Annotated in this window: 52 protein-coding genes (2 of these 52 cut by a window edge); 12 read left to right on the top strand and 40 right to left on the bottom strand. The window is 47.3% G+C overall.

The features are described 5' to 3' along the window. The 11 genes from H2C83_RS11760 to H2C83_RS11710 all read right to left on the bottom strand — a co-directional run. Positions 1-400, bottom strand: the 5' portion of a protein-coding gene (locus H2C83_RS11760) for a TrmH family RNA methyltransferase (RefSeq protein WP_181740950.1). Its footprint begins 485 nt before the window's first position; only the first 400 of its 885 coding nucleotides appear in the window; the start codon lies at positions 398-400; its stop codon lies off the left edge, out of view. Between the two features lie 263 nt (positions 401-663). Further along, entirely contained in the window at positions 664-2,286 is a 1,623-nt protein-coding gene (gene pyrG / locus H2C83_RS11755; RefSeq protein WP_181740948.1) for a CTP synthase, read from the bottom strand. Between the two features lie 145 nt (positions 2,287-2,431). Further along, the gene (gene rpoE / locus H2C83_RS11750) at positions 2,432-2,863 is read right to left on the bottom strand and encodes a DNA-directed RNA polymerase subunit delta (protein WP_181740946.1); all 432 of its coding nucleotides are present in this window, start codon (positions 2,861-2,863) and stop codon (positions 2,432-2,434) included. 155 nt (positions 2,864-3,018) lie between these two features. Beyond that, positions 3,019-6,246, bottom strand: coding sequence for a fused isobutyryl-CoA mutase/GTPase IcmF (icmF, locus tag H2C83_RS11745; RefSeq protein WP_181740945.1), 3,228 nt, complete (start codon positions 6,244-6,246; stop codon positions 3,019-3,021). Further along, positions 6,227-6,883: a TetR/AcrR family transcriptional regulator gene (locus H2C83_RS11740; protein WP_181740942.1), complete on the bottom strand. Its 657-nt coding sequence runs from the start codon at positions 6,881-6,883 to the stop codon at positions 6,227-6,229. Before H2C83_RS11740 ends, icmF begins: the two co-directional genes overlap by 20 nt. Continuing rightward, the gene (meaB, locus tag H2C83_RS11735) at positions 6,840-7,829 is read right to left on the bottom strand and encodes a methylmalonyl Co-A mutase-associated GTPase MeaB (RefSeq protein WP_246333875.1); all 990 of its coding nucleotides are present in this window, start codon (positions 7,827-7,829) and stop codon (positions 6,840-6,842) included. Before meaB ends, H2C83_RS11740 begins: the two co-directional genes overlap by 44 nt. Positions 7,830-7,849: 20 nt before the next feature. After that, positions 7,850-8,992 carry an acyl-CoA dehydrogenase gene (locus H2C83_RS11730; RefSeq protein ID WP_181740940.1) on the bottom strand — a complete coding sequence of 381 codons (1,143 nt, stop codon included), beginning with the start codon at positions 8,990-8,992 and terminating at the stop codon, positions 7,850-7,852. A gap of 64 nt (positions 8,993-9,056) precedes the next feature. Then, entirely contained in the window at positions 9,057-10,202 is a 1,146-nt protein-coding gene (locus H2C83_RS11725) for an acyl-CoA dehydrogenase (protein ID WP_181740939.1), read from the bottom strand. A gap of 45 nt (positions 10,203-10,247) precedes the next feature. Then, the gene (locus H2C83_RS11720) at positions 10,248-11,108 is read right to left on the bottom strand and encodes a 3-hydroxybutyryl-CoA dehydrogenase (RefSeq protein WP_181741079.1); all 861 of its coding nucleotides are present in this window, start codon (positions 11,106-11,108) and stop codon (positions 10,248-10,250) included. A gap of 15 nt (positions 11,109-11,123) precedes the next feature. Beyond that, on the bottom strand, positions 11,124-12,305 hold the full coding sequence (gene mmgA, locus H2C83_RS11715; protein ID WP_181740937.1) for an acetyl-CoA C-acetyltransferase: 1,182 nt from the start codon (positions 12,303-12,305) through the stop codon (positions 11,124-11,126). A 366-nt stretch (positions 12,306-12,671) separates the two neighbouring features. After that, a complete protein-coding gene (locus tag H2C83_RS11710; RefSeq protein ID WP_181740935.1) occupies positions 12,672-14,774 on the bottom strand; it encodes a (Fe-S)-binding protein in 2,103 nt (700 codons plus the stop codon). 375 nt (positions 14,775-15,149) lie between these two features. Here H2C83_RS11710 and H2C83_RS11705 point away from each other — a divergent pair, with 375 nt between their 5' ends. After that, positions 15,150-15,302 carry a hypothetical protein gene (locus H2C83_RS11705; protein WP_181740933.1) on the top strand — a complete coding sequence of 51 codons (153 nt, stop codon included), beginning with the start codon at positions 15,150-15,152 and terminating at the stop codon, positions 15,300-15,302. Positions 15,303-15,980: 678 nt separating this feature from the next. Then, positions 15,981-16,334, top strand: a complete 354-nt coding sequence (locus H2C83_RS11700; protein ID WP_181740931.1) for a hypothetical protein — start codon at positions 15,981-15,983, stop codon at positions 16,332-16,334. A 479-nt stretch (positions 16,335-16,813) separates the two neighbouring features. Here H2C83_RS11700 and H2C83_RS11695 read toward each other — a convergent pair whose 3' ends face one another. From H2C83_RS11695 to kdd, 8 genes are all read right to left on the bottom strand, one after another. Next, complete coding sequence (locus tag H2C83_RS11695) at positions 16,814-17,317, bottom strand: hypothetical protein (protein ID WP_181740929.1); 504 nt, start codon at positions 17,315-17,317, stop codon at positions 16,814-16,816. Between the two features lies 1 nt (position 17,318). Then, positions 17,319-18,764, bottom strand: a complete 1,446-nt coding sequence (locus tag H2C83_RS17420) for a hypothetical protein (protein WP_220184130.1) — start codon at positions 18,762-18,764, stop codon at positions 17,319-17,321. 272 nt (positions 18,765-19,036) lie between these two features. Next, positions 19,037-19,780 (bottom strand): lysine 5,6-aminomutase subunit beta, encoded by a 744-nt coding sequence (gene kamE, locus H2C83_RS11685; RefSeq protein ID WP_181740927.1) that lies wholly within the window; start codon positions 19,778-19,780, stop codon positions 19,037-19,039. Next, the gene (gene kamD / locus H2C83_RS11680) at positions 19,777-21,360 is read right to left on the bottom strand and encodes a lysine 5,6-aminomutase subunit alpha (RefSeq protein ID WP_181740925.1); all 1,584 of its coding nucleotides are present in this window, start codon (positions 21,358-21,360) and stop codon (positions 19,777-19,779) included. The genes kamE and kamD overlap by 4 nt, the downstream gene beginning before the upstream one ends. Then, positions 21,353-22,978, bottom strand: a complete 1,626-nt coding sequence (gene kamC / locus H2C83_RS11675) for a lysine 5,6-aminomutase reactivase ATPase KamC (protein ID WP_181740923.1) — start codon at positions 22,976-22,978, stop codon at positions 21,353-21,355. Before kamC ends, kamD begins: the two co-directional genes overlap by 8 nt. Next, positions 22,965-23,993, bottom strand: a complete 1,029-nt coding sequence (gene kamB, locus H2C83_RS11670; RefSeq protein ID WP_181740921.1) for a lysine 5,6-aminomutase reactivase subunit KamB — start codon at positions 23,991-23,993, stop codon at positions 22,965-22,967. Before kamB ends, kamC begins: the two co-directional genes overlap by 14 nt. 12 nt (positions 23,994-24,005) lie before the next feature. Then, a complete protein-coding gene (gene kamA, locus H2C83_RS11665) occupies positions 24,006-25,286 on the bottom strand; it encodes a lysine 2,3-aminomutase (protein ID WP_181740919.1) in 1,281 nt (426 codons plus the stop codon). A 27-nt stretch (positions 25,287-25,313) separates the two neighbouring features. Beyond that, positions 25,314-26,354 carry an L-erythro-3,5-diaminohexanoate dehydrogenase gene (gene kdd, locus H2C83_RS11660; RefSeq protein WP_181740917.1) on the bottom strand — a complete coding sequence of 347 codons (1,041 nt, stop codon included), beginning with the start codon at positions 26,352-26,354 and terminating at the stop codon, positions 25,314-25,316. 107 nt (positions 26,355-26,461) lie between these two features. Here kdd and H2C83_RS17415 point away from each other — a divergent pair, with 107 nt between their 5' ends. Continuing rightward, positions 26,462-26,725, top strand: coding sequence for a hypothetical protein (locus H2C83_RS17415; protein ID WP_220184129.1), 264 nt, complete (start codon positions 26,462-26,464; stop codon positions 26,723-26,725). Here H2C83_RS17415 and H2C83_RS11655 read toward each other — a convergent pair. From H2C83_RS11655 to speE, 7 genes are all read right to left on the bottom strand, one after another. Then, positions 26,683-28,077, bottom strand: coding sequence for a sigma-54 interaction domain-containing protein (locus tag H2C83_RS11655; RefSeq protein ID WP_312853912.1), 1,395 nt, complete (start codon positions 28,075-28,077; stop codon positions 26,683-26,685). The genes H2C83_RS17415 and H2C83_RS11655 overlap by 43 nt on opposite strands. Before the next feature lie 156 nt (positions 28,078-28,233). Beyond that, positions 28,234-28,386, bottom strand: a complete 153-nt coding sequence (locus tag H2C83_RS11650) for a hypothetical protein (protein WP_181740915.1) — start codon at positions 28,384-28,386, stop codon at positions 28,234-28,236. Between the two features lie 24 nt (positions 28,387-28,410). Further along, positions 28,411-29,877, bottom strand: coding sequence for a protein kinase domain-containing protein (locus H2C83_RS11645; protein WP_181740913.1), 1,467 nt, complete (start codon positions 29,875-29,877; stop codon positions 28,411-28,413). 220 nt (positions 29,878-30,097) lie between these two features. Next, complete coding sequence (gene argS / locus H2C83_RS11640) at positions 30,098-31,768, bottom strand: arginine--tRNA ligase (RefSeq protein ID WP_181740911.1); 1,671 nt, start codon at positions 31,766-31,768, stop codon at positions 30,098-30,100. Between the two features lie 4 nt (positions 31,769-31,772). Beyond that, entirely contained in the window at positions 31,773-32,195 is a 423-nt protein-coding gene (locus tag H2C83_RS11635) for a YwiB family protein (RefSeq protein ID WP_181740909.1), read from the bottom strand. Between the two features lie 170 nt (positions 32,196-32,365). After that, entirely contained in the window at positions 32,366-33,238 is an 873-nt protein-coding gene (gene speB, locus H2C83_RS11630; protein WP_181740907.1) for an agmatinase, read from the bottom strand. After that, the gene (speE, locus tag H2C83_RS11625; RefSeq protein ID WP_181740905.1) at positions 33,228-34,079 is read right to left on the bottom strand and encodes a polyamine aminopropyltransferase; all 852 of its coding nucleotides are present in this window, start codon (positions 34,077-34,079) and stop codon (positions 33,228-33,230) included. The genes speB and speE overlap by 11 nt, the downstream gene beginning before the upstream one ends. A gap of 204 nt (positions 34,080-34,283) precedes the next feature. Here speE and H2C83_RS11620 point away from each other — a divergent pair, with 204 nt between their 5' ends. Beyond that, positions 34,284-36,329, top strand: a complete 2,046-nt coding sequence (locus H2C83_RS11620; protein ID WP_181740903.1) for a transglycosylase domain-containing protein — start codon at positions 34,284-34,286, stop codon at positions 36,327-36,329. A gap of 139 nt (positions 36,330-36,468) precedes the next feature. Here the strand turns inward: H2C83_RS11620 and H2C83_RS11615 are convergent, their stop codons facing one another. The 4 genes from H2C83_RS11615 to H2C83_RS11600 all read right to left on the bottom strand — a co-directional run bounded on the left by H2C83_RS11615 (position 36,469) and on the right by H2C83_RS11600 (position 40,892). Next, positions 36,469-36,699 (bottom strand): hypothetical protein, encoded by a 231-nt coding sequence (locus tag H2C83_RS11615; protein WP_181740901.1) that lies wholly within the window; start codon positions 36,697-36,699, stop codon positions 36,469-36,471. A 241-nt stretch (positions 36,700-36,940) separates the two neighbouring features. Beyond that, positions 36,941-39,037 (bottom strand): ATP-binding protein, encoded by a 2,097-nt coding sequence (locus H2C83_RS11610; RefSeq protein WP_181740899.1) that lies wholly within the window; start codon positions 39,035-39,037, stop codon positions 36,941-36,943. A gap of 295 nt (positions 39,038-39,332) precedes the next feature. Beyond that, positions 39,333-39,923, bottom strand: coding sequence for a hypothetical protein (locus H2C83_RS11605; protein WP_181740897.1), 591 nt, complete (start codon positions 39,921-39,923; stop codon positions 39,333-39,335). A gap of 219 nt (positions 39,924-40,142) precedes the next feature. Then, positions 40,143-40,892, bottom strand: coding sequence for a YheC/YheD family protein (locus H2C83_RS11600; protein ID WP_181740895.1), 750 nt, complete (start codon positions 40,890-40,892; stop codon positions 40,143-40,145). Between the two features lie 346 nt (positions 40,893-41,238). Between H2C83_RS11600 and yycF the strand changes: the two genes are divergently transcribed. From yycF to H2C83_RS11575, 5 genes are all read left to right on the top strand, one after another. Then, a complete protein-coding gene (gene yycF / locus H2C83_RS11595) occupies positions 41,239-41,955 on the top strand; it encodes a response regulator YycF (protein ID WP_181740893.1) in 717 nt (238 codons plus the stop codon). Positions 41,956-42,041: 86 nt separating this feature from the next. Further along, positions 42,042-43,784, top strand: a complete 1,743-nt coding sequence (locus H2C83_RS17805; RefSeq protein ID WP_376766361.1) for an ATP-binding protein — start codon at positions 42,042-42,044, stop codon at positions 43,782-43,784. Then, positions 43,777-45,171, top strand: coding sequence for a YycH family regulatory protein (locus H2C83_RS11585; RefSeq protein ID WP_181740889.1), 1,395 nt, complete (start codon positions 43,777-43,779; stop codon positions 45,169-45,171). Before H2C83_RS17805 ends, H2C83_RS11585 begins: the two co-directional genes overlap by 8 nt. A 15-nt stretch (positions 45,172-45,186) precedes the next feature. Next, positions 45,187-45,981 carry a two-component system regulatory protein YycI gene (gene yycI / locus H2C83_RS11580; RefSeq protein ID WP_181740887.1) on the top strand — a complete coding sequence of 265 codons (795 nt, stop codon included), beginning with the start codon at positions 45,187-45,189 and terminating at the stop codon, positions 45,979-45,981. Then, a complete protein-coding gene (locus H2C83_RS11575) occupies positions 45,978-46,784 on the top strand; it encodes an MBL fold metallo-hydrolase (protein ID WP_181740885.1) in 807 nt (268 codons plus the stop codon). The genes yycI and H2C83_RS11575 overlap by 4 nt, the downstream gene beginning before the upstream one ends. Positions 46,785-46,813: 29 nt before the next feature. Here H2C83_RS11575 and H2C83_RS11570 read toward each other — a convergent pair whose 3' ends face one another. After that, positions 46,814-47,077 carry a hypothetical protein gene (locus H2C83_RS11570; RefSeq protein ID WP_181740883.1) on the bottom strand — a complete coding sequence of 88 codons (264 nt, stop codon included), beginning with the start codon at positions 47,075-47,077 and terminating at the stop codon, positions 46,814-46,816. A 235-nt stretch (positions 47,078-47,312) separates the two neighbouring features. On the opposite strand from H2C83_RS11570, the gene H2C83_RS11565 reads away from it, so the two are divergent. The 3 genes from H2C83_RS11565 (at position 47,313) to rlmH (ending at position 49,282) form a co-directional block, all read left to right on the top strand. Further along, positions 47,313-48,497: a S1C family serine protease gene (locus tag H2C83_RS11565; RefSeq protein WP_181740881.1), complete on the top strand. Its 1,185-nt coding sequence runs from the start codon at positions 47,313-47,315 to the stop codon at positions 48,495-48,497. A 94-nt stretch (positions 48,498-48,591) separates the two neighbouring features. After that, on the top strand, positions 48,592-48,777 hold the full coding sequence (locus H2C83_RS11560; protein WP_181740879.1) for a CxxH/CxxC protein: 186 nt from the start codon (positions 48,592-48,594) through the stop codon (positions 48,775-48,777). A 25-nt stretch (positions 48,778-48,802) separates the two neighbouring features. Next, the gene (gene rlmH / locus H2C83_RS11555; RefSeq protein ID WP_181740877.1) at positions 48,803-49,282 is read left to right on the top strand and encodes a 23S rRNA (pseudouridine(1915)-N(3))-methyltransferase RlmH; all 480 of its coding nucleotides are present in this window, start codon (positions 48,803-48,805) and stop codon (positions 49,280-49,282) included. A gap of 41 nt (positions 49,283-49,323) precedes the next feature. Here rlmH and H2C83_RS11550 read toward each other — a convergent pair whose 3' ends face one another. The 9 genes from H2C83_RS11550 to H2C83_RS17400 all read right to left on the bottom strand — a co-directional run. Continuing rightward, positions 49,324-50,607, bottom strand: coding sequence for an adenylosuccinate synthase (locus H2C83_RS11550; RefSeq protein ID WP_181740875.1), 1,284 nt, complete (start codon positions 50,605-50,607; stop codon positions 49,324-49,326). 146 nt (positions 50,608-50,753) lie between these two features. Then, positions 50,754-52,103 (bottom strand): replicative DNA helicase, encoded by a 1,350-nt coding sequence (dnaB, locus tag H2C83_RS11545; protein WP_181740873.1) that lies wholly within the window; start codon positions 52,101-52,103, stop codon positions 50,754-50,756. A gap of 149 nt (positions 52,104-52,252) precedes the next feature. Next, the gene (rplI, locus tag H2C83_RS11540; protein WP_181740872.1) at positions 52,253-52,699 is read right to left on the bottom strand and encodes a 50S ribosomal protein L9; all 447 of its coding nucleotides are present in this window, start codon (positions 52,697-52,699) and stop codon (positions 52,253-52,255) included. After that, the gene (locus H2C83_RS11535) at positions 52,696-54,672 is read right to left on the bottom strand and encodes a DHH family phosphoesterase (protein ID WP_181740870.1); all 1,977 of its coding nucleotides are present in this window, start codon (positions 54,670-54,672) and stop codon (positions 52,696-52,698) included. The genes rplI and H2C83_RS11535 overlap by 4 nt, the downstream gene beginning before the upstream one ends. A gap of 124 nt (positions 54,673-54,796) precedes the next feature. Beyond that, positions 54,797-55,711 carry a DUF2232 domain-containing protein gene (locus tag H2C83_RS11530; RefSeq protein ID WP_181740868.1) on the bottom strand — a complete coding sequence of 305 codons (915 nt, stop codon included), beginning with the start codon at positions 55,709-55,711 and terminating at the stop codon, positions 54,797-54,799. A gap of 7 nt (positions 55,712-55,718) precedes the next feature. Beyond that, positions 55,719-56,030 (bottom strand): MazG-like family protein, encoded by a 312-nt coding sequence (locus tag H2C83_RS11525; protein WP_181740866.1) that lies wholly within the window; start codon positions 56,028-56,030, stop codon positions 55,719-55,721. Positions 56,031-56,136: 106 nt separating this feature from the next. Further along, on the bottom strand, positions 56,137-56,364 hold the full coding sequence (gene rpsR, locus H2C83_RS11520) for a 30S ribosomal protein S18 (protein ID WP_033100473.1): 228 nt from the start codon (positions 56,362-56,364) through the stop codon (positions 56,137-56,139). A 152-nt stretch (positions 56,365-56,516) separates the two neighbouring features. Next, positions 56,517-56,984 (bottom strand): group II intron maturase-specific domain-containing protein, encoded by a 468-nt coding sequence (locus H2C83_RS17410; RefSeq protein WP_220184127.1) that lies wholly within the window; start codon positions 56,982-56,984, stop codon positions 56,517-56,519. A 250-nt stretch (positions 56,985-57,234) separates the two neighbouring features. Beyond that, positions 57,235-57,671 carry the 3' portion of a reverse transcriptase domain-containing protein gene (locus H2C83_RS17400; RefSeq protein ID WP_220184125.1) on the bottom strand. The gene runs 193 nt beyond the window's last position, so 437 of the gene's 630 nt are visible here — the last part of the coding sequence; its start codon lies beyond the right edge, outside the window — the gene reads right to left on this strand; its stop codon occupies positions 57,235-57,237.

Raw genomic sequence — 57,671 nt, 5'->3', positions numbered from 1 at the left:
AATCTTCCAAATCTCTCTTTGGAAATTTGCATAATGCAAGTATACCTGCTGAATTGGCTTTTTCACTTACTTTATTAAATACTTTTTTTGAGACCAGATATGCACGTAACTCTGAATCATCATCCATTAATGTTTCTAACAGCATGATGGATTCATTTGAATTCATTTCTTCGGTACAAACAATCATATATTTGATCTTCACTTGATATTTATACGCAAACTGGATGCCCCATACTCCTTCAACAGGAACAAGCAATTCAGGATTGGGTTTTGAATTTTTTTTGATGTGTTCAACCAATGTAATTACTCCGTGTTTATTTCCTGCAAAAAAAACTCTTCTGCCATACTTGTTTTTTATATATTGATTTCTTTCTTCAAAATCTAAATCTAAAAATTTCATAGTTTCCTCCCTCTGAAAAAGGTCATCTGCTAAAACGTTAATAACCTTTTTTACAACATAGATGTATTATTGTATTTGTACTTGCAAAAAAATACAATGATATTTTCAGCTTTTTAAATTGATTTTATCAGGCATACGTTAATCCGCTACCACCTGCACCTGAAGGGAAAGGACAATTCATACGAACAAACAATAGCGGTCAAAAAAAAGAGCTGTCCTCATGACAACTCTTTTTGAAACAAAGCATCCATCCGGCGAAAACTTTATTCAACTTTGACTTGTTGTTTTAATTTCAGTTCAAGCGATGCTTTCACAAACTCGCGGAACAGCGGTTGGGGACGATTGGGACGGGAAATGAACTCGGGATGGAACTGGGAAGCGACAAACCACGGATGATTGGCATACTCCACAATTTCAACGAGCCTGCCGTCCGGAGAGGTTCCTGAGAACCGGTACCCGGCCTTCTCCAATAACTCTCGGTATTCATTATTAAATTCATAACGATGGCGGTGCCGTTCATAGACCAGGTCCTTGCCATACGCCTGATGTGCAAAACTGTCCGAAGCAACTTTGCACGGATACAATCCGAGACGCATGGTTCCGCCTTTTTCCTCAATATCTTTCTGTTCCGGCAACAAGTCAATAATCGGATACGGAGTTGCCGGATTAAACTCCGAACTGTGCGCTCCCTCCAAATGAAGCAAATTCCTGGCCCCTTCCACACAGGCCATTTGCATTCCCAGACAAATGCCAAGGAACGGAATCTGTTTTTCACGGGCATACCGGATGGCTGTAATCTTTCCTTCAATCCCGCGATCGCCAAATCCACCCGGAACAAGGATTCCGTCCACATCTCCCAATAGGGAGTCCACATTGTCATCAGTTACTTCTTCCGAGTTGATCCATTTGACACTGATATCCGTATCCCGGTCAAAACCGGCATGTCGCAATGCCTCAACCACACTCATATAGGCATCGTGCAGGGCGACGTATTTCCCCACAATCGCGATCCGGGTCGTATGGGTCAGGTTCTTCACTTTATTTACAAGTTGAATCCAGTCAGACATGTCTGCCGGCCCGCATTCCAGGCCCAAATGTTTCACAACGATTTCATCAAACCCTTGCTCCTGGACCATCAAAGGCACTTCGTAAAGGGTATCCGCATCACGCGCTTCAATCACTGCATTCCGGTCAATATCACAGAATAACGCAATTTTATTTTTCAAATCTTCGCTAAGCGGGTACTCGGTCCGACAGACGATCACATTGGGCTGAATGCCGATACTGCGCAGTTCCTTGACGCTATGCTGCGTCGGTTTTGTTTTCAGTTCACCGCTCACCCGCAACATGGGGACCAGTGTACAGTGAATATACATCACATTATTGGGACCGACATCACTTTTTATCTGACGAATCGCTTCCAGAAAGGGCAAACTTTCAATATCTCCAACCGTGCCGCCAATTTCCGTAATGACCACATCGGCGCCGCTTTCCCGGCCGGCGCGGAAAACCCGGTCTTTAATCTCATTTGTAATATGGGGAATCACCTGAACAGTTCCCCCCAGATAATCTCCACGGCGTTCCTTGTTGATCACGGCAGAATAAATCTTGCCTGTTGTAACATTGCTGTTTTTGCTCAAATTAATATCAATAAAACGTTCATAATGGCCCAAATCCAGATCCGTTTCCGCACCATCGTCCGTGACAAACACTTCGCCATGCTGATAAGGACTCATCGTCCCAGGGTCCACATTGATATAAGGATCAAATTTTTGGATCGTTACTTTTACGCCTCTGTTTTTTAATAACCTTCCCAATGCTGAAGCCGTAATTCCTTTGCCAAGGGAAGAAACCACACCGCCGGTAACAAAAATGTATTTTGACATATTCATCTTCCTCCTATAAACAAGGATGCCCCATATTCTCACAAAATAGAAAGAGCGCCCCCGGTAACAGGGGCGCTCTTTTTCATTCCGTTCATAACGAGCCCAAAAAATAATTTATCGCAGTAAGTAATTATTGTCAAGATGATTAAACCACATCCTCTTTTACTTTATCATCATAATCGTCCGTTTCTTCATCGTCGTGATAAGCATCATCCATATCTTCGATCTCGCCCATCTCATCTTCATCTTCATCAAACAGTTTGTCATCAATATCATCATAGTCGTCATCTTTCACATTGGCAGCGACAGCAGAGTCGGTAGCCTGTTCTGTAGGATACCATGCCCGGATTCCCCACAAATTGCGACCTACACAAACAAACCGTCCGTCAATATTGATTTCGGTATATAGTTGGGCGATGTAATTTTCCGTTTCTTCTTCTGTAAAACCTTTCACCTTAGAGACTTCAGCCATGATGTCGTGATACAGCATCGCTTCTCCCTTTTCTTGCAAAAGTTCGTAAGCCACATCAACCATGGCTGTTTCTCTCACTTTTTCTTTAGCGAGGTTGTCACTCAAATTTGGACACATCCTTCCATCCATAGGTGAAACCGTATATCCTGTTTCTCGTACAACTATTTTATCCAAAAAACTAGTGAAGTCAACCATATTTACTCTTTACAAAAAAATAAAAAAGGATGGAGCGAGAACAGCTCCATCTTCCGGGAAGATTGTCACATATTGCGGCGATACTGGCCGCCCACTTCATATAGAGCGCGGGTAATCTGCCCAAGGCTGGCCACTTTCACTGTTTCCATCAGTTCGGCAAAAATATTTCCGTTGTTCCGGGCGACCTCTTTCAACCGCTCCAATGCCGGTTTCACCTGCTGGCGGTGTTTTTCCTGAAACTCACGAAGATGGCGGATTTGCGCTTCTTTTTCCTCTGCAGTGGCACGGGTCAACTCCAAATCCACATTTTCCGGCGGGTTGGGATTTTCAAAGGTGTTCACCCCAATAATTGGCAATTCGCCGGAATGTTTCCTGGTCTCATAAACCAGGGATTCTTCCTGGATTTTTCCCCGCTGGTATTGGGTTTCCATAGCACCCAGTACTCCGCCCCGATCACTGATCCGCTCAAATTCGCGCAAAACGGCTTCTTCTACCAAGTCGGTCAATTCATCTATGATAAAGGAGCCTTGCAGCGGGTTTTCATTTTTAGCCAATCCCAGTTCCCTGGTGATGATCAGCTGGATGGCCATGGCCCGGCGAACGGATTCCTCCGTCGGCGTGGTAATTGCTTCGTCATAGGCATTGGTATGCAGCGAATTGCACTGGTCATAAATAGCCATTAATGCCTGCAGGGTCGTCCGGATATCATTGAAATCAATTTCCTGTGCGTGCAATGAACGTCCGGATGTTTGAATATGGTATTTCAACTTTTGGCTTCGCTGATTGGCTCCATACAGATATTTCATCACAATCGCCCAAATCCGGCGGGCCACCCGGCCGATCACCGAATATTCCGCATCCAGCCCATTGCTGAAGAAGAATGAAAAATTGGGGGCAAATTGATCGATTTCCATACCACGACTTAAATAATATTCTACATATGTGAATGCATTGGCCAGTGTAAAAGCCAGTTGGGTAATGGGATTGGCCCCCGCTTCCGCAATATGGTAACCGCTGATACTTACGGAATAATAATTTCGCACCCCATGTTCAATAAAATATTCCTGGATATCCCCCATCATCTTCAAGGCAAAATCAGTAGAAAAAATACAGGTGTTCTGGCCCTGGTCCTCTTTCAGAATATCAGCCTGCACAGTTCCGCGTACGGTTTGCAGGGTTTTCTTTTTAATCGCCTCCGCTTCTTCCGTGGTGGGTTCACGCCCTTCCCGCTCCCGAAAGTTCTCCAGCTGCTGGTCAATGGCAGTATTGAAGTACATGGCCAGGATGATGGGAGCAGGCCCGTTTATGGTCATGGAAACGCTGGTATTGGGCGCGCACAGGTCAAACCCGGCATACAATTTCTTCATGTCTTCCAGCGTACAGATACTGACTCCCGATTCTCCCACCTTTCCGTATACATCGGGGCGTTCATCCGAGTCCTCCCCGTAAAGGGTGACACTGTCAAAGGCCGTAGACAGACGTTTGGCAGTGTCGTTTTTCGACAAGTAGTGAAAACGGCGATTGGTCCGTTCCGGAGTTCCTTCCCCCGCAAACTGGCGTTTCGGGTCTTCATCAGTCCGTTTAAACGGGAAAACGCCAGCCGTGAACGGGAACTGTCCCGGCACATTCTCTTTACGCAGCCATCGCAAACGTTCTCCCCAGTCTTTAAAACGGGGCATAGCCACTTTCGGAATTTTGCTTCCGGACAGAGTTTCCATATATAAAGGAATTTTCTGTTTTTTATCGCGGATTTTCAGTGTATATTCGTCCTGCTGGTAAGTCTGGATCAGTGAATCCCAATTGCTCAGCATTTTCCGACTGTCGGGTGTCATTTTCTCTTCAATTTTCCTGATTGTCTCCTGAAAACGTTCGGTAATGCTTTGTTCTTCTCCCTCTATTTCCAGGCAGGCCTGCGCGCCGGTTAACTGGTAAAGCTGTGTAGACAGCTTTGCCTGCTCTTCGGTTTCCCTGTGGTATTTGCGGACCGTTGCGGCAATTTCCCGCAGGTAATGGGTTCGCTCCGGAGGAATGATATGGTGAACACCCGGATTGGTCTCGGCAACCTGCCATCCGGACTCCCAATTCAATTCAAATTTTTTACTCAATTTTCGGATCAGTGCCCGGTAAAAGCGATTGGTTCCCGGATCATTGAAACGGGACGCCATCGTTCCATATACGGGAATTTCGTTGTCATCTGCATCAAACAGCCCGTGGTTGCGACGGTACTGTTTTTTCACATCCCGCAAGGCATCTTCAGAACCTTTCCGGTCAAACTTGTTGATGGCAACCAGTTCAGCGTAATCCAACATCTCAATTTTCTCCAGCTGGGAAGGAGCGCCAAATTCGGATGTCATCACATAAATGGACAAGTCGCTCACTTCGACGATGTCGGCATTTCCTTGTCCAATCCCGCTGGTTTCGACAATGATCAAATCGATATTTACCGCTTTCAGGATCTGGATTGCTTCTTTGATTCCACTGCTAAGTTCTGACCGTGTATGGCGGGTTGCCAGACTCCGCATATAGACCCGGGGATGGTTGACCGAATTCATCCGAATCCGGTCTCCCAGCAGAGCGCCGCCTGTTTTCTGCTTGGATGGGTCTACGGAAAGAATGGCCACTTTTTTATCTTCAAAATCATGAATAAAGCGACGTACCAGTTCATCAGTAAGTGAACTTTTTCCGGCCCCGCCCGTTCCGGTAATCCCCACGACCGGAATCATCCTGTTCTGTTGCGGCGGCAATTGCTGAATCACCTGAATCTTTTGATCTTCATTTTCTTCCACCCAGGTAATCAGGCGGGAAACAGCTTGCTGGTCCCCTTCTTTCAACCGGTCAATTTCCCGGGAAATATCGGTTACCGTCGCAAAATCCGTTTCTTTCAGCATGGTTTCTATAATTCCTTCCAGCCCCAGTTCCCTGCCATCCTGAGGAGAAAAGATCTTGCTGACACCATACTCCTCCAGTTCCCTGATTTCACGGGGTACAATCACTCCCCCGCCCCCGCCGAACACCCGGATATGCCCTGCGCCTCTTTCTTTCAGCAAATCAATCATATACTTGAAAAATTCAATATGCCCTCCCTGATAGGAAGAAACGGCAATTCCCTGCACATCTTCCTGAATCGCCGCTTCAACAATTTCGTCCACCGAGCGGTTATGCCCCAGATGAATGACTTCGACACCGGCCGCCTGCAACAATCGGCGAAACAGATTGATGGCCGCATCATGTCCGTCAAACAGGCTTGCTGCTGTTACAAATCGAATGGCATGTTTAGGTCGGATCACCTGCATTCCACTCTCCCCCAGCCGTAAATTGTCCTAGCAATAAAGACATTTGCCGCTTTGTAAACTCCTCCAGATCATATTCACGACCCAAGGCCCAATGGCGAAATGTCCACATTTGGCCAATTACCATGATATTGTGGGCCATCAAATTGATGGAAGAAGCGTCAATCTGAATTGTTCCGTCCTTCATTCCCTTTTCCAGAATACGTACAAACAGATTGGTAATTTCTTCTTCTTTGCTCAATACATACTTCATTTTATCCCTTGGCAATGATTTCGTTTCCTGGTAAATCAGGAGAACGAGCGATCTCATTTCATCCATTGCGCAAAACAATTTTTTCAGACTTTTTAACAAGGATTCGATGCCGGAATCCTCTTCATTCATTACTTTCAGCAAACGTTTTTCTAGTTCTGAATGAATATATTCACACACCAGATAAAGAACATCTTCCTTGGTTTGAATATATTCATACATCGTTCCGATTGATAATCCGCATTCCTTGGCAATTTCCCGGGTTGTGGTTTTATAGAAACCTTTCTTTACAAATAACCGTACCGCCCCTTCAATAATTTGCTGCCGCCGTTGTTCGATCAAACGTTCATCTTTGATCATTGAAGGAATGAGTTTCGACTTTTTCTTCACAGATCCCCCTCCCAAGTTGATCCAGCCATTTCCTGGCCAATGTACGCGGGCTGATATTCCGTTTTTCCAGACACTCCAGCTGTTTTTGCCAGGCAGGATCGCTCCAGACTTTTTCCAGATAACGGCGTACAGTTTCCTCAATGAGGTTCCTTGTTTCCAGCTCAAGCTGCCGTTTTCGTCTGCGGTTCAATTCTCCATTCTGCTTCAGGTAATCCAGATGGCTCTTTGCAGCATTCCACCACAAATCGATTCCTTCCCCCCGGGTGGCAATGGTGCGGACAATGGGAGGACGCCAGCCCGAGTCCTGTTTTGACAGATCCAGCAAATCATTAATTTCCCCTTCAAGGCGGTTCACTCCCGGCAAATCTGCTTTATTGATCACGAACAAATCGGCAATTTCCATTATTCCGGCTTTGAATACCTGGATCACATCACCGGCAGTCGGATTGAGCACCAGACAAACCGTATCCGCCACATGCATCACATCCAGCTCCGCCTGTCCCACTCCCACGGTCTCCAGCAGAATCACATCATACCCGGCAGCATCCAGAACAGTAACCGCGTCCCTGGCCGACCGCGACAACCCTCCCAGAGATCCCCGGCTTCCCATACTGCGGATAAATACCCCTTCATCCAGGGAATGGCGCATCATTCTTACCCGGTCTCCCAGGATCGCTCCGCCGGTATAGGGACTGGTAGGATCAATTGAAATGACCCCGACCGTAATCTTCGACCTGCGAAGACAGGCGATAAACTCATCCAGCAAAGAACTTTTCCCGGCCCCCGGCGAGCCGGTAATTCCGATGATATAAGCGTTTCCGGTCTTTGGATAAAGAGTTTCCAGCCATTTGTCTGTTTCAGGTTCCCCGTTTTCGATCCTGGTAATCAGGCGGGCAATTTTCCGTTTGTTTTTTTGTTCCACTTCACTGAGCCATGTTTCCATCATTCCCCACTCCTACGTCCTTTTCACTCTTTGAGCAAGTAGTTTGAAATGACTACCCGTTGAATTTCGTTTGTTCCTTCATAAATTTGTGTTATCTTTGCGTCCCTCATCATGCGTTCGACCGGATATTCGCGTGTATATCCATATCCTCCAAAAATCTGAACGGCTTCCGTCGTAACCTGCATGGCCACATCTCCGGCAAACAATTTGGCCATTGCCGATGCTTTCCCGTAGGGGAGTCCTTCGCTTTCCAGCCAGGCAGCCTGGTAGGTCAACAGGCGGGCAGCCTCAATCTGGGTAGCCATATCGGCCAGTTTGAACTGTATGGCCTGGTTCGTGGCAATTGGCTTGCCAAACTGTTTCCGTTCCTTTGCATAACCGAGTGCGGCATCCAGGGCGCCTTGCGCAATTCCGACCGCCTGGGCCGCAATGCCGTTTCGCCCGCCATCCAATGTCATCATCGCAATTTTGAAACCCTGTCCCTCTTCACCCAGACGCTGGCTGGCAGGTATACGGCAATCTTCGAACACGATTTCGGTTGTGGGGGAAGAACGGATGCCCAATTTCTTTTCTTTCTTTCCGATTGAAAAGCCCGGGGTATCCTTTTCAACGATAAAGGCAGTAATCCCTTTATGTTTCAAATGGGGGTCCGTAACAGCGAAAACCACATAAATTTCCGCTTCTCCTCCATTGGTTATAAAAATTTTATTTCCATTAAGGATATAGTCCTCTCCGTCACGAACGCCAGTTGTTTTCATCCCTGCTGAATCCGATCCCGATCCCGGTTCGGTCAAGCCAAACGCACCCAGTTTGCTTCCTTCCGCCAAAGGCCGCAAAAAACGTTCTTTTTGATCGGGTGAACCGAATTTATAGATGGGCCAGCCGGCGAGCGAGATGTGCGCAGACAGCGTGACACCCGTTGCGGCACATACGCGCGACAACTCTTCAACAGTAATGACATAGCTTAAAAAGTCGGCTCCGACACCGCCATCTTCTTCGGGAAAGGGAATTCCCGTCAAACCAAGCTCGGCCATTTTTTCAAAAATGGTGCGATCAAACACTTCTTTTTCATCTCTTTCTGCCGCTGTCGGGGCAACCTCATTCAAAGCAAAATCACGCACCATTTTGCGCATCATTTCATGCTCTTCACTCAACTGAAACTGCATCTGTTTCACTCCCCTAACCGGTTAATGTGCCGTTCACTCTTTTCCGTTCCGTCTGAATCCTGCTTCAGTCATCTGCCAAAAGCTGGCCGGAAATCACAATTCGTTGAATCTCATTCGTTCCTTCATAAATCTGGGTAATTTTCGCATCACGAAACATCCTTTCAACAGGATATTCCCGTGTATAACCGTATCCTCCAAAGATTTGGACGGCCTCCGTTGTCACTTTCATGGCCGTATCCGTCGCAAACATTTTGGCCATCGAGGCCTCTTTTTTGCAGGCAAGGCCCAGCTGTTTCTGTTCTGCCGCACGATAAATGAGAAGGCGGGCTGCTTCAATCCGGGTAGCCATATCGGCCAACTTGAACTGAACCGCCTGTTTTTGCGCGATCGGGGCTCCGAACTGTTTCCGTTCCCTGGTATAGGCAAGCGCCGCATTCATCGCGCCTTGCGCAATGCCAACCGCCTGGGCCGCAATTCCAATCCGGCCTCCCGCCAAATTGGACAAAGCGATCTCATACCCTTGCCCCTCGCAACCGAGCAAATTCTCTTCCGGCACTTCGGCATCCTCAAAAATCAATTCGCAGGTGTTTGATCCGTTCAATCCCATTTTTTTCTCTTTTTTGCCAACCCGGAAACCAGGAGTATCTTTCTCTACAATAAATGCGGATATTCCTTTGGAACCCCTGTCCGGATCAGTGACGGCGAAGGTGACATAAATATCGGCTTCTCCACTGTTGGTAATAAACATTTTGCTGCCATTTAAAATATATTTATCGGCAACTTTACGAGCGCTCGTTCGAAGGTTGGCCGCATCCGAACCGGCCTGTGGCTCAGTCAGGGCAAACGCCCCCAGATAATCCCCTTGCGCCAGCCGGGTCACGAATCTCTTTTTCTGTGTGTCGGTGCCGTATTTTAAAATGGGCATCGTTCCGACTGACGTGTGAACGGCCAGAATAACTCCTACCGTCGCACTTGCCTTGGAAATCTCCTCCAAAGCGAGAATATATGAAGTAAAGTCCGCACCGGCTCCTCCCCACTCCTCAGGGATGGGAATCCCCATCAAGCCCAACGCCGCCATTTTATTGATGATCTCTCTTGGAAACAGGTCTTCTTCATCCATTTTGCCCACAATCGGAGTGATTTCCGTTTCAGCAAAGTCGCGCACCATCCTGCGCATCATTTCCTGCTCCGGCGTAAACGAAAATCTCATGAGGATCACTCCACTCCACGATGTTGATCTTTATCTGTTTACAGGTCACTCACCCTCGTATTGATAAAATCCCCGTCCGCTTTTTTTGCCCAGCCATCCGGCTTTTACATATTTGCGCAGCAGGGGGCAGGGGCGGTACTTGCTGTCGCCAAATCCTTCATAAAGGGTTTCCATGATATACAAACAGGTATCAAGTCCGATAAAGTCAGCCAGCGTCAACGGACCCATCGGATGATTCATCCCCAGTTTCATCACCTGGTCAACCGCTTCCGGTTCGGCAACCCCTTCGTATACCGCATAAATTGCCTCATTGATCATGGGCATTAAAACGCGGTTGGATACAAAGCCGGGAAAATCGTTTACTTCAACCGGAACTTTTCCCATTGCTTCCGCCAGTTCTTTCACAATCGCATAAACTTCATCTTGTGTCGCCAGTCCGCGGATGATCTCCACCAGTTTCATCACGGGAACCGGATTCATGAAGTGCATGCCAATTACCCGTTCCGGCCGGGAAGTTGCCGCCGCAATTTCCGTGATCGGCAGGGAAGAGGTGTTGCTTGCCAGAATGGTGTGCGTCGGGCACTTCTGATCCAGCTGACGGAACAAATCGGTTTTTACCTCCATTTTTTCAACGACTGCCTCAATCACCATATCGGCGTCTTTGGCTGCTTCTTCCAGCTGAACGGTCGGCTGGAGCCGCGACAAAACCGCATCTTTCTCCGCAGCGGTCCATTTTCCTTTTGCTACGCCCCGTTCCAGCTGCCTGGCAATTCGCTCCATTCCTCTTTTGACAAAAGCTTCAGAAACATCCAGCAAGGTTACCTGAAACCCGGCCTGGGCAGCAACCTGGGCAATACCGCTTCCCATCTGCCCGGCGCCGATGACACTGATCTGCCTGATTTCCATCATTTCTCCACCTCTCTAAGCGTCGACTCGGACTAAAACAGCATCTCCCTGGGCAGCCCCGCTGCAAATCGCTGCAATCCCCATTCCTCCTCCGCGCCGTCTCAATTCCATCACCAGCGTAAGAAGAATACGGGCACCGCTTGCACCAATGGGATGTCCCAGTGCAACTGCACCGCCATTAACATTCAGCTTTTCGGCATCAATCCCCAGAATCTTTCTGTTGGCCAAAGCAACCGCTGCAAAAGCTTCGTTAATTTCATACAAATCAATGTCCTGAGGTGAGAGCTGATGTTTTTGCAACAGTTTTTTTACAGCATACGCGGGGGTAATCGGAAAATCTTTTGCCTCCATGCCCACGGAGGCATGCCCCAGAATACGGGCCCATGGCTTTAGGCCCAATTTTTCTGCCTGTTCCCGGATGGAAACAACCAGTGCCGCTGCTCCATCATTGACCCCCGGGGCATTCCCGGCCGTAATTGTACCATCTTTGACATAAGCCGGTTTCAGGGCAGCCAGTTTATCCAAACTGGTATCCGGCCGGACGGCTTCATCCTGGACAACCGTTTGCTCCGCCATTCGGGTCTTCACCTGAACCGGGACAATCTCTTCAGCAAACCACCCTGCCTGAATCGCTTTCCAGGCCCGCTGGTGGCTTCTCAGCGCCCATTCATCCTGCTCTTCGCGGGAAATGCCCTGGTCTTTTGCCGTCTGGCTGCCGTGTATGATCATATGCACATCGTGAAAAGCACACCACAAGCCGTCATGAACCATCAGATCGACTACTTTCCCATCTCCCATACGATGGCCAAAGCGTGCGTCAGGCAAAGCATACGGGGCATTGCTCATGCTTTCCATTCCGCCGGCCACAATCAGGCTGGCATCACCGGCACGCAAAATCTGGTCAGCCAGAGTCACGCTGCGAAGCCCGGAAGCACAAACCTTGTTAATGGTTTCGCTTCCCACTTCCCAGCTCAAACCGGCGTGTCGCGCTGCCTGACGGGCGGGAATCTGTCCGGCTCCCCCCTGCAATACCATCCCCATGATCACTTCATCGACCGCTTCATCGGAAACACCGCTTTTTTCCAATGCGGCACGGATCGCGGTTCCTCCCAGTTCAACGGCCGCTTTGTCCTTCAGGCTTCCCCCGAATTTCCCAAACGGTGTCCGTGCACCACCCAAAATTACCGTTTCTGGCAACTCGCTACACCTCCGACATGTTCTATCGAGCGTTCGTTCGGTGATGACGCACGCCCCTTTTAAACGTCTTCAACTTAAGCTTACCGGAAATTATGTTTTTTAACAATAGTTAATTAAATTTATCTATTTCTATTAACTTGTTTATTTCGTATTTATTGAATTTTTAATTCGATTGAAAATAAGACTCTTTTTATCACCCCTCCATCCATCTGCCCGATTCGCCACAATGGCTGTCTCTTAAACTTGCTCTTCAGATTGCAAAAATTGCTGACTGCATTTCTCCAATCCTTCAAACCATAGTGCTTGAACAACGGGAAATGCCTTGGATTGAGGCATTTCCCGTTTTATTGCAGTTTAAAAGCCGATTTAATGAACTCTCTTTTCCGCCTCAGTCGCATCGTCTTCGATCGACAAAGCCAATATTTCGGCAACGTCCATGGTTTTGACCTGATCCTCCAATTCTTTGGCTTTGGTTCCGTCTGACAACATCGTCAGACAATAAGGACATGCGCTTCCAATCAGAGTCGGTTTCACCTCAAGCGCCTGTTCGGTCCGGGCCACATTGATCCTTACTCCTTCCGTTTCTTCCATCCACATCATTCCGCCGCCGGCTCCGCAGCACATTCCGTTTTCTTTATTCCGCTTCATCTCTACCAGTTCCACACCAGGAATCTGCTCAAGAATGTAACGCGGCGGATCAAACACTCCGTTATACCGGCCCAGATAGCAGGAATCATGGTAGGTCACCCGTTCCCTCACTTCTTTTGCCGGTCTGATGCGCCCCTGTTTGAGCAGATCGGCCAGAACTTCCGTATGGTGATAAACCTCTGCCTCCAGTCCGAGATCAGTATACTCATTCTTAAAGGCGTTGTAAGTATGAGGGTCGATCGTAATGATTTTTTTCACCTTATGTTTTTCAAACAAAGCAATATTCTCCATCGCCAATTGCTGGAACAGAAATTCATTTCCCATGCGGCGCGGTGTGTCGCCCGAGTTTTTCTCCTTTTTCCCCAGAATGGCAAATTTGACGCCTGCATGGTGCAAGAGTTTCACCAGCGCAAGGCTGATTTTCTGGCTGCGGTTATCATAGGAACCCATCGAACCGACAAAGAAAAGATATTCAAAATCCTTTTCTTCCTTCACTGTTGGAACAGGTACTTCCGCTTTTTCCCGCCATTTGTCCCGTTCTTTCCGGCTAATGCCCCAAGGGTTTCCCTGACGCTCAATATTGGAGAAGGTGCGGGAAGCTTCCGGACTCATTTTTCCTTCTGTCAGCACCAGATAGCGGCGCATATCAATAATCTTGTCTACATGTTCATTCATGACAGGGCATTGATCTTCGCAATTTCGGCAGGTGGTACATGACCACAGTTCCTGTTCGGTGATCACATCCCCGATCAGATTGATCAGATTGGCAGAACCGGCCGGTTTCCCGTCTTCATCCCGGGTGACTGCCGTTTCCAAAATGGCCTGATTTGTACTTGCAAACACAAAATCGGGTACCCACGGGCTCCTGGAAGTAAGTGCCGCTCCCTTTACCGTCAGGTGGTCCCTCATTTTTACAATCAGATCCATCGGAGACAGCAGTTTGCCTGTTCCTGCCGCAGGACACATGTTGGTACAACGCCCGCATTCCACACAAGCATATAGATCGATCAGCTGTTTTTGGCTGAAATCCTCGATTTTCCCAGCCCCATATTCTTCAAGCGATTCATCTTCAAAATCGATCAGGGACAATTTGGCTGGCCCCTGCCGTTTTTTCAGAAACACATTCAAGGGCGCGACAAACAGATGGAAATGTTTGGACTGAGGCACATATACCAAAAAAGCAAACAATACCAGGGCATGCATCCACCAAAAGACATAAAAGAAACCCCGGGCGGTTTCCTGGCTCAACCAGTCCATAAAAGGCAGTGCGATGGCGGACGATACCGGCGTATACCAGGTTACACCCTGCCCAAACCACATTTTTTCAAATGACAGCGACAGTAAAATGGATAACATGAGCAAAGTAAGAAAAATAATCACCAGTCCGGCTTTAAAGCCTCTTTTCAGGCGGGAAATTTTTTCAACATAGCGACGGTAAAAAGCATAAAAGGTTACTGCCAGAACGGAGAGTACGGTCAGTTCCTGGAGAAACTGGAAAAAAGGATAGGCTGGTACGGGCAAATAGCTTCCGGGTGCCAGCCCCTTGATGAACAAATCAATGGCCCCAAACTGGATAATGATGAATCCGTAAAACATAACCACATGCATGATGCCGCTCTTTTTGTCTTTAAGCAATTTCTTCTGTCCAAAGACATAAACCAGCAACTGATTGATTCCTTCTTTCAGATCCGGATCAAAGTCAGCCGGCTTCCCCAGCTTTACATATTGATAGCGCTTATACAAAACATCGGCAAACAGGTAAAATGCATATGCTGCAACCCCCAGAAACAAGAGAAGGTTCAAGATCTGCAATATCGACATGGTTTGCTCCCCTTTCCACTATTTATGTAATTCTGAAAAATGAAATTGTCGCCTTGCATGAATTCACTTTAGATTAATTTGTTTCTATTCTAACATACACTGAGTGGTCATTCATTGCTTTTTATGCGAATAGTCTGTAATCTTTTGCTTCGCTTTTTTATTAATCTTTAATATATTTTTATTCATATTGATGTTATTATCTATATAATAGACAATAGTCCGGATAATCAACACCACGGGCAATCTGCACGGACAAAGGTCATGACAATCGTAGTTTCAGGCAAGCACAGCTGACTGGCTGCCTGATATTGACCCCAAGGGGCTCTTACGCAACTGTCGCCATCCCCCGCCCTTCAGTGGGCAGGAGGCGCAGTGGTGAAGAGAGCATATTTATGTGATAGCGGTCACAAAAAAGGTTTTTCTTTCCGGGTGGAATTTCCGAAAAACGGCAAAGGATATTTTGCAGATACAAAGAGAAGTCTGGAACATCATCAGAAAAAGGATGGTTTTATCGGGCAGCTGGCGTAACGCAACGGCTCTTTTACCAGGCATGAGGATGACCGAAAGCAGGGGCAATCCGGAAACCGGCCCTGTTTCATAAACGAACCCCCTGGTGGAAGTAAAGTAGATCAACATGATCATACGGTAAACGTACCAGGCATCATTTCAGCCTGAGAGGAAAGCACAAAATCATTCTGAACGGTACCTGTCTAAAAATTCAGGCTATTTCCATACAAGGGAGCACTGCTTATCGGGTACAGCGGCGCACGGGAACAGTCCGGAAACCATCGTCAAAAGACGGGATCATATCAGGGAGTCGGCTCCGGAAAATGTAGCCCATCCATACAGACACCTATGGAATTACGCAATATGCAATTGCTTTGGTCTATTATGTGTCTGGAAAGGGGATGCCTGGTGAATGAGGAAATATAAAAAAAGAGAGAAGACAGGTTTCCTTCAATACGAAAGATGCGATTGAGCTGAAATTTATTGAAATTGGCGGACCGGGGAGATATTAATGTTCCGTTTTGGTCAAAAATTTGTTGTTTGCCTAAAGCAGCGGGAAATACAACCGCTCCAGGATCACACCTCTTCAAAGGATGCCGACCGCTTCTCCCGTTAAGCCTTATTCCTTTCTCCATTTCAAAGGAGTTAGGCAAGTGGCATCCTTTTAACCTCTAAGTTAAAAAACAGGAGAGACCGATCATGAAACCTCATTCTTTTCAAATTCCTTATTCCGTGGCAGATAAACTCCCCCCTGCGGAACGTTTTGTCTATTACGAACTGAGTCGCCTGGCTTCAACAAAAACAAGAACCGACAACATATTCAGAGTCAGGATACCTCCTCGGGGACTGATCATCAATCACTTCCGGCTGGCCAAGGAAATGGATTATCCTTACACAAAAGTAGCCTCCGCGATGGAGCATCTGGAGAAAAAAGGCCTGATTGAGATCCACCCGCTTAAAAACAAAGAGTTCAAGTCCTACTATCTGGTTTACTTGAAAAAAATTTACCATGAGGAAAAAGTCCCCATTTCACCCCCTGAATTTTCCATGTAGGAAATTGGCTGGCGAAGTTTGATATGATTCCTCCATAGCAGACAGGTTTATCTTTTCTTTTGCCTGTCTGCTATGGAGGGATTTTTTATGGGGAAGAATTGATATTTCTGATCCCTCTCTGACAGCTTCTAAATATTTGCCCACGATGTTCACCTCATTTTAAAACTTATTTTTAATTCTTGGAAAACCACCTGGTGGTCGCAGTGCTTTATTATGTACACTTGGGAGATTTTCAGTTAAATCCTTACAGAAGACCAATGATTCAATCCGCTCTTTGTGTTCTGGTTGTTTTTTACTCTAAAAAGTAAATTAGCCATGCTTTAAGTCTATCTTAAATAACTCAGAAGGTAATCTATCTAAGATTTTTCTGCAGTTTTCCCTGAAAAAGCAAATTCGATTTCCTTGATTAAAACACCAAATAAAAAGGACAGTCCTAGAGTAACACTCCCCCTTTTCATATAAACATTCCATGGTATATACTAATCTTCTTCAAATTTTCCTGTTTTTGGGTCCTTATAACACCAATAAGGGTCATAGGAGTTCTTTAATTTTTGCATATCCTCCCATGTATACACCCAGTCGAAGTCCGGTACCCAAAAATAATGTTTGGGGTTTCTTTTCAAATATTCATAGCTAAACCGAAAAACAATATCCTTAACATCTTTAATGTCCTCGATGTATCCAACACGACATAATTCAAGACTCGGATCCAGTCCGACATCTTCATAATAATAGAAGGATTCGCCAGGATATTTATCTTTTCTACTCACATATAACAAAAACTGTTTTGGACAAAATTGTTTGCCATCCAATTTTTCACAAATATTTGTTTGCATATATTTAAAATGCCCATCATTAAAATACTCTACATTACCAACTCGTACTTGCAAATTAGCAAAATAAGCTGACACAATCACATTGAATAAAAACTTTTCCGGAGTATATTCTTGATACGGTATTAAAATGTTTGCAGGGGTTCCCATATTACTTTAATACCTCCTCTAATTCCTCTAATGAATTAACAATTGTAACCCCTTTTCCCTTAATAATATCTAACCGCTTTTGATCACTTGGATGTAATTTTTTTAAAGGTTTGTCAATATATAGGATGACTTTTTTGTTGTAAGGATTCATAAATTCCTTATTATTTGAATCAATATATTTATCAAATTGGTCTAATTTATCTCCAATAGACCTCATCGATCTTTTTACCTCAATGATTTCATCCTTTGTTTCAACATCTAAATCTCCGGCAGTTTCATTATCTGATCTTAAAATACTCTTTCCAACCCCTTTTACTTCCTTTATTTTTCTTACATAGTCAGCCACTTTTGCTTCGGTTGCTTTTCCAACATCTTTGCTTTTTAAATCACTTTTTATTTTATTTTCAATATCCTTTGGGCGTTGTTCAAACCAATGCAACTCATTTCCAGAAGGATTAGTATATTTTGCTTTATTACCTTCTTTAACCATTTTGCCTATAATCTTGTTCCCTGTAGGCCCCGAACCATTTCCCCCATCTTTATCATACGAAAAATCACATTCCAATTTCGGAAGCAGCATGGCTGCCAGGTAACTGTCAGCGGACTGATGGGCTGCAAAGGAACAATCGATATCGATCTTGTTGACGAACTTTACAACTTTGGGAACGCCAAAGAAGCCCATCCCCAACAAGGAAATACCTGTTGCACCGGTGATCAGGGTGTTTTTCCAGTTGATTTTCTGACCGCGAAAGTAGAAATCGGCCATGTTTCTCCAGCCGTCTTTGCGGAAGAACTTTTGCACCGGGGCAGGCAGGCGGTCGATGAGACGGCGGCGTCCACTTGACATGGCTTTGCTTTCTCTGGCCCATTTTGCGGCTTTGCCTGCTCCTTTTGTTCCAAAAACAGCCAAAACCATTTCTCCTGCAGCATAACCAAACCATTCCGCGCGGCTTTTGGCGTCTCCATTAACAACATCTCTCATCCATGATTCGGAAATGGCTTGCCAAATCGCTTTTCCCGTCTCAACGGGATGTGTGACGGCATGGATGATGCCCATGAGACTGTCGATCGGATTGGCCAAAATGTCCCAGATTCCGGTTATCGTATCGACCAGCAGTTTGCCGAATCCTTTGAAGAAGTGGCCGACGACAATGACTACGGAAGTGAGCAAGGCCAGGACTTTTTCAATCCCCTCCCAAAAAGCGGAGGCTTTTTCCTTCGTCCATTCCTTTGCGGCAGCAATCTTTTCCCCCGCCCACTTCCAACCATCAGAGACAGGTTTGGTGATCCAGTCCCAGGTTCCGCTTTCTTTCTGCGTATTTTGAGAGATTGACTCTGTTTCCGCTTGCGGTTCCGGTGCCTGGTCAACCTGCCCGAAGTCTTCTTGCACCTCTGGAACCTGAAAACTTCTGTCCGCATAAACTTCTGCGGGAAACAAGCAACTCATGCCTACCCCTGCCAATAAAAAAAGGATCATAGAGTGCCTGAGAACTTTCCCCATATCTTCCTTTCGAAACTCCACTCTGTGGATTAAAAAAGCTATCCTGGAATTATATATTTTATTTTATAATATATCTCAACTGTCCACCTGGCTTTTTTCGTATAATGCTGAAACTTTAACTTAATCATATTGATCTCTACTATTTTATTTATGTAGATATAAGCCAGTTCCTTCGAGACATGAGCTGGCTTTTAATATCAAACTCCCGACTTGCTCCTCTATCTCTTCCGCCGCACCATTTCCTGAACAAAGTAGGAGGCCACATCCGGAGCAAGTGTTCCCGGGCCAAAACCGGCATCAAATCCCAATTCCAGTGCCAGTTCGTGATCAATGCGCGGCCCCCCGCAAATCAGGATAAACCGGTCTCTGATTCCTTCCGCTTCCAACAGTTCAACCAGCCCGGTCAAATTGGTAATATGGATGTCTTTTTGTGTCACTACCTGCGAAACCAGCAGCACATCTGCCCGGTACTCTATCGCTCTGACAATCAATGCTTCATTTTCAACCTGACTGCCGAGATTGTAAGCCTCGATTTCCGGGTACCGTTCCAGGCCATATTCCCCGTTGTAGCCTTTCATGTTCATGATCGCATCAATACCGACGGTATGCGCATCAGTCCCTGTACAAGCCCCGACGACGACCACCTTCCGCCCGATTCTCTCCCGGATGAACTGATTGATTTCCTCAAAATTCATGCGGCTGTTTTGGAACTTGGGTACCCGGATGGCGGCATAATCAACAAAATGCCGGCATTTTCCGTAAACGACAAAAAAGGTGAAGTCAACTCCCAGATCCTTCATATGATAAACCTGCGGCTCATCCAGCCCCATCTTTTCCGCCAGTTGCCTTGCCGCTTCTCTTGCTTCTTCACCGCAGGGAACAGGCAGGGTGAAACTTAATTGCACCATGCCGTCATTCAAAGTATCACCGTAAGGCTTGACGTGGGTAAAATCGATGTTCATGATCCGTCCGCTCCTTCCCTTGGCACAAGCCCGAGCCGTAACCGGAGTTCTTCCTCAACTGGATTAAAATATCCACTGCCTTTTTCAAGTACTCCCCGCAATCCTTTTCCACCCGTGAAGGAACGCTTCACATCCGCGAACATTCCTTTTTCCAGCGCCTTAAACAGCCCCATTTGCCGCACTTCCTCCAGCATTTCCGCTGCCTTTTTCAATACATGCTGCGCTCTTTTTTCAATCCGCCCTCCCGGCCTGAACAAAATCTCTTCCCCCAGGTGGCGGGCATTATGGAAAACGTAGGCCGCGTTTTCAATGGCCAATTGCCGGTCATGGATATAGGGAGTATGCATTGCTTCCGTCATCATGCCCAACAATTGCACTTCCTGATTGGTCATGACGCCCACCATATTGAAAAGTGCATTCTGGACATGTCCTTTAAAAATGTTTCCTGTCATATGCTTTGTCGGAGGCATATATTTTAACGGGGCTTCCGGAAAAATCTGCCTCACCATCCGTGCCTGGGCGATTTCCCACAGCAAGCCGTCTTCCAGATCGGGATTGATCTCAAACGCATGCCCCAGACCCATTTGTTTCTGTGACAGCCCTGACAGAAAAGCCAGCTGTTCATTGATAAACTGGGAAGCCAGCACAGTGTGTGCCGCTTCTTCCGCATCGGCGGTAGTCAGATAATTGTCCTCTCCGGTATTGATCATGATCCCGGCATAGCTGTTAATCATCCGGGAAAACGCCTGATCAATCAATGTCCGCTGCATGTTGATATCGCGGAACAATATCCCGTACAATGCATCATTCAGCATGACATCCAGCCGCTCAAGCGCTCCCATCGCGGCAATCTCCGGCATGCACAAGCCGGAGCAGTAGTTGCACAGACGGATATACCGCCCTGCTTCCCTGCCCGCCTCATCCAGCGCTTTTCGCATCATGCGGAAATTTTCCCGGGTGGCAAAAGTGCCGCCAAACCCTTCCCTGGTCAAACCATACGGGACATAGTCAAGCAAACTCTGTCCCGTGCTGCGGATCACGGCAATAATGTCCGCACCCTGTCTGACGGCAGATCTGGCCTGGATCACATCCTCATAAATATCCCCGGTAGCTACAATGACGTACAAATAAGGCTTTTTCCCCGTTCCGGTTTTTTGAATCAGGCGATCTCTGGTGTACCGGTTTTGCTTAATTTTATCAAGGGCGGCGCAGGCAAGTTCTTTTCCTTTTTTCCTGATTTCAAAGGGAGAGACCTGGGAAAGACGGGTCAGGTCAAGCTTGCCTTCCGCCACCTGTTCCGCAATTTCCTGAGCAGTACATTGCCGGACAATCATGGCATTGATCACCCAATAAGCCGCTCCCGTTTCCAGGCACCCATTGGCCAATAAATGGTCGACAACCACATTGGGAAGCGGTACCGATTCCGCATTGGTACCATCAATTCCCAACAGCCTCAAAACCGTCCGTTCAACAGCAACGGTGGTTCGGCTGGAAATATAATGGTCCACCCGGGCAGCGATCTCTTTTGCCGCCTGGCGCGCACGGTCAATCATAACCGGATCGAGCCACAGTTTATCCATTGTCCATCCCCCTTCCCGCCACTTTTTGTCTGGCCAGCCGGACAATTTGCGAAGGCAGGCCAAGTTGCTCGACAATCCAAAGCGCTTCGTGCGGAACCGAAGCGGCCTTTGTAACGGAAACAAGCCGGTAATCCATCATTTCCCGCAAAGTCTGCCGGATTTCCCTGACAGTCTGCTTTTCTGCCGGCACTTTCAACCGCCCCGAAATGCCCGAAACCTGATACAAGCGAATCTTCTTAACTGCCAGCACTTCCCGGTAATGCGTCACATGAACGGTCCAATACGGCTGTTTCGCCAGATAGGCGGTGACTGCCTCTGACAACGCGGACCCTTCGACCGGATTGGTTCCGCTTCCGATTTCATCCAGCAGCAACAACCCTGTTTCCTTACGGCTGATCCAATCACGAAGCCGGGCCATTTCGGCGCCAAACCGGCTCAGCCCTTGCCTGATTCCCTGCTTGTCGCCCATGATGCCGGCCACCCATGAAAAGAGTGGCATCTCACAGGACGAAGCCGGTACAAAAAATCCCCATTGCGAAAGAACAGCAACCAGTCCCAATGTTCTCAAGGCGACGGTTTTTCCGCCCATATTCGGGCCAATAATCACCGTGACTCCTTGCCTGATTGTGCAATCAAGCCGGGTCATGGAACAGCCCTCTTCCGCAAGCTGTTTTTCCACAGCGGGATGAAAAGCCCCTTCCATCCGGAAATGATCCGGTGACCATCGCGGCCGGACTCCCTGCCAATGTTCAGCTGCCCGTACCCGGGCACATTGCAGGTCAAGGTGCGTGATCTTTTGCAGCCAACTTTCCAACTCCGGAACCAGGGGAGCAAACTTTTGCACCAGGCGTTCACTGACCTCCTGTTCCAACCGGGCAATTTCTTCTTCCAACCGGTCAATTTCACCGTTTCCTACCGGTTTGCACCGATAGACCACTTCATGTACCGTTTCCCGGACATGCTCCAGTTCCGGCATGGTTTCCCACGCAAGAAACTGATCCGGTTTTTTGGGAACCACCCATTCTCCAAACCGGTTGCGAAGACGACCGGTTTTCTGTTCGATCCGCTGTGCCGTCTGCTCATTTTCTCTTTGCTGCCCGGCCCGCAACTGGCGCCACTTTTTTCTGGACATCTTCAGACGCTCATCATAAGCATCATCAAACCAAAAAGTGGGCGTTAACTCCGGGGAAGGATTTAAAAGCCGGATCGCATGCTCACACTTGCTTGCCGTTTGCCCGTCCGGAAAAATCAGGCTGGACAGGGCCGTTTTTTGCAAAAGCAGATGAATCTCCTTCAGAGCCCATAAAAATGTTTTCAGATCAAACCATTCCGTCAGTTGAGGCGTTTCCGATTCTGCCAGTTTTCGCAGGACCGGAGAAATGTCCGGGATATTGCCTAACCGGCGGCTAAGGGATTCTGTGAAACCGGAGTGGTCTTTCATCAACCGGATCATGGTTTCCTGTTCTTGCAAACATTGTTGCCACGCATCTTCCTGCCCTGGCAGAAAGGGAGAAAGCTCCTTTTTTCTTTGCCTGCCATATGGGGTAAGCGGCTGAAACCATTGAAAACAGAAAGACAGATCAAGATCTTCCTCAGTCTGGCGGTCACAAAACACCATCCCACACTCCCTGTTCCCGCGGATCCCGGACCGCATCCACCACTGGCAGGGGAAAACAGACTTGGCCGATTTTTTCTTTCATCTCCTGCGGTGGAAAGGAATAGCCCTCCGGGGAATCCGGGTTAATGGCTGCTTTGATCAGGCGAATCGGTTCCAGTACCCGGATCTCGCCTCCTTGCCGGTGAAATCGATAAAACATTGGCAAATGGACAAACAAATGAGCAGCACTGGGAATAATCAGGCGAACGGCCTGACGATGTTGCAGCAGGGTCTCAAGCATTTGGTCTGTCAACGCCCCTGCCATTGCCAACGCATCCCAATTATTTTGAATCCACTCCTTCTCTCTGACCTTCAGTTCAAGGAAACCGGATAAAGGCAGGATTTCAAGGCGTCCTTCCAACACCCCAACCACTCGCCTCCGTTTTATGGCGATATGCCCGGCCTGCCGCTCAAGGGGAGCGGTACTCTCTTTCAATCGAAAGAGACGAAACCATTCTTTCGCTTTTTTGATCACCTCTGTCAAGCTGGGGCTGAGTGAAGCACCAATCACAACAATGCTCGCATCAGTCAATTGGGGACAAGATGGAGAGCGACGGTCATAGGCGCCATCCAGCAAAATTTTTTCTGCGCCGGCCTCACTGAGCAAGCGCATTGCCTGCTTCGCCCCGTTTCTGGTCGGGATTCCGGCCAGTTGCACCGCCCCCTCCCGTTTGGCACGGGCAATATAAACTTTTCCCAATACCGAGGAAATCCCGCAATCCTGGAGCACTTCCCAATTTCCCGGCTGACGGTTCAGCCAAAAAGCCGAAGTGGCCACCAGCATATTTTTCCGTACCCGGATGGGTGGTTTTTCTCTCCCGCTCCAGGCATCACGCTGTTCTCCATCAACCCCCATGCTTAAAAGGCCAAGGGGAAAACCGGACTTTGGATAATCATGGATCAATGCATTTAACACGGTTGTTTTTCCGGCATTTTTGGATAAACCGATCACTGAGATCGAACGGATTGGTTTCATTCACATCCCTCGTCAGCGGTGTCCGACAGCCAGATTCCTGCCGCCCAGGCTCCGGCGCTCTTCCCGTTCCAGCTGTTTAGGCTCCAGATTGACCCGTTCATCATCCATTAATGCGGCAATTCCCACCTGCTCGCCCGCTGTCTGGCAATATTCACATTCCTCCGGATTGTGCGGCTTGTAGCGGTGAGGTTCCGGATAGCTGGTTATCACCCCTTCAAAATTGCGCAACACCGTCTTGTCCGGACTTTGGGAGAGGATATAGTTGGGGCTGAGCGGAATCTTGCCACCGCCTCCCGGTGCATCGACCACAAAAGTGGGAACGGCATAGCCCGATGTGTGTCCGCGCAAATATTCAACAATTTCCAGACCTTTTGCGACCGGAGCGCGAAAATGCCCGATTCCTTCCGATAGGTCGCATTGATAGATATAGTAGGGACGCACGCGGATTTTTACCAGTTCATGCATCAATTTTTTCATCACATGCGGACAGTCATTGATTCCTGCGAGAATGACAGATTGATTTCCTAGGGGAACCCCGGCGTCTGCCAGCATCTCACAAGCCCGTCTTGATTCTGCGGTAATTTCTTTCGGATGGTTGAAATGGGTATTAATCCAGACGGGATGGTACTTTTTCAAAATCCGGCACAAATTTTCCGTAATCCGCTGCGGGAACACGACCGGGGCCCGCGTTCCAATCCGAATAATTTCCACATGGGGAATCTCGCGCAGGTTTTGCAGCAAATATTCCAGAATGCGATCATTGACCAGCAACGCGTCCCCTCCTGACAAAAGGACATCCCTTACCTGTGGCGTATTTCGAATATAGTCGATGCAGGCATCCATCTGTTTTTTGGGAACACCCATCCCAATTTGCCCTGAAAACCGACGGCGTGTGCAATAACGGCAATACATGGAGCATTGATTGGTGATCAGAAACAGTACCCTGTCCGGATAACGGTGCGTCAAGCCTGGTACGGGAGAGTCGGTATCCTCCAGAAGTGGATCTTTCATGTCATATGGAGTGCGGTTCAATTCCGACGAGACAGGAACGGATTGTATCCGAACCGGATCACGGGGATTATCGGGGTCCATCAGCAGCGCATAGTAAGGAGTAATGTTCAGCGGAATCGTCTGTCCGGAAACTTCCGCCCCTTCTATTTCTTCCGGACTCAGGTTGATCACCTTGCCCAAGTCGTCCACGTTTTTAATTGTATGTGTCAATTGCCACAGCCAGTCGTTCCACTCAGCATCTGTCACATCTTTCCACAACTCAATTTCACGCCAATCTCGCATCCATACCTGCTCCTTTCAACCAGTGATTTATCCGTAACGCCTGACAATCACCTGAAACAAATCCCCGCATTCGCGAAGGGACTCCAAAGCAAGGGAAGCGTGGCCCGGGGCATATCCGTTTCCAATCATCATTTGCACATCTTTGCCAGCTCCCTCCGCGCCCAGGGCCGCTTTGGCAAAGCTGACGGCCATGCTGAAAAAGTAAACCACACCACCTTCCCGGGTAGCCAGAATGGCGGAAAGTTCTGTATCGGGGACATTGACGCAATTAATGGTCAAATCAGCCAACGCCCCTTTTGTTGCTTTATCGACTGCTTCATATACCGCAAGGGAATTGGTCGCATCCAGACAGATCACGTCATGGGCAATATTCAGGGAAAGGATCTCCTCACATGCCTCTCCATTTTCTTCAATGGCGATGACTTGCCCCTGTCTCCCCGCGGTCTTCCAGGCCTGGTACAAACTTAACAAACCGGATTTTCCCCCTGCTCCCAGCACTACAACCCGATGCTGCGGTTTTACCAGCCGGGCCGTTTGTGCCGGAGCGCCGCAAACATCCAGTACAGAAAGTACTGCCTTTTCGGGAATATCCCCGGGCAGAATGGCAAACGGACAGCTTGCAAACAATACGGCCTGCCCGTCAACGTCGATTTGTCCTGTATCCAGGTGGACCTGCCTGATTTTTTCAATCGTGAGTGGAGTAAGTGTCAGAGAAACAAGAGTTGCGATTTTTTTTCCCGGTTGCGCCCCGGCACTGGGAAACCGCGACCCCACTTCCGCTACCGTCCCGATCAGTATCCCGCCCGAACCGGTTAACGGATTATGCATTTTCCCGCGTTCAGACACAATGGACATGATTTGCCGGGCAATTCGATCGGGATCATTCACCGCTTCCTTTTTCAACTGGGCAAATGAAGCGGAATCAATATTCAGGCACTCCACGCGAATCAGGCATTCATTGTCGTAAACCTCCGGAGTCGGATCCAGCTTCCACGCTGGCTGCGGCAACACACCCGCCGGTTCGATGACGCGGTGCAAACCATAATGATGGCCTTTTTTACAGACCAAGCAACCACCCCCTTTGTTTGCTCCTGCTCGCCTTTTAATATTGCAAAAAAGGTGCCAAATAGAAAATTCTTGCATAATTGCGTTTTCAAATCCAATCAGTCCTAAAAATGCCCAATTTTAGGCATCCACAAGTACAGGTTTGCAATTTGGAAAAAGCAAAATGTGAAATTTACCGAAGAAAAACGGGAAGCGGTTGGGCAGCGGGGGCGGAATGCCCGGATAAACAGGGGACACTGAAGTGCCTTGACGGCCTCCTTGAAAAAAGCGGAGACCGGTCAAGCCGTTCATTGCCTCAAGCAGGATTCCCGCAAGCGGATGTCCTGAAGCATTACACCCAGCCGATTTTTTTCAGCTTGTATTGCAAGGTCTGACGCGGAATTCCCAATCGTTTGGCTGCTTTCAACACATTTCCCTTTGTCTCGGACATGGCCTGTTCAATAAACTGTTTTTCCACCTCTTTGACAACTTCTTTCAATGATTTTCCGGCCAGATCTCCCGTAAAAAGAAGCTTTCCTGCATTTGGAATTTTGTGAAAATGTTGCGGCAAATGAGCGAGAGTCAATTCATGTTCCGTGGCCAGATTGAGCGCCCCCTCCAAGGTATGTGCCAATTCCCTTACGTTGCCGGGCCAGTCATAGCTTGAAAATGCATCAAATACTTCAGGGGAAACCGACTCAACCGGAGAGTTCAACTCGGCTTTCAGTTTGCGGAAAAAATAACGGGTCAGGCAATCAATATCGTCTTTTCGTTCCCTCAGCGGAGGAAGGTGAAGCCCTACCACATGAATCCGGTAATACAGATCCCTTCGCAATTTACCCTCACGGATACTGTTTGATGGATCTTCATTGGTGGCAACAATTATGCGAATATCGACAGACCGGAACCTGGTATCCCCGACACGCCGAACCCCGCCGTCTTCCAACACCCGCAACAGTTTTGCCTGCAACCCGACGGGCATTGCCTGAATTTCATCCAGAAACAGAGTTCCCCCATCAGCCAGTTCAAACAGGCCGGGGCGATCTTCTGCTCCCGTAAATGCTCCCTTGACCGTCCCAAACAGGATCCCTTCCAGCAAGGTAGCCGGAATCGCCGCACAATTCTGGACGATAAACGGACCGGATACGCGTTTGGATGCACTGTGGATCGACTGGACAAACAATTCTTTGCCCGTTCCGGTTTCCCCGACCACCAGTACAGGGGATTTTGTCTGTGCTGCCCGCTTGGCTTTATCGATCTCAGCAAGCATATTACGATTTTGCGTGACAATATCCGTAAACCGATAAAAATGCTGGTGTTTACAGGACAGGTGCCTGTTCGGTTCGTGTATTTGCTCCTGCAAGTGAATCACCTGATCGGACAATTCCTTCACTTGCGTAATATCGCGTGAAATTTCTGCCGCTCCGACCACTTTCCCCTGCACATGGAGTGGGATGGTACGATTCACTGTTAATACCCGTTTTCCCTTTCGGTTCATATAGGCCTGCTGCTGTTCCCCTATGGAAACCCCGGTCTGCAATACCTTGAGAAGTGTGCTCGTTTTCTGGGTCAAGGAAGGAAAAGCTTCCAAAACATGAACCCCCATGACTTCGTCGATATCCATCCCGTCCAAAACAGAAGCGACCCGGTTGTAAAAAACGGTAATCCCTTGTGCATTTACAATGTGAATTCCTTCATCCAAACAATCCAAAAATTCAAAAATAAAATCCTTGGAAACGCTTGACACAAGCAACCGAATTCCTCCTTATTCTTCAGGTGCCAAAAAATAGTCAGAATGTTGACAGAAATTTGTCATTTGCATTATTGTAACTGGAAATGCCAATCCTTGTCTACTCAAAGAACAAAGAGGATTCCTTCCTCGAGAAGTTAATACATGGGAACATTACCTTGCCTGGAAGCAGACCGAGACATTTCGGCGTTCGCTTTCCGGCAGGCAAACTTTCTCCCCGACCGTTTCACCTGTTTTCCCTTCCAGCGAACGCTTTCCTTTTTCCCTTGCATTCTTACTTTTTACCGGCAAGTTCCTGATTGTCATTTTTCACCTTGATCCTGCTTCTCCTTAAAAATTGTCCAGTTCACCATTTGGCAATGGCCCCCACAGTTGCAGCAAATTATCAATTGTATACTTTTCTTTCTTTTCATCGTCTTCCCGATTCAGGCTGTAAATGGTAATTTTGGCAATTCCCTTGCCGGACAGGGGAAGGATGGCTTCCTTTGGAATATTCACTTTAAAGTCAACGGTTGTATAGTCTTTATCCCTGTCTTTATGAAAAGTGACCGCCTGCCCGTTTAACACCAGCCGTGAACTGAATCCGTCAACCGCATAAATATCATAATAAAAAGTCCGCCCTGGCAAATCATTGTTCACTTTTAATGTCACTTCATATTTTCCGTTCTCTCCCGTCACGTGGAAATCCCGGAACATTCTGCTTTCGGTTTTTTCTTCGCCGGGGATCTCCTTCCACCATTTGTGATTCCACTCCGGCTGCACTTCATCCGGTTTTTCCTGTGGCACCGCCGTCTGACCGGGATTACTTTCCTGACCGGTTTCCTGCTTCGTTTCTCCAATCATTTGATAAAAAAGACTTAATAATAACAAGCCAAGCATTGCCGTTCCCGACAGAATCCCGATTTTTTTGAGGCTCCATTTCCTTTTCGGTTTTTTCTGCTGGTTCCGGTTGACCGGTAACATATGCGCGTCCGGTTTTTTTAATGCATGCTGCAAGGCATATTTCATTTCAGCTGCCGTCTGGTAACGCTTTTTCGGATCTTTGTCCAAAGCGCGAAGCATCACCTGCCGTAACGCCTCAGGAATGTTCGGGTTATATATTCGCGGATCGGGAACCGGTTCCTGCAGGTGTTTCAATGCGATCGATATGGAGCTGTCTCCATTGAAAGGAACTTTTTTTGTCAGCATCTCATACAACAGAATGCCCAGTGAGTATATGTCGGTAGAGCAGTCAATTCGTCCTCCTGAAGCCTGCTCCGGAGAAAAATAATGAACCGACCCCATCACGTAACCCGTTTTTGTGGTAATGGTTGATGCGCTGGGTAAATGGGAGATTCCAAAATCGGCTACTTTATAGCGATGATCCCGGTCAACCAGAATATTGTGCGGTTTGATATCGCGATGGATGATTCCGTGACGGTGAGCGTGGGACAAACCGTCACAAATCTGCGAAGCAATGGTTACAGCTTTTTCCGGAGAAAATGGTCCCTCTTTTTTGATCAACTGTATTAACGACGGTCCACTCACATACTCCATCACCATATAATAGACAGACCCTTCCCGTCCCACATCGTAGACACTGACAATATTGGGATGAGACAAACTGCCTGCTGCTTTCGCTTCCCGAAAAAACCTGCGAATGAAATCCTGGTCATGTACCAATGAGTTGTTCATCACTTTGACCGCAACATAACGATCAATGAGTAAATCCTTGGCCTTGTAAACAACGGCCATTCCCCCTCCACCCAGAGAGTGGAGAATCTTGTATCTCCCCGCCAGCTTCATTCCTTCCATCATAACCTTGTCTCCTTGTTTATAATCCCTGACATTTCTATTCCAATCAACCTATTTATTTCCAGCACACAAAATAAGGTTAGGCAATTCTATTAAAACGTTCTTTTCAACGGCAAAGTGTTACATTTTTTTAAACGTTCATCGCATTTCATTGACCGACGCTCTGTTTCAGGAACTCTCCCCAAAAAAAAGCCAGAAGGTTTCCCCTCCAGCTAGTATAACATTACATGCGTTCCGGCGCTTCTACTCCGATTAATTTCAATCCGTTTCTGATTACCTGGGCGATCGCTCCAAGCAAAGCCATCCTTGCCCGGGACAGTTCGGCATCATCGGTAATCACGCGACAGGCATTGTAATACCGGTGGAATTCGGACGCCAGTTCATGCAGGTATCGAACCACTTTATGCGGAGCCAGCTGCCGGGCCGAAACAACAATTTCCCCCGGAAACTCCCCCAGCTTTTCCAGAAGGTCAAATTCCTGTTCCCTGTTCAATAACTGAAGATTTGCCGTATCAAGCGACAGGTTAAACCTTTTTTCGCTTGCCTGGCGAAATACGCTCATGATGCGGGCATGGGCATATTGTACATAATAGACAGGATTTTCATGCGAACTTGAAACCGCCAGATCCATATCAAAGTCCAGGTGACTGTCAGGACTTCTCATGACGAAAAAGTACCGGGCCGGATCGATGCCCACTTCATCAATCAACTCGACCAAGGTAATGGCTTTTCCCGTTCGTTTGGACATTTTCACCAGTTCCCCGTTCTGGTACAATTTCACCATCTGGGTAATGACAATTTCCAGCTGGCTCGAATCATAACCCAGTGAGGCGAGCGCCGCTTTCAGTCTTGTAATATAGCCATGATGGTCAGCGCCCCACACATTGATGAGATGCCCGAATCCCCGGGAAAACTTGTTCCGGTGATAGGCAATATCCGGTGTCAAATAAGTGTACGAACCATCCTGTTTTACCAATACACGGTCTTTATCATCGCCAAACTCGGTCGATTTCAGCCACAGGGCTCCATCCTTTTCATAGGTGTATCCCCTTTGTCTGAGCGCTTCCAGAGTTTCTTCAACAGCCCCCGATTCATAAAGGGAGGTCTCCCTGAACCAGACATCAAATTCGACGCGGTATTTGGCCAGATCCGCCTTGATTTTGTCCAGCAGACGTTTTTTTCCGTACTCGCGGATTTTTTGCAATCTTTCTTCCCGGTCGAGATGAAGGAGACGGTCTCCTTCCTGTTCAACCAGATCCCTGGCAATATTGATAATGTCCTGACCGCGATAGCCGTTTTCCGGAAACTCAGCCGGCTGGCCCAACTGCTCCAGATAACGGGCTTCGATGGATAAAGCCAGCATCGTGACCTGATTGCCGGCATCATTAATGTAATATTCACGAGTGACATCATATCCTGCGGCATCCAGGATGTTGCAGATGGCATCCCCGACCGCTGAACCACGCGCATGCCCCAAATGCAGGGAGCCAGTGGGATTTGCGGAACAGAACTCCACGTTGATCTTTTCTTGCCCTCCGGCCTGTGTCCGCCCGTATTGGTCTTTGGCTTTGGCAATTTCCCCGATCACCTGCACCAGAAAGGAGCGATCCATGAAAAAATTAATAAATCCCGGGCCGGCAATCTGGATTTCCCGAATGCTTCCTTTTTGTTTATCAATATGTTTGACAATTTGTTCTGCAATCTGACGCGGGTTTTTGCGGGCAATTCTCGTCAATTGCATGGCAATATTCGTCGCCCAGTCTCCATGTTCTTTTTCTTTTGGAACTTCCAGTAAAATATCCGGAATCTCCGCTTCATCCACAAGCTGTGCCTGAATGATGGCCTGCCTTATTTCCTGCTTCAATACTTCCTTTTTCTGCTCAAGCGGATTCATTGCATCATCCTCCTATCCACCTCAAACCGAGTTCGTATTTTCCCAATCTTTGCTTTCCCATATGTAACAGGAACGAAAAGCGAAGCTGTCCCTCCTGGTCCAGCCGCTTGCGCTTGTAGGTCAAGGTTTCTACTTCCATTTCTGTAGCACCTGCGGGAGTATAGACAATGCTTTTCATCGTTTTGCCCGGTTTGTAGAATTGCCTGTAAGATACGGAGCCTTTCCGGACAATCAGGATCTGATCAGGCCGGGACTTGACTGCCGTTACAATTTCCTCGCTGGTACCGCCGTTTTCCTTGTACCAGAGAATCCATTCACCATCTCCTTTTTCCTGAAAGCGGCCGGGCAGTTCCTGTCTGATTACTTCGGGTTTCTGATCCATCTCCTGCCAGATTGTTGATTCAATGAAAATCTTTACCGGGATCATTTCCCCCGCCCCTTTTCATTTAATAACAGTATCTTAACACTGGTTCCAAAGATTTGCCACGTCCCCTTTTCAACCTGGGTCTCCCCAAACCCGGTCATATAGTAAAACGAAAAGGATGACTTTCCTTAAAAGGCTTACCAAAATTGCGGATTGCCTTCTTCGCGGCAGAATTATTCTGCAAAGCCAAGCAGCATTTCACGTACCAGTTTGGCAGCCAGGATGGGCGTCTGTTCACTGTGATCATACGCCGGAGCCACTTCAACCAGATCCGCTCCCACCACTTTTGCGCCAGAACGCGCAATTTCGTGAATGGCCCACAGCATCTCCCTGCTGGTAATCCCGCCAGGCTCCGGAGTTCCGGTCCCCGGTGCATGGGCCGGGTCAATAACATCAATATCGATGGTCACATAAACAGGCCGTCCTTCCAGCCCGGGTAAACATTTGACCAATGGGTCAACCACTTCAAACGGATAAAAATGGATTCCGGCCTCTTCCGTATAACGCACTTCTTCCCTGGTCATCGAACGGATGCCAAATTGATAAAGGTTTGATCCCCCGATCCGTTCCGCGATCTTGCGCAAAGGGGTTGCATGTGAATAAATTTCCCCTTCATAATCGGTTCTCAGATCGGCATGGGCATCGATATGAATGACAGCCAGGTCAGGATAACGCCGATATACTTCTTCCACAACCGGCCAGGTAACCAGATGCTCCCCGCCCAATCCCAGCGGAAATTTTCCTGCATCCAGTACCTTGCTGACAAACTGGTGGATAGCCCGTATACTTTTTTCGGGATTTCCAAAAGGAAGAGGAATATCTCCGGCATCAAAATAAATGATGTCTGACAGATCCCGTTTTAAATAATGGCTGTATTCTTCATGTACCAGAGAACTTTCCCGGATTCGCGCCGGTCCGAAGCGGGACCCGGGGCGAAAACTGACAGTCCAGTCCATTGGCATTCCATAAATGACAGCTTGTGCATTTTCAAAATCATTGCTCGCGCCTATAAAAACATTTCCCGAATATTTATCATCAAACCGCATCACTGTCATCCCTGTCGGTCAGCAAATCAAGCACAAACTGTGGCAAATCAAACAGGGAACGATGTATTTCCGGACGATAGTATCGGGTATTCATAGATTGCAGGGAACTTGTATCCACAGCAAGCGGATCATATTTTTTTGATCCAATGGTGAAACTCCACAAGCCGCTTGGGTAGGTAGGAATGCTTGCCGTATAGAGACGGGCGATCGGAAATGTATCTGAAATGTCACGGAATACCTGGCGGATCAGTTCCTGGTTAAACCACGGGGATTCCGTTTGTGCAACCATAATCCCGTCCTCTTTGAGCGCTGCGTGAACTCCCTCATAAAACGGCTTCTGAAACAGCCCGACAGCAGGTCCCACCGGTTCGGTGGAATCGACAATGATCACATCATATTTTCCCGGATTTTGCTGAATGTGCAATATCCCGTCCGTTACCTGTACATCAACGCGTTCATCATTCAATTTACCGGCAATCTGCGGGAAATACTTTTTGGAAGTCTCGATCACCTTGCCGTCGATTTCAGCCAGGACCACCCCGGTCACGGAAGGATGGCGCAGAACTTCCCGGACAACGCCTCCGTCTCCACCGCCCACAACCAGTACTTCCCTGGGCTTTGGATGGGTATTCATGGCCACATGGCTGATCATTTCATGATAGACAAATTCATCCCGGTCCGTTGTCATCACCATTCCATCCAGCACCAGCATCCTGCCAAACTGGGCCGTTTCTATGACATCCAATGATTGGAAATCCGATTTGTCATGATATAACGTTTTCCTTATTTTCAAGGTAATGCCATGGTTTTTTGTCTGCTTTTCCGTATACCACAATTCCATATCCATCTTCCACCTGATCTCCTTTCATCCCGTTTCGGGCTAAACTGCATCTGTCGATAACATACTAAGAATAATGTATGTCTTTACTTGTTACAATCATTTTCCCAATCATAAAAACATCCTTCTATCCAGGTATATTCTTCCTGCTGTCTCCGCATAATATTCTTACCCAAGCTGGAAGAAGCTACCGGAAGGAGCCTGTTTGTGAGAAAACAAGATTCCTCAACCAAGACACCTTTTGATGATACCCCCGATATTTTTCGCTTCATCGACCGATGCGCCCGCGTTGTGCGTGTCACGGTGAACGGTATCCTTTTGCTGGCCCTGTTTTGCGGAATCGGATTATTGGTTTTAAAGTCACGCCCCCTTCCTCCTCCCGATACTTATTCAAGTTCAACTATCTTCGATGACCAGGGCAAAGTGCTCGGAACCCTTGACAACGGGGAACCTCGTGATATCGTCCGGCTGGAACAGATCCCCCGGTCACTGATCAAGGCAACACTGGCCGCTGAAGACAAGCATTTTTACGAACACCACGGTTTTTCCTTCACCGGAATCGGACGGGCCGTCCTGGCCAATATCAAGGCAGGCAAAGTGGTGCAGGGAGCCAGCACCATTACCCAGCAACTGGCACGCAATCTGTATTTGACCCACGACCGCACCTGGAACCGGAAACTGAAAGAAGCCATCTATACTTTGCAATTGGAACTGCATTTCAGCAAAGATGAAATCCTCCAGCTTTATCTGAATGAAATCTATTATGGACATGGTGCCCATGGCATTGGCCGGGCTGCAAAAATGTATTTTAACAAAAAAGTGGAAGACCTGAATCTGGCTGAATCCGCCTTGCTGGCGGGCATCCCCCGCGGCCCCTATTACTATTCCCCCTATCACCATCTTAAACGAGCCAAAGACCGACAACAACACATCCTGGACTTAATGGTAAAAAACAGGTTCATTACAAAAGCGGAAGCAGAATCAGCCAGGCAAAAGGCGATTGCCATTGCTCCCCCTTCCAGTCACAAAAAAGTGAGCGCCAATTATTTCCGGGATTACCTTGTCCAGACGGCCGTTACCAGGTATGGGCTGGATGAGTCGCTGGTCAGAAATGGCGGTTTGAAGATCTACACCACCCTGAACCACGATATGCAACGGGCTGCGGAAAGGGCGGTACATCACTATACCCGGAATCACGAAGGATTACAGGGGGCCCTGATTTCAGTCAATCCGCACAACGGGCATATTAAGGCAATGGTTGGCGGCAAGGATTACAGCGAATCGCAATACAACCGGGTATTTGCACGGAGACAGCCAGGCTCCTCCTTTAAACCGATTGTTTACCTGAGCGCGCTTGAAAACGGATTTACTCCCTTGACAAAAATCATGAGCCAGCCGACTGTTTTCCGGTTCGGAACAAATACATACGAGCCGCACAATTTCCAAAACCATTACGCCAACCAACCGATCACGTTAAGGGAAGCAATCGCCCGCTCCGACAATATCTATGCCGTTAGCACACTTACACAGGTGGGATTTGATCCCGTCATTCAAATGGCCCGCCGCCTGGGAATCCAAAGCAGGATCAATCCGACTCCCTCTCTGGCGCTGGGAAGTTACCCCGTTTCCCCTTACGAAATGGCGCAAGCCTACTCCACCATTGCCGCCGGGGGAGTAAAAAGGCCACTCGTCGGCATCACAAAAATCGTCGACCCGTATGGACGCGTTCTGGTTGAAGAAAAAACGGAACCGGAACGGGTTACTTCCCCGGCCCATGCGTTCGTTTTGACCAAGCTGTTGGAAAGCGTACTGAAACCTGGGGGAACAGGACAACGCGTCTATCACCTGTTTTCCCGTCCGGCGGCAGGAAAAACGGGAACCACTGACTGGGACGGATGGTTATCCGGCTACACTCCCGATCTTGTCACAACGGTTTGGGTCGGTTACGACCAGGGGAAAAAACTGTCCCACCAGCAGGCGCATCTTGCCCAGTATATCTGGGCCCGCTACATGGAAAAAGCCACCAAAAAGCAGCCGGCTCGCGTCTTTGCCATGCCTCCCGGCGTAAAGGCGGTTTACGTCGATCCGGCTAGTGAACAAATCGCCACTACCCAATGTGCCGGGAATCAGGTGCAACTGGAATACTTTGTGGCAGGAACCGAACCCCAGACCCGTTGCCAGCCTTCAGGCAGCCCGACAAACAAAACACTTTCCATTTTACATCGCTTCCTGCGCTGGTTAAACAGCTTCTGATTCAATCCAAAACCCGGTACACGTTTGCAAATGTGTGCCGGGTTTCCATTATTGCCAAATCAACTGACATCACTAACCATATGAAGAGCGGAGCGGTTTCGTTTAACCCGGCATCTTGGAGGTACCGGGGTCCAGATTCTCAACATTCATCGCTTCCGCCCATTTTTCCTTCCCCGTCCGTAAAGACTCCATCGTTGAAGATGGTGATCATCCCGGCTGATTCCAGTTCCTTCATGACCTGATACAAACTTTGCCTTCTTTCCTCCGGCAATGAACGTACATACAGATTGATCTGTTCTCTGGGCACATTTGTCTGATAGTGGACGCCCCCATGCTGGGCAAAATATTCAATGGAATTGAGAAAACTCACCTTTAAGCGCCTCCTTTTTAACTTTAGCTTGAACCAAAGGAAGCGGAAATATATCATGCAAAAAACAAAAAAACGGGCAAAATTGCCCGCCATTTCTGTGTCCTAGCAAAAGATTCCGAAACCACACTTTCAGTGTACCCTGACCTTTAACATGAAACAAGATTCCCGAACAATTGTTCAAATACCGTTCGATTTTCAAAAATAAGCCCGGAATGATGGTTCACCGGCCATTTTGATTCCTTTATTTTGCAGCACACTCGGGGTTTGGTGCATAACCTGTGTTATCCTTTTCGGCTGTCCGCTCTTTTCTTTCTTCATTTTTTTGCCGGATATGACAGGATAACCGACTCACCTTCTCTTCCCCTGACCCCGATTCACCAAATCTGGTGGCGATACTCTGCTCCGCTTTTCTCATAATTTCTGCAATTTTTTCTGCCACTTTGGGGCTGATTTCCACTTCCCCATTCCGTTCTTCCAGAGTTCCCTCCCTGACTGGAGATCCATCCTTTTCCTGATCATGTCCATGGGGTGATACCGCCGGTTCGACAGCTTTTCTCCCTTCTGTCGCTTTTCGGACCCGATTCAGCTTCAACACCTTGATCGGGGTTTTATCCTTAAACTGCACTTCATTGCTTTTCAGGTCAACTTCCTTGATATGCTGCCGGGACTGTCTTTCCGGCAAATACAGTTGGAAGGTTGTGCCGCGACCGGGCCGGCTGTTTACCGTGATTTGCCCGCCATGTTCGGAAATGATGCGCTGGCAGATGGAAAGCCCCATCCCGGTACCATCGCCTTTGGTCGTAAAGAAAGGATCAAAAATCCGGGAAAAATCTTCCGGTTTGATTCCACTCCCATTATCCTTTACCGTGATCACCACAAACTGATCCGTCCTTTTCCAGCCCACCTCAACTTTTCCTTTTTTCGTCAACGCTTCCAGACCATTTTGAATGAGATTGATCAGAACCTGTTTAATCTGCTCAGGGTCGGCCTCGATTTCCACATCTTCCTGCGGAGCAGCCGGCGTTAATTCATGTCCCATCAACAGGGCTTTTGGCTCTAACAGACTTAAAACATCACTCATTAACTGATTCAGGGAAAAACAGGTAATCTGTTTGGGCTTTGACTCGCTCAAATTAAGAAACTGCTTCAGCAGATCGTTGATCCGGTCAATTTCCGGCAAAATAATTGATTCCCATTTTTTTACTGCTTTGGATTCAGCCGCTGATATCTGTACAAATCCGCGAATCGACGTGAGCGGATTACGGATTTCATGAGCCAGGCCGGCGGCCAGTTGTCCCAGGGCAGACAATTTTTCCATATGGCGCCGCTGTTCTTCCTCTTTATGCCGAATCCGGTTTTGTTCAATGCGTAATCGCTCTTCTGCCAACCGGATCAGTTCTCCCCCGGATTTGGCTTCCTGCGGGTAACTTGCAAAACCAAGGCAATAGTTGACCGTGCTCTGTTCCGTACGAATTTCCGACATGATGGCATCAATCGTCTCCAACAACCTGCGCAACACGGTTTCATCTCCCATCAGTCCAACTGCAAACTGGTCGCCATCGTAGCGGGCAAGTTTCGCAGAAGGGGGCAGGTGTTTCTTTAACTGGCGGGCGATTTGCACGAGAATGCGGTCACCCACGTCAATTCCTTCCTTGGTGTTGATCTGGCGAAAGTAAGTCAGGTCCATACAGATCACATGATAGGTAGGTTCGGGCCAAATTCGGGATAACGTGCGAATCACCTGTTCCTGAAAACCATGCAGATTATACAGGCCAGTCAGCGAATCGCGCAGATAGATTTCATCCAATTCCTTCTGGAAATCCCGCAATCTCTGGTTGGATTCATTTTTCTGGTCCACCAGGTAGCGAATTTTTTTTCTTTGTTTTTGCAATTCAAAAAACATGTCCCGCACGTGATTGGTCATCCATGTAACCCAGAGAAACAGCAGACAATAGCTCAAAAATTCAATGATCATCAACCGGTTCCAAACCGTAAACACGGAAATCGACAGATAGCCGGCGAGAAAACAGGTTATAACGGCATAACTGTTTTCCTCGCTGGACCGAAACAGGACATAACCCAGGACAATTAAATAAACCGTCAGGATCGGAATATTAAAAGTGAACAAATCCAGCAGCAGGATGGTCAGAAGGATGGCTCCCATATATCCGTAACGCGGAAAACGTTCTATCCACTTTTGTTTAAGAAATAATAGAAAAACCAATAAGACCGTTACCAGACCTACACTGACCCAATGCAGAAGGGGGTAGGCCGAAAATATTTCCTGGATACCATAATAGAAGAATCCCTTTTCCGTCAGCGCATGATAGTCCAACACTTTGGCTCGCACTCCCCGGTTGCTATATTTTGGCAAATTTCAACTTTTATATACAATCATTGTAATTCTTATGATTGATTTCTTCCACTAACTAATAAAAGAATCCTTCAAATCCTGCCTTCTTCGACAAAATCTATCAAATTTTGATTTCGCCGGTGACATTGATCATATAAAATGGAGTCCGCTACCAATTGTAGACGGACTCCTTCATTCCTTCTGTCTGTATTTCCTCCACACTGTGATTTCCTCATTTTTTCATGATGTCATTCAATCACTCAGACTTTTCATCAGGAACTTATCCCAGATAATTGACCATATGGCTAAAACCCTTGTTCGCTTTTTCCTTGCTTTCCGCTTCACCGTCTGCCGGACGTTTTTGCATGTGATCCCAGGCACCATAAGGATCTTCCATGGCAATCTGTTCCCTCTTCAGCAAGGTCAGCTTATGTTCATCGGGATAAGGATGATACATTCCCTGGGCTTCATGAGCTTCCATGCCTCCATAGGAGACTTGTCCCATCGAACGCGGCGGGAAATGCGGCTGTTCGTTCAGCAGCGTATGAACCACCGTCTCCTTCAAAATATTTTTAATTTCCTCGCTGCGATAACCGCTTTCAAGACCTTTAATCCATTGGTACACAGGGCCATCCTCCGGAGTGAAAGTCACATTGCGCTGGGTTGGCACATATTCGCTCCGTTTCTGGATCTGCTCTTTCAATTGCCGTCCGTCGCAAATCGATTGCAATGGGAAGTAATTGTTCCTCAGGTAAGACTGGATGCAGTATTTGACCAGCATCGGGAACTGACCTTTCGGAAGAATTTCATACCAGTAGCGAACCAAACGGTCCTTTTTGCCAAGATAAACGCCTACCGTAATGGAAGACATAAATACACCTCCGTCAACTAGTTAAAAAATTTTAAATACCTAGAATTAATATTAATGGTAACAGGTGATCTACAAGCCCGTCAACGGGAAGACTTTGTCGAATCGTGTTATATATTTTCGAAAATGAAAAAAACATGCTTAACGCATGTGCAAATTATTTAACCCACAAAAAATCGGGCAAAAATATTTTTTATTTTTATAAAAGTAAAAATATTGTTTTTAAACAATAAACCGATGGGTTTTCCGAATCCGATCATACATATGGAGATCCTCCAAAACGCGGAACATTTTGAAATCGGGGCGTGTATTCACTTCAAAGATCCAGATTCCCAATTTTTTGTCAACCCCCAGATCGATCCCCAATTCCCTTAAACCTGGGAAAAAAACATTTAATGTTTTAGCAACTTCTTTAGAAAGATTATATATTTTTCTCATCAGGAAAATAGTTTGTTTTTTTTGTGCCGCCACCTGATATAACGCTTTTGGAGCTTCTACAGGCTGTCCGCCTTTGCAATGATTGGTCACGATTTTTCCCGGAGCCGCAATTTTGGCACAGACTCCGCTGATTTGCCAGCTTGAAAGCGGCTTTTGCAAATGCACACGCAAATCGAATGGGCGACCGTTGATTTTCCCCAGATCGATCCATTGTTGAATAATATAATGACGTCTCGGATTCAGGAAACTTTTCAGATAAAAGGGAAGTTTCCTTGCATCAATCACCTTGCGGCTGTTTAACGTATGCAGTTCCACTTTCCGGGAACCCAGTTTTGTTACCCGAACCGTCCCGGCCCCGCCACCGCCCTTGTCCGGCTTGATAAACACCGCAGAGTGACGGTGGAGCATTTGTTTTAACTGTTCGTAATTATACCATTTTGTTTCAGGGATATGGGGACTGATTTTTCCGTTTCTTGACAGGACCATCGTTTTCAGCGTCTTGCTTGCAATTTGCTGATAAGGGAGTTTTTTCATCCGAATCCCTCCTTTTTTCCTTTATCTTATTCCCGCCACCTGTTACAAGATCTTCTTCCGGTGCCCAATTTTTGGTATGATCTCTTCCCCGCCGGTTTCATCCTGTCCTGTTCCATTTTTTAAGGTTCCGTGGAAATCAGACGCTTTTTCCGTTTATCCACAGGAGCGGATGATAAAATAAGAAACATAAAAACCAATTGTACTCACCAGGCAATTGTGGGACAATGGTTTTAACTTTCAACTGTTTATAAATTCCAGTGTACCTGCTATAATGATAAATTTTCCGGATTCAGGGGAGAAGGTTCTCTTTTTACACCGAAAAAATCTGTCACAGGAGGGATCACCCTTGAGCGCCAAAATTTATGTCGTAGAAGATGAAAAACCGATTGCCGATATCATTCAGTTCAATCTTGAAAAAGAAGGATATACGGTTGAATGCATCCATGATGGCAGCGAAGCAATTCAAAAGGCACTATCCTCGCCTCCTGATCTGATGCTGCTGGATCTGATGCTGCCGGGTGCTGACGGGATTGAAGTTTGCCGACAAGTCCGACAACATTATCAATTTCCCATTATCATGCTTACTGCCAAAGATTCGGAACTGGATAAAGTGCTGGGGCTGGAAATGGGCGCCGACGACTATGTCACCAAGCCTTTCAGCAACAGGGAACTCCTGGCACGGATCAAGGCCAATTTAAGGCGTTCCAAGACAAGCAGGAACAACCGGGAACGTGTGGAAAACAAGGAACATACCATTAAAGTCGGCGACATATCGATTGACCCGCACAGCTTCGTCATTACCAAGAAGGGGAAAACGATTGATCTGACCCACCGGGAATTTGAATTGCTCATTTATCTGGCCAAACATGTAAACCAGGTATTGACCCGGGAACACCTTTTGCAATCCGTGTGGGGGTATGATTACTTTGGGGATGTTCGCACGGTTGATGTGACAATCCGCCGGCTGCGTGAAAAGATTGAAGATGACCCCGGCGCTCCCAAATACATTATCACGCGTCGTGGCATTGGTTATACGATCCGTGATCCTTATTCGGAACGGTAAACGGGTGATAAACGGTGAAAAAATGGAAACAGCTAGTCAACAGTATTCAATGGAAATTGGTCGTTATCTACCTGTTGCTGATCATCATGGCCATGCAGCTGATCGGGGTTTACTTTTTCCGCCAGCTGGAAAATCATTTTACTGACAGTCTGAACCAAAACCTGCGTACCCAGGCCGAGGTTCTGAAAAAAATGGGAGTCGCTGAGGAACTCGCAAAAGGGCAAAATGACGAAGAGCGCTCCAGACACTTAAATACCCTGCTGAGCAAATTGGCCCCTTCCCTGCAGCAATCAGATATGACCATTCACATCATTGATGAAAACAATTTTATTATTGCTTCCACGGAACCGAATCAAAGCAAACTGAAAAAACGGCCTTTCACCTACAGTTTGCCTGCGCAGCCAACAGAAGTTTTGAAACGGACCGATCCGGCAACAGGACAGGACTACCAGTTTTATACGGAAAAACTGTCCAGCGGCAACAATTATGCAGGCATGATTTATATTGAAGCTCCGTTGAAGCAGACTTATGAAAACATCAAGGAAATCAGCGTGATCCTGGTACAGATCACCATCGTTTCGCTGATCATTACCAGCCTGCTGGTTGTCATTCTGGCCCGAACCATCACCTCGCCCGTCAAGGAGATCACCGAACAGGCAACCTTGATGGCAGCGGGAGATTTTAACCGCAAAGTCAGTTTGAGAAGCGAGGATGAAATCGGGCAACTGGCGCACGCCTTCAATCATCTGGCTGCCCATCTCAGAAATGCCCTGGCGGAAAAGGAAGAAGAAAAGGAAAAACTGGAGTCCGTCCTGGCAAACATGAGCGATGGAGTGATCGCAACAGACAGTCTCGGACAGGTCATCGTAAAAAACGAGTGGGCTGAAAAACTGCTGGAACATCCTGTGGAAATCGGCGAAACGATCGATAACATTCTGCCGTCCGATACACTGATCGATCTGCCGCTGACCAGGGAACGGCAGACTTATCTGGAATTGAAACCGGATGATCCTGAGACCAATACAATTCTGAAAGTAACCTATACGCCAATCAAGTTAAAGGAAGAAAACATGTACGGCATGGTCATCGTTTTGGAAGATGTCACGGAACAGAAGCGGCTGGATCAACAGCGAAAAGATTTTGTTGCCAATGTTTCCCATGAACTGCGGACACCTTTGACCACCATTAAAAGTTACCTGGAAGCCCTGGAGGACGGGGCGATGGATGAACCGGAACTTGCCAGGCGTTTCCTGAAAGTGACAAGACAGGAAGCTGACCGTATGACCCGGCTGATCCAGGACCTGTTGCAACTGTCCCATCTGGATTCACGCAAGATCACTTTTCACAAGCAGCAAATTTCCCTGGAACCCCTGCTTCAGGAAGTCGCTGATCATTTCAGTTTCCAGTGCAAGGAAAGGTGCATCTCCCTTACCTTGTACACTCATTCAAAATTGCCGCAGATCTTTGCCGACCGGGACAAACTTCATCAGGTATTGGACAATCTTGTTTCGAACGCTGTAAAATATACACCTGACGGCGGGTCGATCGCCATCGTCGCACAAACCGATACGCAGGGAATGGTGGAAGTAGGCATCGCCGATACCGGAATCGGAATTCCCAAAAAGGATTTGGGAAGAATTTTTGAACGGTTTTACCGTGTGGACAAGGCTCGTTCCCGCAGCCTGGGGGGGACCGGGCTGGGACTGGCGATCGCACAGGAAATTGTTCACCATCACGAAGGCGAAATCGAAATTGACAGCATCTATAAAAAAGGAACATTGGTTTCCTTTACTCTGCCCCCTGTAACAGGAGGGAAAAAAGATGAATAAAAAATGGTCGGAACACCTTAAAACAGGATTGTTGATCAGTCTTGTCCTGGCCAGCTTTGTACTGACAGGTCTGTTATGGAAAGATGCACCCGGAGACAGGAAAAAACCTTACGATCCGCTTGAATCGTATACCATAAATCACATTTATGACGAAAAATACAACGAGCGCAAGGTTTATCAGGTGGCCGCTCCAAACCAGATGATCGTCCACATGAAAGGCTCCGCCACGTGGCTTTTGCCGGAAGATCCGGATTATGAACAACTGCTGGGGCAGATCCAGCAATCCGCATTCAGTGATGCATCGCCGGTTGACATCCAGCCGGAGCTGTGGAAAAAAGTATTTACCCAGTATCCAGGTGTGGAACTCGCCTTTCCGGATGATGTATCCCTGGAATATCTCGACACTTTCTTTAATGAATCGCTGTCCCAGTATTTTCCCATATTGCAGCTTTCTTCGGTTAGCCGGGTGTGGTTTTTTTACAATCAGGAAAACCGGCAAAGCTTTGCCTGGTTCATTTCTGACGAAGACCAGCAGATTGTTCAAGTACAGGCCAGTTTCAAAAAAACTAATCTGGAAACCATGTTGGCCAAACTGGGAAACCGATCGTCACCTGCCCTGGTTCCTGTTCCTGCAAACAGAAAAAATCCATGGGAACCCGCCAATGAAAATGAACCTTTTGCCCGGATGTTCTATCTTCCGGATACATCTCTTCCGATTGTGAAAAAAACATACAAATTGGAGAACATTTCGCCCAATACCATGATTGGCTGGTTATTCAAGGATCCGGATGTGCGTCCGATCCCCATCAATAAAAACGAAGACCTGTACATGTATGACGAACAGATGATGACCGTCAATAAAACAGAAAATTTCATGGTTTACAGCGAGACGGTTGATGAGCAGGACGGTGAGATGCTGCCTCTGGAACAGCAGCTAAAAGCGGTGAACAACTTTGTGCAACGTCCGCATGGCTGGACCGGAAATTATTTGCTGGACCAAGTGGAAACCGGGGAGAATGCGTTCAGTGAGTTCACCTTTCGGCTCTACATGAACGGTTATCCCGTCTATTGGCCTGAAGGAGACCTGATTCACCCTGATGAAATCAAAGTCCAGACCAATCCCATTGATAAGGTGGTCAATGTCAACAAGTATCACCGTTCTCTTCTCTATCTCGCCGGAAATCCCCAACAGAAGCGCCAAACTCTTCCCGACCGGGAGACACTTCTCGGGGAACTGGCCAAAAGGAAAATCCCGTTAACCAGCGTAAAACGGATTTATCCAGGTTATCAGGCAGATTCTTCCAACAAAAACAAGCAGGTAAAATTAACCCCGGTCTGGGTTGTCAAGACATTGTCCGGGCAACAAACCTTGATCAGTTCTCCATAACAGGGAGGAACCCATATGGACTGGAGTCGAGCCAAAAACATTCTGATTGTCAGCTTTCTGATTCTCGATCTGTTTCTCGGCGCTCAATATATTCAGATGATACAAACACAGTCGAAAATCATCCACGAAGACCAGATTAATCGCAGACAGATTGAACAATTGCTGGAGCAGGTTCATGTCAAGGCCAATATGGACCTGCTGGAAAGAAAGATGGTTCCTGAACAGTTGGGAGTCTATAAAGCAGTGGTTTCCGATTTGGAAAAACCGTGGAAAAAAGAGGAGCAGGGAAGTTATATCCAAACATTCTCGCCGCGGCTTTCCTTTGAAAATGAACAGGATTTGGAACGGATTCTGAAACAGCAGATTCCTTTTTTCTCCGATTTTCGCTATGATAAGGCACTGTCGTCCAAACAGCGCCGTGTTTACGTGCAGATTGTTGACCAGGTTCCATTATTTAACGGAAAAGTGGAAGTCAATCTCAAAAACAACCAGATTGAATCGATCCGCGTTCTTCATTTTACCCAGCTGGAAAGATTGTCCGTGGTCTCCCTGGCCAATGTGCACACAGCATTGTACCGTCTTATCACCAATTGGGAATTCAACCAGCACGCCACGATTCGCAATGCCAATATTGCCTATCGTTCAAAAGTGTATAACAGTGTCGATAATGAACATATTCTTATTCCTTACTGGTACTTTGAATCCGGAAAAGATTACCTTTTTATCCAGGCCAACAGACGCGGGCAAAATGAAGAAGTTGAGAAAATGCCCATCATCAATCCAAACAGCAAGGGAACGAATGAAACATGAAATTTAGTGTACTTGCCAGTGGCAGCACGGGAAATGTCATATATATTGAATCAAGACAGGCACGGTTTCTGGTGGATGCCGGCATCAGCGGGAAACAATTGACAGAACGCCTTCAGCAACTGAAGGTGGATCCGTCCACATTGACAGCCATTTTTGTCACTCATGAACATATTGACCATGTAAAAGGGCTCGGGGTTTTGGCACGCCGTTTCCAGATACCGGTCTATATGAATGAATCGACCTGGAACCATTTGCCATCCAGTGTCGGAAACATCCCGGAACCGCTCAAGAATGTCATTGAAACCGGAGCTGCCCTTGAACTGGAGGACGTACTGATTGAATGCATTCCGGTTTCCCATGATGCAGCGGAACCGGTCGGATACCAGATCCGCCATGGAAGAGAAACATTTGCCACGGTGACCGATCTGGGTTATGTAAGCTCCCGCATCATTGACCAGCTGCAGGGAATTGACACCCTGGTGTGGGAAAGCAACCATGATGTGGAGATGTTGAGAATGGGTACATATCCATGGAATGTAAAACGGCGAATTCTAGGTGATACCGGTCATTTATCCAATGAAGATGCGGGAGAGGCACTGACGGAAATTCTGAAAGGAACCGGGGAGAATGTCTACCTGGCCCATCTCAGCAGGGACAACAATGTGTGTGAACTGGCCCACCTTACTGTGAAGAACATCCTGGAAGAAACGGGAATGAAAAGCGGCCGCGATTTTTATTTATGGCCGACATTTCATGATCGTCCCACTCCCCTGCAGGAGGTTAAAGCAAAAGTAAAAGCCTAGGGTGGCCCGGGTCAGGCTGCCCCTGCCTGTTATTCCGTTTTTTTGAAAAACTGTTTTTGACTGGGTTCCTGTAAATCTTTGCTTAAATCTTTATCTATTTTTACTGCCATACGAGCAATTTCGTCTTTTTCAATCAGTTCTTTTTCGACCAGTAAATCAATGAGTGCTGACAATAATACACTTTGTTGGTAAAAGCGCAACTTCAAATCTGCCAATTGACCGGCCAAGTCCAATTCTTCCCCCGGGTTCAGCGAGCGCAAATGTTTTACCCTCCTGGGTTTGTGTTGATCCATATTTCCAACCCCTAATCTGTCCTGACATATATACTTTTTCTATTTATCTCCTCTTTTTTCCTATTTTATATCGCCCGGGTGAAAACTTTGCGCCAAACCGGGGGGAAGCGGCAATTCTCCCGGATTTAATTGAATTTTTTCACATGAACTACACACAAATCACTTACAATGATAACAACGGAACTTGATCAAAAACTATTCATTTTGGGTATATTAATTTGCAGGAGGGAACGCCATGGGATTTTATGATGAACCGGATTATCAGGATCAATCGAAAAAAAGATTTTCTTCCCCACCAATTTGGGTTACCTTTGTGTCTGCAATCATTGGTGGGCTTGTTGTCTTATTCCTGTCTCCATTTCTCATGGAAAAAGGAATCATTCCCACACCTACGGACCAGAAAGAAGAACTGTTTGACCAAAAAACAACCAGTTACCAGGTTAATTCAAAGATCACCCAATCCGTAAACAATGTGGGACCAGCCGTTGTCTCTGTCATCAATCTGAAAACTTCCGGCGACTTTTTCAGCAACGAACAGGTCCAGCAGGGAACGGGATCGGGTATTATTTTCAGGAAAGCAAACGGAAAAGCCTTGATTGTAACCAACAACCATGTTATCGAGGGCGGGTCCAGCTTCCGGGTCAACATCTCCACCGATGACGGCAAGCACCACGAAGTGAACGCCAAACTCCTCGGAAGCGATGAATATACTGATTTGGCGGTCCTGGAAATCGATGATCAATATGTGTCAAAAGTGGCGGAATTCGGCGATTCTGACACATTAAAAGCCGGAGAACCGGCTATCGCAATCGGAAACCCGCTTGGGCTCGGGCGCTCCATTACAGTTGGAGTCATCAGTTCTCCCAAACGAACCATTGACGTTGGCGGAAACATGGCTACCGATGTCATTCAGACGGATGCAGCAATCAATCCGGGCAACAGCGGCGGAGCACTGGCTAATATTGCCGGGCAGGTGATCGGAATCAACACCCTGAAAATTTCCGAATACGGGGTGGAAGGTCTTGGTTTTGCCATTCCCGCAAATGAAGCCCGTCCCATCATCGAATCCCTTGTGAAAAACGGCAAGGTCGACCGGCCTTATCTGGGAACCAGCCTGGTAGATCTGGACCAGCTTCCCGTTTACGTGCTCCAGGATTTACAATTGCCCAATTCGGTCCGTGAAGGAGTGGCCCTGGCTGAAGTGGTAAAAAACAGTCCGGCTGGTCAAGCAGGGCTCCAGCCACGCGACGTGATTGTCGCCATTGATGACCAGAAGATCTCAAACAGCTCGGAACTCCGGAAATATCTGTACACAAAAACGGAAATCGGTCAGAAAGTTACCGTCACTTACTATCGGAGCGGTCAGAAAAAAATGGCAGACGTCATATTGGGGGAAGCCCCCAAAACCTTCCAGCGATAAACAGGAAATGAAAAGGGTGGCCTGGGACACGGCTTTCACTTGTTTCATTTTTTCATCTTTCGGCATCGATTTGAATTGAAGTGAGGAGATTTTTTTGAAAGAAAGCATCTGGTATGCTTGTGAAGAACATGTGGATATTACTCTTGATGATTTTGTAGATACTTACGGGATTCCTCCGATCATGGATGTTTGCGGGTCCCTTCCTTCCCGCGCCAAATGCAAATGGTGCGGAAACAAGCCGAAGTATCAGCTGAAAGCAATGGAGCCAAACACGAAATAGTTTTTTCTCTGTGAAAGGGTTTTTTATGAAAATACAAATCATAGCTGTTGGCAAACTGAAAGAAAAATATTTAAAACGGGCTTGTGCTGAGTACCTGAAGCGGTTAGCCCCTTATGCGAGGATGGAAATGATCGAGGTTGCGGAAGAAAAAGCCAATGATCCCGTTTGTCCTTCGCAAATGGAACGGATTCTGGAAAAGGAAGGGGAACGGATCTTGCGTTACTGTTCCCGGGATTCCTATGTGATTGTGCTGGCGATCGAAGGCAGGTCTTTTACCTCAACGGAATTCGCCAGAAAAATGGACCAGCTGGCCACCTATGGGAAAAGCCATCTGGCATTTGTCACCGGCGGGTCTTATGGCTTGTCCCCTGCCGTATTGAAACGGGCCAACCTTTCTCTTTCCCTTTCAAAAATGACTTTCCCTCATCAATTGATTCGCCTGTTCTTGCTGGAACAAATCTACCGCTCCTTTAAAATTATCCGGGGAGAAACCTATCACAAATAAAAAAACCTCCCAGAAGCATGGTGACTTCCGGGAGGTTTTTTTCAGGCATAAACAGGGCGAACCTGAACCGTTTGGTCCCTTCCCGGCCCCACAGAGAAAGTGGCAACCGGAATTCCGGTCAAGTGGGATATCCGTTCGATATAATGCTGTGTTCCCGTCGGAAGCTCATGAATGCTGCGAATTCCCGTAATGTCCTCTTTCCAGCCGGGCAATTCCTCATAGACCGGTTTGCATCTTGCCAGGACATTCAGGTCAGCCGGATAATTTTCAATCCGTTTGCCATCCACTTCATAGGCAACACAAATTTTCACCCGATCCAGTCCTGTCAAAACATCCAGTGAATTTAACGATAATCCTGTTATTCCACTGACCCGGCGCGCATGCCGCACAACCACCGAATCAAACCAGCCTATCCGTCTGGGGCGGCCTGTGGTCGTTCCGTATTCCCTTCCAACTTCGCGAATCCGGTTTCCGATTTCGTCATGCAATTCCGTCGGGAAAGGTCCGTCCCCAACCCTTGTCGTATAAGATTTGGCAACGCCAATCACTTGATGGATTTTGGTCGGACCGACTCCTGAACCAATGCATACTCCTCCCGCCACCGGGTTGGAAGAAGTGACAAACGGGTAGGTTCCCTGGTCGATATCCAGCATGACTCCCTGGGCCCCTTCAAACAATACCCGTTTTCCCTGATCAATCGCATCGTTCAGGACAACAGAAGTATCGGTTACATATTGCCGAATGCGGTCAACACATTCCAAATACGGTTCATAGATCTCCTCAAAAGAAAAACCTTCCACTTGATAAAGTTCCAAAATGCGGTTTTTCTCCGCCAGATTCCGTTCCAGTTTGTTTTTGAACTGCTCCGGATCAAGCAAATCACTGATCCGAATGCCAACGCGCGCAGCCTTGTCCATATATGCCGGCCCAATCCCTTTACCCGTCGTACCAATTTTCTCAGAGCCTTTCCGATTTTCAAGCGCCACATCCATCCGCAGATGATACGGCATGATCACATGGGCACGATCGGAAATCCTCAGATTATCGGTAAAAACTCCACGTTCATGTAAATAATCGAGCTCTTCAACCAGTGCTTGCGGATTTATCACCATTCCATTGCCAAGCACACAGGTTTTTTCCTTGTAAAAAATTCCCGAAGGGATCATATGCAGTTTGTACCGTGTTCCATCAAACACAACTGTATGCCCTGCGTTGTTTCCGCCTTGATAACGGGCAACAACTTCAGCTTTTTCAGCAAGGTAATCGGTTATTTTCCCTTTCCCTTCATCTCCCCATTGGGTACCAACTACAACAACCGTGGACATATATCGTTCCCTCCTGAGACGAGGTTTTGCTAGGGGATTCCGTCGTATCATATCATCCGAATATACCCTAACCACATGCTCATTTTATCAGCAATGCTTAAAACAAGTCAATAAAAAATCGAACATTAATAAAAAAAGTTAGTCAATCATTCGGGAATTGGTGCGCGTTTTACTTCCAAACTTAGAAATTTATTGTAGTTTTTCAAGAATAATAATTCGACTTTCCCAACCGGGCCATTCCGCTGCTTTCCAATAATCAGCTCGGCGATATTCGGCTTCTCCGAATCCTCATGATAATAATCATCTCGGTACAAAAACGTGACCACATCGGCATCCTGCTCAATCGAGCCGGATTCCCGCAAGTCGGACAACATGGGACGCTTGTCCTGGCGCTGCTCAACAGCCCTTGACAATTGGGATAAGGCAATAACAGGGACATCAAATTCCCGGGCCAGCAGTTTTAACGAGCGTGAAATCTCGGAAATTTCCTGTTGCCGGCTATCGCCTCCGCGTCCCCGGATCAATTGCAGATAGTCAATCACCACCAGTCCCAGACCATGTTCCGCTTTCAGGCGGCGCAGTTTGGCACGAATATCGTAAATGGTTATGCCAGGGGAATCATCGATAAAGATCGGGGACTCGCTTAATGTACTCATGGCCATTGTTAGCTTTTCCCAATCTTCCTCATTTAAATTCCCCGTCCTAAACGCCTGTGCATCAATATTTCCTTCCGCTGCCAACATCCGGGTTACCAGTTGCGAGGCGGACATTTCCAGACTGAAGATGGCTACGGTCTTTCCAACACGCACTCCCACATTTTGCGCCAGATTCAGGGCGAAAGCGGTTTTCCCCATACTGGGTCGTGCCGCCACAATAATCAGTTCCGACCCTTTCAGTCCGGAAATCATCCGGTCCAGATCCACGTATCCGGTAGGAATCCCGCTGATGCCGCCTTTATTGAAATGAAGCGCCTCAATTCGTTCGTAAGATTCCAGTAAAGCGTCATGAATCGAAATAAAACCGGCACCCCGAATAGTTCGCTGGGAGATCTCCAATATTTTCCGTTCTGCTTCATCAAGAAGTTGCCCAAGTTCTTCCTGTCGCGTATATCCGGAAGCTGCTATCTGGGTTGCTGCGCGAATCAGACGCCTTAAAATGGCCTTTTCTTCTACAATTTTGGCATAATAACCGACATTGGCCGCAGTCGGCACGACACTGGCCAATTCATTCAAATACGGGACTCCGCCAATCTCGTCCAACAGCTTTCGATCATTCAATTCTGCCGTCAGTGTTACCAGATCAACCGGCTCACCCTTGTCGGCCAGTTCATTCATCACCTGGAACAGTTTTTGATGAGCCTGACGGTAAAAATCTTCCGATTTCAATCGCTCATTGACAGAAATGAGAACAGAAGGGTCAAGCAAAATTGCTCCCAATACGGCTTGTTCTGCTTCCTGATTATGAGGCGGGAGTCGATCAGCAAACAAATCACTCATCTTCCTTATCCCTCCAAATTCGCAAAAAAGCACTCCAGACCTTGGTGGAGTGCCGCGACTGTCCAAAAACATAACCTGACCCTGGAGACATCCGGTTGCTTCCCGGACATGATGCAAGGCCCGCACTCCTGGCACGGCGAAGTGTGTCCCTATTCTTCAACCACGTGCACAAAGAGGGTCGCCGTTACTTCCGGATGAAGTTTAACCGGGACTTTGGTAACTCCCAACGAGCGAATCGGTTCGTTTAATTGAATTTTTTTCTTGTCCACATTCAATTGATGGTTCTTTTTCAAAGTCTGGCTGATTTGCTTTGACGTGATAGAACCAAAGAGCCGTCCGCCTTTACCTGCTTTGACAGAAAGGACCACTTTCAGGTCGCTCAATTTTCGGGCAAGTGCTTCCGCCTCTTTCTGCTCCTGCACTTTCCGCTTCGCTTCCCGTTTCTTTTGTTCCTTCAGGGCCTTCACATTCCCTTCGGTTGCCGCAACCGCCATTTTGCGCGGAATCAAATAGTTGCGGGCATAACCTTCCGCTACCTCTTTAATTTCTCCCTTTTTGCCAGTCCCTTTTATATCTTTGAGCAAGATTATTTTCATGTTACCGGCCCCCACTCTCTAATATTTCTTTCCAATACGTCCAACAGGATTTTTTTTGCTTCCGCCAAAGACACATCCTCCAGTTGGCAGGCTGCATTGGTCAAATGGCCTCCTCCGCCCAACTCCTCCATAATTACCTGTACGTTGATCTCCCCCTGGGAGCGTGCACTGATAGAGACCAGATTATCTTCTCTTCTTCCGATCACAAACGAAGCACGGATTCCCTGCATGTTCAAAAGGGTATCTGCTGCCTGGGCAATTAATAACTGATTATATTCCTCATCTTCCAGCCCCACAGCAACAGCGATGTTCTGAAAGTAAATTTCTGTATTCTTTATGATTTCCGCTCTTTTCACATACTGCCCCAAATCCTCTTTCAACAGGGACTGTACCATCATCAGGTCAGCCCCGTGCCGGCGCAGGAAAGAAGCGGCTTCAAAAGTCCGCGAACCGGCGCGAAAAGCAAAATTTTTTGTATCGACGACAATTCCGGCCAAAAGCGCAGTCGCTTCCAAGGTATCCATTGCCAACCGGCCATCCTGGTATTGGAGCAGCTCGGTCACCAGTTCACTGGTGGAAGAGGCATACGGTTCGATATACACAAGAACGGGATTCTCTACAAAGTCCTCGCCCCGCCGATGATGATCGATTACAACGACCCGGTCAGCCTTTTCCAGCAGACGGGGCTCAATGACAAGAGATGGTTTATGGGTATCTACCAGAATCAACAGGGTATCAGGATCATCGATCCAGGACATCGCCTTGTCCGGATGGATCAACCGGTCACCCAGATACTCATGATTTTCCATTGCTGCCAAAAGACGTTGTATCGACAGGTTGTCCTCCGCTTCATCCAATACAATAGCCGCCTTGCAGTCATGAAAAGTGGCAAATTTCACCACCCCCACCGCTGCTCCGAGGGCATCCATGTCCGGCCGTTTATGCCCCATTACCAGAACGCGCTTGCTGTTTTGAAACAGATTGCTCATCGCCTGCGAAATCACCCTGGCCCGTACCCTTGTCCTCTTCTCAACAGCATTGGTTTTTCCACCATAAAAAGTAATCTGCTCTCCGGTCTGAACCGCAGCCTGGTCCCCACCACGAGCCAGCGTTATATCCAGAGCCGTTTGCGCATTTTTCGCCCGCTCGGTAATGGTGTCCCCTACATTGGCCACACCAATGCTCAAGGTGATCGGAATTTTATTGCGGCGGGTCATCTCACGGACGACGTCCAGAATGGAAAAGCGGGATTTCATCAGTTTTTCAAGTGACTTTTGCTGTGTAACAAAAAACATTTTATCTGTTTCGATTCGTTTGAGGGTGATGTCATTCTCCAGCGCCCATTTGGAAATAGCGCCAGTCACATTGGATAAAAGAAGGGTACTTTCCTGGTCCGTCAGATCCTGTCCCGCTTCATCAAAGTTATCCATGTGTATAAAGCCCAAAACTGTCTTTTCATCATGCAACTGTTTTTCCAAATGATTCAATTGCGTAATGTCCACAAAGTAATATAACCGTTCTTCCGCTTTGGGAATCACCCGGTAAACGTTATTGCCATGTTCAATCGTAAAAAACCCGTCCTGTTTTGGCTGTTCCTGTTTCAGGGAGGGCAATACTTCACTGATTGCAACACCAACCAACCGTTCCTGATCCAGCATCCCTGACACAAAGGAATTGTGCCATTCGATGTGTCCATCACGGTCATACAGCAGGATGCCGATCGGCAATTCATCAATGGCCATCTGCCCGGCATTTTTGATCCGGTTGCCGAGGGTCAGCACATATTCGTTAAAATCCTTCCGAAACGCGCGTTCAGCCTGATACAATATCATGGCCAGCACAGTAAAAAAAACAAGGCCAATAATCCCATAAATCCATTGATATGTGGAAAGCAGCGCGATCAAAACAAGACTGAAACACATGGCGAAAACCATGTGATAGCCATGCCATCTCTGTATCACAAACTTCGGCATCTCTTATCCCCTCAAACCATCGGTTGCATCCGGTATGCAACCATTTCTCCTTTTTATTTTACCCCAGTTGACAAAACGGGCAACTCCCTGGAAACAATCTTCGTCATTCCATAAAATTCCATTTTCATCTTTGCAATTTTATTCTCAATGACGTACCTACATCGACAACGCCCAGCAGCAAAATAATAAAGGAGATTGGAGGAAGCCATGCCATCAAAACGGCCAGGGCCAGCCACATCCGGCTTTTCTTCTTCTGCTTTAACAGGAAGTCCAGAAAAGCCAATCCCTGAATGAAAAACAAAACTTGCAAAACAAATACAATCCCGATCATCCATTGGTCATTGGCATCAAGGCCTCCGTCACCGGCAACAAACCATTCCGCCAACAACACCAACAAAAAGAAATAAAAAAACACTTTTGGCAAACGCCACTCATGAAAGGGCGGAAGTGCTTTGCGGGGATATCCCTTGTACACAAGCCATTTCCTTGTCACAACAAACGAAATCAGAATCATCGGCACCAGAATCAGCAATAAAAACACCAGTACAAACACTCCGATGGGAGGGATAACCACTTCAGGCACGGCAATCCCTGACTGATTCAGAATTCTCTGCGCCTCGATCCATTCGTTTTGCCAGGCTGATTTCAGTACGTCAAAGAAATCAAATGCCCATTGCATCAACCCCATTGTAATCCAGGAAGCAACGAGCCCTGATACCAGTCCTCCCAAAACCACATCCGTTCCTGTTGAATCGGTTCTGCGGTAAATATTTCCCATACCCAGGCCAATAAACCAGGCCAGCAGGCCAAGCAGGATATAAAGCAACGGAAAACCGTACAAATACAGGATAAAGATGCCAACCAGCGGAACAATCATCGCACTGATCGGCTGCTTTACCCGCAATACCAGAAACGGAAAAGGAAGAATCCACAAAATGATCAGGTGGAGCAAGGGAATGTTAATCGAGGCAAGCATGAAGAGAAACAGTCCCGTATACAGGAAACTGTCCTTAATGTAATCCTTGTCTTTTTGTGGCAAACATCTGTCACCTCTTGTTTAGATAATCATCCAATTGCGAGAGGTCACCATACCACTCTTCCAGTTGATGACCTTCACGGGCATGTTCACGCAACTTTTGCGACACCGACTGATCCAGTTCCCGAAATGAAAAACCCATACGCCGGGCCAACACGTAGACGGAAATAACCAGGCTGGACAAGCTATCTATCATCAAATGCTGATTGGCTGAATGGATTCCCCGAAACAAAGCCGAAATCTGGTCCAGGATTTCAATTTTCAGCCAATCGACGATTTTTATGCTCTTGGCAATTTTTAATCCCCGTTCAGGCCGACTCATAGGTTGCACTCCTCCAACAACATATTAAGGAGAAGCTTCCACACCTTCTTCTCAAATTCCTTCTTTTCATACGAAAAACAGGGGTGTCCTCCCACCCCTGCATCAATCAGTCATTGGTATATGGCAACAAGGCCATTTGACGTGCCCGTTTAATTGCACGAGTCAACTGGCGCTGGTATTTTGAGCTGGTCCCTGTCACACGGCGGGGCAAGATTTTCCCGCGTTCACTGATGAACTTTCGCAATAAATCTACGTCTTTGTAATCGATATAATCGATTTTGTTCACGGTAAAGTAACAGACTTTACGGCGTTTGTTTCCACGGCGACGTGCCATTTGGTGTTTCCTCCTCCTTTAACAGTTTCGACCATTGTAGAGTAGGTCGCTGGTTTGACGTTATCTCCCCAGAAACCCCTCGTCAAACCATACGTGAGGTTTTCCCTCATACGGCTTTCCAACTACCTTCTTCCGTCAGCATTACGGCGAAATCAAGAGAAGAATTTACCTTCATTTCCTGTATCGCTTAGCACCCGAACCGATGTTGGTACACATCTTCCGTAAACATACAAGCTTATGGAAATCGTAATACCATGAGGGAGGATGTTCCTTCCATCCCTTTGCTCTTTTCTTGTGTTTCTTCCGAAATGAAGCATGATGGTGAGGTTGTAAGTCACGTATTTATCTATTTCATCGAATCGTACCTTGGCATTTCCTGTTTTGAAGTAATTTCCCCATCTTTTAAGAACAGGGTTTAACCTGTCTACCAGATCAGGGAGATGTAAGTGAGAGGAGTGCTTAATAATCTCCTTTACTTTCTTCTTGACAGTTTTCATGGCTTTATCCGAAGGATAATAGTAGGTCCTTAGTTTACTGTCTTTTCGAGACGGAACCCGACGGAATGTGTGCCCAAGAAAGTCAAAACCTTCGTCAGCCTTAACTATTCTTGTCTTGTCCAAGTTAACCGTAAGGGATAACTTTCAAGTCGCTGTTTGGCGATCTGAAAGTATTTCTTAGGGTTACATTTGCATAAGATGACAAAGTCATCTGCATAGCGGACAAGACGGGCATCATGTTCCCGTTTGCTACCCTATCCTTTGTTTATCCAGAGCCGATCAAGTGCATTGAGATAGATGTTTGCAAGGAGTGGAGAGATAACACCCCCTTGGGGTGTACCTAGGGAAGATTTAACCGTCCTTCCCTCTTCCATCACACCTGCTGAAAGCCACATTTTAAGCAGTTTAATGACCGCTTTATCCGTGATTCTCTCTCTAACCAAAGCCAATAGTCTGTTATGAGAATCGTATCGAAGTACTCTTTGAGATCAACATCTACCACCCAATGGCAACCAAAATTCAACCATTTGTAAACTTCCCGCAGGGCATCATGTGCATTTCTCTTAGGTCTAAAACCATATGAGAAATCTGCAAAATCAGCTTCAAAGATAGGCTCTAAAGCCAGCTTCGCTGATGCCTGAACAATACGGTCTGGGACCGTAGGGATGCCTAATGGTCTTTGTTTGCCATTCGGTTTGGGAATGTATACCCTAAGTACAGCCTTTGGATTATACCTTTTCTCTTTTAAGAGGAATTGTATTTGCTCTAACAGCCTGTGTACCCCGTATTCCTCCACGTCCTGAATGGTCT

This window comes from Thermoactinomyces mirandus (assembly GCF_013868055.1).
GTDB classification, from domain to species: domain Bacteria; phylum Bacillota; class Bacilli; order Thermoactinomycetales; family Thermoactinomycetaceae; genus Thermoactinomyces; species Thermoactinomyces mirandus.
The sequence above is the reverse complement of the archived record's forward strand: the minus strand, read 5'-3'. Positions and strand labels throughout refer to the sequence as shown.

Bases quoted from the DNA above. Each gene is read 5' to 3' on its own strand.
- H2C83_RS17415 (WP_220184129.1), top strand. From the start codon at position 26,462: ATGCCCAATTTTAGGCATCCACAAGTACAGGTTTGCAATTTGGAAAAA.
- speB (WP_181740907.1), bottom strand. From the start codon at position 33,238: ATGCGGTTTGATGATAAATATTCGGGAAATGTTTTTATAGGCGCGAGC.
- speE (WP_181740905.1), bottom strand. From the start codon at position 34,079: ATGGAATTGTGGTATACGGAAAAGCAGACAAAAAACCATGGCATTACC.
- kamD (WP_181740925.1), bottom strand. From the start codon at position 21,360: ATGGATAAACTGTGGCTCGATCCGGTTATGATTGACCGTGCGCGCCAG.
- H2C83_RS11725 (WP_181740939.1), bottom strand. From the start codon at position 10,202: ATGAGATTTTCGTTTACGCCGGAGCAGGAAATGATGCGCAGGATGGTG.
- kamE (WP_181740927.1), bottom strand. From the start codon at position 19,780: ATGAACATCGATTTTACCCACGTCAAGCCTTACGGTGATACTTTGAAT.
- H2C83_RS11585 (WP_181740889.1), top strand. From the start codon at position 43,777: ATGAATAAAAAATGGTCGGAACACCTTAAAACAGGATTGTTGATCAGT.
- rplI (WP_181740872.1), bottom strand. From the start codon at position 52,699: ATGAAAATAATCTTGCTCAAAGATATAAAAGGGACTGGCAAAAAGGGA.
- kamA (WP_181740919.1), bottom strand. From the start codon at position 25,286: ATGCGAGATTGGCGTGAAATTGAGTTGTGGAAAGATGTGACAGATGCT.
- H2C83_RS11700 (WP_181740931.1), top strand. From the start codon at position 15,981: ATGAAACCTCATTCTTTTCAAATTCCTTATTCCGTGGCAGATAAACTC.
- H2C83_RS11605 (WP_181740897.1), bottom strand. From the start codon at position 39,923: ATGTCTTCCATTACGGTAGGCGTTTATCTTGGCAAAAAGGACCGTTTG.
- rlmH (WP_181740877.1), top strand. From the start codon at position 48,803: ATGAAAATACAAATCATAGCTGTTGGCAAACTGAAAGAAAAATATTTA.
- H2C83_RS11550 (WP_181740875.1), bottom strand. From the start codon at position 50,607: ATGTCCACGGTTGTTGTAGTTGGTACCCAATGGGGAGATGAAGGGAAA.
- H2C83_RS11710 (WP_181740935.1), bottom strand. From the start codon at position 14,774: ATGTCGATATTGCAGATCTTGAACCTTCTCTTGTTTCTGGGGGTTGCA.
- H2C83_RS11645 (WP_181740913.1), bottom strand. From the start codon at position 29,877: ATGATGGAAGGAATGAAGCTGGCGGGGAGATACAAGATTCTCCACTCT.
- yycI (WP_181740887.1), top strand. From the start codon at position 45,187: ATGGACTGGAGTCGAGCCAAAAACATTCTGATTGTCAGCTTTCTGATT.
- H2C83_RS11575 (WP_181740885.1), top strand. From the start codon at position 45,978: ATGAAATTTAGTGTACTTGCCAGTGGCAGCACGGGAAATGTCATATAT.
- meaB (WP_246333875.1), bottom strand. From the start codon at position 7,829: ATGATGGAAACATGGCTCAGTGAAGTGGAACAAAAAAACAAACGGAAA.
- H2C83_RS11730 (WP_181740940.1), bottom strand. From the start codon at position 8,992: ATGCAGTTTCAGTTGAGTGAAGAGCATGAAATGATGCGCAAAATGGTG.
- H2C83_RS11525 (WP_181740866.1), bottom strand. From the start codon at position 56,030: ATGAGTCGGCCTGAACGGGGATTAAAAATTGCCAAGAGCATAAAAATC.
- H2C83_RS11570 (WP_181740883.1), bottom strand. From the start codon at position 47,077: ATGGATCAACACAAACCCAGGAGGGTAAAACATTTGCGCTCGCTGAAC.
- H2C83_RS11565 (WP_181740881.1), top strand. From the start codon at position 47,313: ATGGGATTTTATGATGAACCGGATTATCAGGATCAATCGAAAAAAAGA.
- kamB (WP_181740921.1), bottom strand. From the start codon at position 23,993: ATGAAACCAATCCGTTCGATCTCAGTGATCGGTTTATCCAAAAATGCC.
- argS (WP_181740911.1), bottom strand. From the start codon at position 31,768: ATGAATCCGCTTGAGCAGAAAAAGGAAGTATTGAAGCAGGAAATAAGG.
- H2C83_RS11695 (WP_181740929.1), bottom strand. From the start codon at position 17,317: ATGGGAACCCCTGCAAACATTTTAATACCGTATCAAGAATATACTCCG.
- H2C83_RS11635 (WP_181740909.1), bottom strand. From the start codon at position 32,195: ATGATCCCGGTAAAGATTTTCATTGAATCAACAATCTGGCAGGAGATG.
- H2C83_RS17805 (WP_376766361.1), top strand. From the start codon at position 42,042: ATGGCCATGCAGCTGATCGGGGTTTACTTTTTCCGCCAGCTGGAAAAT.
- rpsR (WP_033100473.1), bottom strand. From the start codon at position 56,364: ATGGCACGTCGCCGTGGAAACAAACGCCGTAAAGTCTGTTACTTTACC.
- H2C83_RS11535 (WP_181740870.1), bottom strand. From the start codon at position 54,672: ATGCCGAAGTTTGTGATACAGAGATGGCATGGCTATCACATGGTTTTC.
- kamC (WP_181740923.1), bottom strand. From the start codon at position 22,978: ATGGTGTTTTGTGACCGCCAGACTGAGGAAGATCTTGATCTGTCTTTC.
- pyrG (WP_181740948.1), bottom strand. From the start codon at position 2,286: ATGTCAAAATACATTTTTGTTACCGGCGGTGTGGTTTCTTCCCTTGGC.
- H2C83_RS11600 (WP_181740895.1), bottom strand. From the start codon at position 40,892: ATGAAAAAACTCCCTTATCAGCAAATTGCAAGCAAGACGCTGAAAACG.
- H2C83_RS11720 (WP_181741079.1), bottom strand. From the start codon at position 11,108: ATGGAAATCAGGCAGATCAGTGTCATCGGCGCCGGGCAGATGGGAAGC.
- icmF (WP_181740945.1), bottom strand. From the start codon at position 6,246: ATGCAGGTGATCCGACCTAAACATGCCATTCGATTTGTAACAGCAGCA.
- H2C83_RS17420 (WP_220184130.1), bottom strand. From the start codon at position 18,764: ATGAGTTGCTTGTTTCCCGCAGAAGTTTATGCGGACAGAAGTTTTCAG.
- dnaB (WP_181740873.1), bottom strand. From the start codon at position 52,103: ATGAGTGATTTGTTTGCTGATCGACTCCCGCCTCATAATCAGGAAGCA.
- H2C83_RS11650 (WP_181740915.1), bottom strand. From the start codon at position 28,386: ATGACAATCAGGAACTTGCCGGTAAAAAGTAAGAATGCAAGGGAAAAA.